Annotated in this window: 39 protein-coding genes and 2 pseudogenes; 24 read left to right on the top strand and 17 right to left on the bottom strand. The window is 65.3% G+C overall.

What is annotated here, in order from left to right:
* A partial coding sequence (locus VML93_RS07535) for a LysR family transcriptional regulator (RefSeq protein ID WP_325609227.1) occupies positions 1–713 on the bottom strand: 713 nt, incomplete at its 3' end.
* On the opposite strand from VML93_RS07535, the pseudogene VML93_RS07530 reads away from it, so the two are divergent.
* The 3 genes and pseudogenes from VML93_RS07530 to VML93_RS07520 all read left to right on the top strand — a co-directional run.
* A pseudogene (locus tag VML93_RS07530) lies at positions 639–1,121 on the top strand (SDR family NAD(P)-dependent oxidoreductase); the annotation flags it as partial. The gene VML93_RS07535 and the pseudogene VML93_RS07530 overlap by 75 nt on opposite strands.
* A gap of 49 nt (positions 1,122–1,170) precedes the next feature.
* A complete protein-coding gene (locus VML93_RS07525) occupies positions 1,171–1,695 on the top strand; it encodes a hypothetical protein (protein ID WP_325609235.1) in 525 nt (174 codons plus the stop codon).
* Positions 1,692–2,456: an SDR family oxidoreductase gene (locus VML93_RS07520; RefSeq protein WP_325609233.1), complete on the top strand. Its 765-nt coding sequence runs from the start codon at positions 1,692–1,694 to the stop codon at positions 2,454–2,456. Before VML93_RS07525 ends, VML93_RS07520 begins: the two co-directional genes overlap by 4 nt.
* 32 nt (positions 2,457–2,488) lie before the next feature.
* On the opposite strand, the gene VML93_RS07515 is transcribed toward VML93_RS07520, so the two are convergent.
* Both VML93_RS07515 and VML93_RS07510 read right to left on the bottom strand, forming a co-directional pair.
* On the bottom strand, positions 2,489–2,845 hold the full coding sequence (locus VML93_RS07515) for a hypothetical protein (protein WP_325609225.1): 357 nt from the start codon (positions 2,843–2,845) through the stop codon (positions 2,489–2,491).
* Between the two features lie 96 nt (positions 2,846–2,941).
* A complete protein-coding gene (locus VML93_RS07510; RefSeq protein ID WP_325609224.1) occupies positions 2,942–3,721 on the bottom strand; it encodes an adenylate/guanylate cyclase domain-containing protein in 780 nt (259 codons plus the stop codon).
* A 91-nt stretch (positions 3,722–3,812) separates the two neighbouring features.
* On the opposite strand from VML93_RS07510, the gene VML93_RS07505 reads away from it, so the two are divergent.
* The 4 genes from VML93_RS07505 to VML93_RS07490 all read left to right on the top strand — a co-directional run bounded on the left by VML93_RS07505 (position 3,813) and on the right by VML93_RS07490 (position 9,011).
* On the top strand, positions 3,813–5,387 hold the full coding sequence (locus VML93_RS07505; protein ID WP_325609222.1) for an HD domain-containing phosphohydrolase: 1,575 nt from the start codon (positions 3,813–3,815) through the stop codon (positions 5,385–5,387).
* A gap of 74 nt (positions 5,388–5,461) precedes the next feature.
* Complete coding sequence (locus VML93_RS07500) at positions 5,462–7,135, top strand: ATP-binding cassette domain-containing protein (RefSeq protein ID WP_325609220.1); 1,674 nt, start codon at positions 5,462–5,464, stop codon at positions 7,133–7,135.
* 229 nt (positions 7,136–7,364) lie between these two features.
* The gene (locus VML93_RS07495) at positions 7,365–7,754 is read left to right on the top strand and encodes a hypothetical protein (protein WP_325609218.1); all 390 of its coding nucleotides are present in this window, start codon (positions 7,365–7,367) and stop codon (positions 7,752–7,754) included.
* A 21-nt stretch (positions 7,755–7,775) separates the two neighbouring features.
* Complete coding sequence (locus tag VML93_RS07490; RefSeq protein WP_325609216.1) at positions 7,776–9,011, top strand: cytochrome P450; 1,236 nt, start codon at positions 7,776–7,778, stop codon at positions 9,009–9,011.
* 803 nt (positions 9,012–9,814) lie between these two features.
* Here VML93_RS07490 and VML93_RS07485 read toward each other — a convergent pair.
* Positions 9,815–10,018, bottom strand: a complete 204-nt coding sequence (locus VML93_RS07485; protein WP_325609214.1) for a cold-shock protein — start codon at positions 10,016–10,018, stop codon at positions 9,815–9,817.
* Positions 10,019–10,197: 179 nt separating this feature from the next.
* Positions 10,198–11,832, bottom strand: coding sequence for a fatty acyl-AMP ligase (locus tag VML93_RS07480; protein ID WP_325609212.1), 1,635 nt, complete (start codon positions 11,830–11,832; stop codon positions 10,198–10,200).
* A 668-nt stretch (positions 11,833–12,500) separates the two neighbouring features.
* Here VML93_RS07480 and VML93_RS07475 point away from each other — a divergent pair.
* Both VML93_RS07475 and VML93_RS07470 read left to right on the top strand, forming a co-directional pair.
* Positions 12,501–14,135 carry a fatty acyl-AMP ligase gene (locus tag VML93_RS07475; RefSeq protein WP_325609210.1) on the top strand — a complete coding sequence of 545 codons (1,635 nt, stop codon included), beginning with the start codon at positions 12,501–12,503 and terminating at the stop codon, positions 14,133–14,135.
* 25 nt (positions 14,136–14,160) lie between these two features.
* Complete coding sequence (locus VML93_RS07470; protein WP_325609208.1) at positions 14,161–14,970, top strand: GAF and ANTAR domain-containing protein; 810 nt, start codon at positions 14,161–14,163, stop codon at positions 14,968–14,970.
* Here the strand turns inward: VML93_RS07470 and VML93_RS07465 are convergent.
* From VML93_RS07465 to VML93_RS07450, 4 genes and pseudogenes are all read right to left on the bottom strand, one after another.
* A complete protein-coding gene (locus VML93_RS07465) occupies positions 14,961–15,710 on the bottom strand; it encodes a GAF and ANTAR domain-containing protein (protein WP_325609207.1) in 750 nt (249 codons plus the stop codon). The genes VML93_RS07470 and VML93_RS07465 overlap by 10 nt on opposite strands.
* 21 nt (positions 15,711–15,731) lie before the next feature.
* Positions 15,732–16,439 (bottom strand): GAF and ANTAR domain-containing protein, encoded by a 708-nt coding sequence (locus VML93_RS07460; RefSeq protein ID WP_325609206.1) that lies wholly within the window; start codon positions 16,437–16,439, stop codon positions 15,732–15,734.
* A gap of 146 nt (positions 16,440–16,585) precedes the next feature.
* Positions 16,586–17,391: pseudogene (locus tag VML93_RS07455) on the bottom strand (transglutaminase-like domain-containing protein).
* Positions 17,392–17,885: 494 nt separating this feature from the next.
* Positions 17,886–18,413, bottom strand: coding sequence for a DUF5994 family protein (locus VML93_RS07450; RefSeq protein WP_325609205.1), 528 nt, complete (start codon positions 18,411–18,413; stop codon positions 17,886–17,888).
* A 509-nt stretch (positions 18,414–18,922) separates the two neighbouring features.
* Here VML93_RS07450 and VML93_RS07445 point away from each other — a divergent pair.
* From VML93_RS07445 to VML93_RS07435, 3 genes are all read left to right on the top strand, one after another.
* Positions 18,923–19,126, top strand: coding sequence for a cold-shock protein (locus VML93_RS07445; RefSeq protein ID WP_325609231.1), 204 nt, complete (start codon positions 18,923–18,925; stop codon positions 19,124–19,126).
* Positions 19,127–19,256: 130 nt separating this feature from the next.
* Positions 19,257–19,391, top strand: coding sequence for a hypothetical protein (locus VML93_RS07440; protein ID WP_325609203.1), 135 nt, complete (start codon positions 19,257–19,259; stop codon positions 19,389–19,391).
* 438 nt (positions 19,392–19,829) lie between these two features.
* On the top strand, positions 19,830–20,273 hold the full coding sequence (locus VML93_RS07435; protein WP_325609201.1) for a DUF5994 family protein: 444 nt from the start codon (positions 19,830–19,832) through the stop codon (positions 20,271–20,273).
* 84 nt (positions 20,274–20,357) lie between these two features.
* Here VML93_RS07435 and VML93_RS07430 read toward each other — a convergent pair whose 3' ends face one another.
* Together VML93_RS07430 and VML93_RS07425 are read right to left on the bottom strand one after the other, a co-directional pair.
* Entirely contained in the window at positions 20,358–21,863 is a 1,506-nt protein-coding gene (locus tag VML93_RS07430) for a wax ester/triacylglycerol synthase domain-containing protein (RefSeq protein ID WP_325609199.1), read from the bottom strand.
* Positions 21,864–21,995: 132 nt separating this feature from the next.
* Complete coding sequence (locus VML93_RS07425; protein ID WP_325609197.1) at positions 21,996–22,202, bottom strand: hypothetical protein; 207 nt, start codon at positions 22,200–22,202, stop codon at positions 21,996–21,998.
* A gap of 494 nt (positions 22,203–22,696) precedes the next feature.
* Between VML93_RS07425 and VML93_RS07420 the strand changes: the two genes are divergently transcribed.
* The 5 genes from VML93_RS07420 to VML93_RS07400 are packed head-to-tail and all read left to right on the top strand — an operon-like array spanning position 22,697 to position 25,330.
* The gene (locus VML93_RS07420) at positions 22,697–23,245 is read left to right on the top strand and encodes a methylated-DNA--[protein]-cysteine S-methyltransferase (protein ID WP_325609196.1); all 549 of its coding nucleotides are present in this window, start codon (positions 22,697–22,699) and stop codon (positions 23,243–23,245) included.
* A 12-nt stretch (positions 23,246–23,257) separates the two neighbouring features.
* The gene (locus tag VML93_RS07415; protein ID WP_325609194.1) at positions 23,258–23,749 is read left to right on the top strand and encodes an RNA polymerase sigma factor; all 492 of its coding nucleotides are present in this window, start codon (positions 23,258–23,260) and stop codon (positions 23,747–23,749) included.
* Positions 23,746–24,354 carry a methylated-DNA--[protein]-cysteine S-methyltransferase gene (locus tag VML93_RS07410; RefSeq protein WP_325609192.1) on the top strand — a complete coding sequence of 203 codons (609 nt, stop codon included), beginning with the start codon at positions 23,746–23,748 and terminating at the stop codon, positions 24,352–24,354. Before VML93_RS07415 ends, VML93_RS07410 begins: the two co-directional genes overlap by 4 nt.
* Positions 24,351–25,067, top strand: a complete 717-nt coding sequence (locus VML93_RS07405) for a 2OG-Fe(II) oxygenase (RefSeq protein WP_325609190.1) — start codon at positions 24,351–24,353, stop codon at positions 25,065–25,067. Before VML93_RS07410 ends, VML93_RS07405 begins: the two co-directional genes overlap by 4 nt.
* Positions 25,064–25,330 carry an Ada metal-binding domain-containing protein gene (locus tag VML93_RS07400; protein ID WP_325609188.1) on the top strand — a complete coding sequence of 89 codons (267 nt, stop codon included), beginning with the start codon at positions 25,064–25,066 and terminating at the stop codon, positions 25,328–25,330. The genes VML93_RS07405 and VML93_RS07400 overlap by 4 nt, the downstream gene beginning before the upstream one ends.
* Here VML93_RS07400 and VML93_RS07395 read toward each other — a convergent pair.
* Positions 25,327–25,653, bottom strand: coding sequence for a hypothetical protein (locus VML93_RS07395; RefSeq protein WP_325609186.1), 327 nt, complete (start codon positions 25,651–25,653; stop codon positions 25,327–25,329). The two genes, VML93_RS07400 and VML93_RS07395, sit on opposite strands and share 4 nt — an antisense overlap.
* Before the next feature lie 34 nt (positions 25,654–25,687).
* Positions 25,688–27,130 carry an amidase gene (locus tag VML93_RS07390; RefSeq protein WP_325609184.1) on the bottom strand — a complete coding sequence of 481 codons (1,443 nt, stop codon included), beginning with the start codon at positions 27,128–27,130 and terminating at the stop codon, positions 25,688–25,690.
* Between the two features lie 158 nt (positions 27,131–27,288).
* On the opposite strand from VML93_RS07390, the gene VML93_RS07385 reads away from it, so the two are divergent.
* Positions 27,289–28,602 carry a hypothetical protein gene (locus VML93_RS07385; protein ID WP_325609182.1) on the top strand — a complete coding sequence of 438 codons (1,314 nt, stop codon included), beginning with the start codon at positions 27,289–27,291 and terminating at the stop codon, positions 28,600–28,602.
* Positions 28,603–28,636: 34 nt separating this feature from the next.
* Here VML93_RS07385 and VML93_RS07380 read toward each other — a convergent pair whose 3' ends face one another.
* The 4 genes from VML93_RS07380 to VML93_RS07365 all read right to left on the bottom strand — a co-directional run bounded on the left by VML93_RS07380 (position 28,637) and on the right by VML93_RS07365 (position 34,139).
* Positions 28,637–31,213 (bottom strand): alpha/beta fold hydrolase, encoded by a 2,577-nt coding sequence (locus VML93_RS07380; RefSeq protein WP_325609180.1) that lies wholly within the window; start codon positions 31,211–31,213, stop codon positions 28,637–28,639.
* A gap of 27 nt (positions 31,214–31,240) precedes the next feature.
* Positions 31,241–32,032, bottom strand: coding sequence for an SDR family NAD(P)-dependent oxidoreductase (locus VML93_RS07375; protein WP_325609178.1), 792 nt, complete (start codon positions 32,030–32,032; stop codon positions 31,241–31,243).
* 132 nt (positions 32,033–32,164) lie between these two features.
* The gene (locus VML93_RS07370; protein ID WP_325609176.1) at positions 32,165–33,370 is read right to left on the bottom strand and encodes a PucR family transcriptional regulator; all 1,206 of its coding nucleotides are present in this window, start codon (positions 33,368–33,370) and stop codon (positions 32,165–32,167) included.
* An 82-nt stretch (positions 33,371–33,452) separates the two neighbouring features.
* Positions 33,453–34,139 carry a rhomboid family intramembrane serine protease gene (locus VML93_RS07365; protein WP_325609174.1) on the bottom strand — a complete coding sequence of 229 codons (687 nt, stop codon included), beginning with the start codon at positions 34,137–34,139 and terminating at the stop codon, positions 33,453–33,455.
* A gap of 239 nt (positions 34,140–34,378) precedes the next feature.
* On the opposite strand from VML93_RS07365, the gene VML93_RS07360 reads away from it, so the two are divergent.
* The 6 genes from VML93_RS07360 (at position 34,379) to VML93_RS07335 (ending at position 44,142) form a co-directional block, all read left to right on the top strand.
* The gene (locus VML93_RS07360; protein WP_325609172.1) at positions 34,379–35,680 is read left to right on the top strand and encodes a PucR family transcriptional regulator; all 1,302 of its coding nucleotides are present in this window, start codon (positions 34,379–34,381) and stop codon (positions 35,678–35,680) included.
* Between the two features lie 186 nt (positions 35,681–35,866).
* Complete coding sequence (locus tag VML93_RS07355) at positions 35,867–37,441, top strand: GMC family oxidoreductase (RefSeq protein ID WP_325609170.1); 1,575 nt, start codon at positions 35,867–35,869, stop codon at positions 37,439–37,441.
* A 28-nt stretch (positions 37,442–37,469) separates the two neighbouring features.
* Positions 37,470–38,273 (top strand): mycofactocin-coupled SDR family oxidoreductase, encoded by an 804-nt coding sequence (locus tag VML93_RS07350; protein ID WP_325609168.1) that lies wholly within the window; start codon positions 37,470–37,472, stop codon positions 38,271–38,273.
* Between the two features lie 144 nt (positions 38,274–38,417).
* A complete protein-coding gene (locus VML93_RS07345; RefSeq protein ID WP_325609166.1) occupies positions 38,418–38,684 on the top strand; it encodes a DUF2510 domain-containing protein in 267 nt (88 codons plus the stop codon).
* Between the two features lie 207 nt (positions 38,685–38,891).
* Positions 38,892–43,184, top strand: coding sequence for an AAA family ATPase (locus VML93_RS07340; protein ID WP_325609229.1), 4,293 nt, complete (start codon positions 38,892–38,894; stop codon positions 43,182–43,184).
* Between the two features lie 94 nt (positions 43,185–43,278).
* Positions 43,279–44,142 carry a hypothetical protein gene (locus VML93_RS07335; protein ID WP_325609164.1) on the top strand — a complete coding sequence of 288 codons (864 nt, stop codon included), beginning with the start codon at positions 43,279–43,281 and terminating at the stop codon, positions 44,140–44,142.
* Positions 44,143–44,260 lie beyond the last annotated feature (118 nt).

The raw sequence follows: 44,260 nt of genomic DNA, 5'->3' as shown, positions 1-44,260 counted from the left end.
AGTAGCTGCGGCACCACCGCGTGATACGGCACGGTCACCGCGGCGTTCCTGGACCTGCCCAACGCCGCCAGCTTGTGGTCGATATCGGGTTGCCCGCCGTCCATGACGTCGACGACGAGGTGGCGGCAGGTCAGGTACTGGTCAACAGTCAACGCGGTTGCGTCCGCCATCGGGTGAGCCGCATCCACGACGCAGACGAACCGCCCGACCAGCAACTCCTGCGCGCTCAAATCGTCTCCCGCATAACGGCCGAACAGGCCCAGGTCCGCCGAGCCGCGCCGGATCTGCTCGGCCACCCGGTCGTATCGCCAGCTATGGAAACGCACCGGGGCTCCGGGTGCGTCGGCCAGTAGGCGCCGGCAGATGGCTGACCCGAAAGCGGTGACGGCGTAATCTGTTCCGGCGAGCTCGATGGGACGATCGGATTCACCGGGGTCGAACCGATCCGGGGCGAGCAGCGATTCCAGTTGCGGGACAACGGTTGCGAGTTGGTCGCGCAGGCTCCGGCCACGCTCGCTGAGCCGGTAGCCGTCGGGCTCGCGGATCAGCAGCGGATCGTCGAGCACCCGACGCAACCGCTGCAGCGCCCGGCTCATCGCGGGCTGGCTGAGACCGACGCGGTCGGCTGCCCGCGACACATGCCGCTCTTCAAGCAGCGCGACCAGCGGCCCGATCAGGTTCAGATCCACCCGATCAATATGCGCTGTAAGCATGGTATCCATCATAGATATGCATGTGACAAATCGCTGCAGCGTTGGCAGGCTCTAGGCATGGATGTCAATGCGAAGGTCGTTCTAGTCACCGGTGCGTCCAGCGGGTTCGGTCGGCTGATCGCCGAGGCCCTCGCGCGCGCCGGACACATCGTTTATGCGTCGATGCGGGATACCGCGGGGCGCAACGCCGCTCAGGTCCAGGCACTGGCGGAACTGTCGGCCACACAGGGCATCGAGATACGTGCAGTCGAAATGGATGTGCAATCACAGTCCTCGGTCGACGCCGCGGTCGATCGCCTGATGTCCGACAGCGGACACATCGACGTCGTGATTCACAACGCCGGGCACATGGTCTACGGCCCGTCCGAGGCCTTCACACCCGAACAACTCTCCCAGCTGTACGACGTCAATGTCGTTGGTACCCAACGGGTAAACCGTGCGGTCCTGCCGCAGCTGCGTGAGCAGCGGGTTGCTGGTGTGGATCGGAAGCAGCAGCAGCGCCGGCGGAACACCGCCCTACCTCGGCCCGTATTTCGCCGCGAAGGCCGCCATGGACGCACTGGCCGTCAGCTACTCCCGCGAACTCACGTTGTGGGGAATAGAGACCTCCATCGTCGTTCCCGGCGCGTTCACCTCCGGAACGAATCACTTCGCGCACGCCGGCGCACCGGCCGACCAGTCGGTCGCCGACGCCTACGAGGCCGGCCCCTACGCGGGATTCACGTCGCGCGTCGAGAAGGCGTTGAGCGCCATCGTTCCGCCCGACGCCGATCCGGGCGCTGTCGCCCGAGCCGTCGTGCAGGTCGTCGACACACCGATCGGCACCCGCCCGTTCCGCGTGCACATCGACCCCAGCCAGGACGGAGCCGACGTCGGGTTCGCCGTCCTGGACCGCCTGAAGGCAGAGATGCTGCACCGGATCGGACTTTCCGAACTGCTCACCACCGCAACACAAGTCAGCACGGAAGGAGCATCCACGTGAACATCACCGGCAACACCGTCTTCATTCCCGGCGCGACCAGCGGGATCGGCCTGGCGCTCGCGCTGCGGCTACGCGACAAAGGCAACACCGTGATCGTCGGGGGCCGGCGGACGGAACTGCTCGAGCAGATCGCCACGGAACACCCCGATATCGACACGATCCAAATCGACACCGCCGACGGGGCAAGTGTGCGGGCCGCCGCCGCGCAGGTGCTCGAGCGTCATCCCAACCTCAACGTCGTCGTCGCGATGGCCGGCATCATGAAAATCGAGGACTGGCATCACCCCGAGTCGTTCCTCGGGTCCGCGGAATCGGTGATCAGCACCAACGTGCTTGGCCCCATTCGCCTTATCGCCGCGTTCATCGAACATCTCCAGGCCCGGCCCGACGCCACCGTCATCACCGTCTCCTCCGGCCTGGGCTTCGCGCCACTGAAAGTCACCCCCAGCTACAACGCGTCGAAGGCGGCCGTGCACATGCTCACCGAGTCGCTGCGCCTGCAACTGGCCGACACCACGGTCAAGTTCATGGAGCTGGTGCCACCCTCGGTGGCCACCGATCTTGTTCCCGGACAACGGGAAAGCGAATTCGCGATGCCACTCGACGAGTTCGTCGACGAGGTTGTCCAGCTACTGGACACCCAACCCGATGCCAAGGAGATTCTGGTGGAGCGGGTGAAATTCCTGCGCTTTGGGGAGGCGCGCGGTGACTACGACCAGGTGGTGACGGCGCTTAATGCCGCCGACCCGCGCAGCAACTGAGTCTCCGCCTGGCGTGGCGCGACACCTGGTGCCTACAGGAGCGGAGAGTAGGTGGCTTGCAGGTGCTCCAACAGAACCTGCAAGCGGCGCTCATAGTCGGTGATCGCGCCGCCGGCTCTGGCCGAGTCGCCGGGCTGAGCGGTTCCGATGTCGAGGGTTTGCTCGCTTTGCCGGCCAAGGACGCGCGACAGATCCGAAAGCAGGCTCTCGTAGTCTTCGATCGCCCTCTGCGAGTCGCCGGCTTTCGCACGGTCGCGCGCGAGTTGGGCCCGTTTGACCAGGGTTTCCGGGTGGTCGCTGCCGCGCAGTTGGGTCACCCGCGCCACGGCCTGTTCCGATGCGCGCACAGCGGCGGCGGGTGTCCGGGGATCGGATCCGGCCGGGACCATCGACGTCTCCTCTCGTGCAGGTGTTCAGGTTAACGGCTGGAGTGGCGCCCGGCACGATAAGTCGACGACCCGATACACGGCGTTAACCCGCCGTGTTCACCTGCCCAACACGAAGGAGTCGACGGGCTGGTGGTGTCCGCGCAGGTTCAGGCGCCGCTGCAGCGTCTTTCCCATCAGCTCATCGGCCACGCCCGAGGCAACGAGCAGCTCCCCGCCGGCGGCGTGCTGTTGCATCCGCGCCGAGACATTGACCGTGTCACCCAGCGCGGTGAAGTCGACCACCGCGCCCCCGACGTTGCCGACATACGCGATGCCCGCGTTGACCGCCACCCCTAACTCGAGCCAGGGTCCCTCGTCACTGCCGTACCCGACCGCTTCGAGCAATTCCATGCCCGCCAGGACCGCGCGGCGCCGGTACTGCGGGCCGCTAATCCCTTGGACAAAGAACGCCATGATCTCGTCGCCGATGAGCTTGTCGATCACCGCGTCATGCCGCAGCAGGGTCCGGGTCGCGGCAATGTAGAACCGGTTGAGCAACGCGGCGAAGTCCGCGGCAACCCCGCGCTGGCCCAAGGCCGTGGAACCGCGAACATCGGCGAACAGGACCGCCACGTCGACCTCGGCCCCACCCCGGGGCAGCGCGTCACAACATCGGCTGCACAGGTTGGGGTTCTTACGCGACGGAGTGAACCCGGCAGCTGCGAAAGCCCGTCCGACTGGTCCGCCAAACGGGTTGTTGCAGACCTTGCACCGCGGCGCCGACGGCAGATAGCGAAATACCCGTCGCGCCCTCACCAAAGGCGCGTGGCCGTCCGTCAGCAGCTTGTCCCACGGGTGCCGCGGAACGGTCTCGCGTGGCATGTTTACGGTAGTCATACGGAAATGGTTGCCTCGGCGCCGTTTCAGCGCATGAGGCATCCGCCTCAAAGCCGCGCGACGGGCGTCATGTTCAGGCCAGAATTAGTGCGTGCACCCGACCGCGACGCTGCATGGCTCGACAAAGGGCCTGCGCAGAGCCGAGTTGCTGGCGGCGATATCGCTGGCGATCGACCTCGGTCTGGGGCAGCCGATGGAACACATGCTTCGGTCATCATTGATCGCAACGCGCGTCGCCGAGCGAATGGGCCTCGACGCCCAACACCGGGCCACGGTGTACTACGCCAACCTGCTTTGCTGGATCGGTTGTCACGCCGACTCCCATGAACTTTCGGCGATCTTCGGCGACGACATCGCCTACCGGGCCGACACATACGCGGTGGACATGACCGGGCTGCCCTTCCTGCGTCTGATGGTCAGTCATGTGGGTCGCGGATTGCCGAGCTGGGAGCGCGGCATCCGGTCGGCTGCTTTTGTGCTCACGGCACGAAACCAGGTTGCCAAGCTGATCCATTCGCACTGCAGTTCCGCCGGTGTGCTTTCCGATCGGATGGGCCTGGACCGAGAGGTCGGCGAGGCGCTGGCATACGTCTTCGAACGCTGGGACGGCCGGGGAATGCCGAACGGCGCTCGCGAAGAGGATATTCCGGTCGAGATCCACATTGTCCACCTGGCCGATGTCGTCGAGGTGCACTTGCGCACCGGAGGTGTTCAAGCGGCGGTCGATGTCGTCCGCTCCCGGCGTGGCACCCAATTCAGCCCGGCGGTCGTCGACGTGTTCGAACGTGACGCCGCTGCGATTGTCGACGGGCTGCTCGAAATCGATGTCTGGGCCGCGGTATTGTCACAGGCGCCGGACCGCGACCGCATTCTCGACGATGCCGAGATCGACGAATTGCTCAGGGCTATAGCAGATTTCGTCGACTTGAAGTGTCCGTGCTCGCCGGGTTACTCGCGTAACGTCGGTGATCTGGCGGCCGGCGCAGCCCGGCACCTGCGGATGCCGTCGACCGACGTCACGCGCCTGTATCGGGCGGGCCTCGTGCACGGCCTCGGCAGGTTGGGGGTGTCCAACCAGATCTGGGAAAAGAAGGGACCGCTCACCACCGCGGAATGGGAGCGGCTCAGGATGTACCCCTATCTGACCGGACGGATCCTGAGCCGAGTCGGCGGCCTGGAGTCGGTCGCGTCGCTGGCGACACAGCACGAGGAGCGGATCGATGGGTCCGGGTTTCCCCGAGGGCTTGCCGGCGCCGAGTTGAGTGTGCAGGATCGGTTGCTGGCCGCGGCGGTGGCGTATCACCAACTGCTCGAACCACGCCCGGATCGGCCCGCCCTGGATGCCGACGGTGCCGCCAGCCAACTGCGCGGCGAGGCACGCGCCGGACGCCTCGATCCCGAGTCGGTGGACGCCGTCTTGGCGGCGGCCGGCCATCGGGCATCGCGACGCACGCCGTGGTCGGGCGGGCTCACCGCCCGGGAGGTCGACGTGCTCAGGCTCGTCGCGCAGGGGCGGTCCAACCGCGAGATCGCCGGCGAACTGGTCATTGCCGAAAAGACGGCGCGCAACCACGTCGAACGCGTCTACGCCAAGCTGGGCGTCAACAACCGCACGCAGGCGACGCTCGCCGCGATCGACCGCGGGCTGGCCGGGCGCGAGCCTTAACCGCGCGAGCAGACGCGGCAACTTGGGGCAAACGCCTCATGCGACCACGGCGCCCGGCGACCGATGATCGCGACATGAACAAGCAACTACAAACCGAATCCTTAGGCGCTCCAACGCGTGGCACCCGGGTCGATGCGGTCAACGTGAGCCGGCGCATCGGCACGCGCCAGATCCTTCAGGAATTATCGCTGTCCATCGAACCGGGCGAGTTGGTCGCCATCGCCGGCGGCAGCGGCGCCGGCAAGACCACGTTGCTGGAGGTCCTCGCCGGACTACAACCGCCGACCGCCGGCGAGGTTCGCCACGATGGCGTCGCGCGCGGTTCCCGAGTCAGCCCCGAGCTGCGCATCGGCTTCGTGCCCCAGGACGACATCATCCACCTCGAGATGCCACTGCGCCGGACGTTGCGCTACGCGGCGCGGCTACGGCTGCCCGCGGGTACGCCGGCCGCCGAAGCAAACCGGATCGTCGAAGAGACCATGCAAGATCTCGACCTGGCCGACCGGGCTGACGTGCCGGTCCGTGCCCTGTCCGGCGGCCAGCGCAAACGGGCCAGCATCGCAGTGGAGCTACTGACCCGTCCGCGCCTCTTCTTCCTCGACGAACCCACCTCAGGGCTAGATCCGTCGACCGCCGCGGACGTGATGCGCCTGCTGCGCCGGCTCAGCCAACGCGGGGTCACCGTGGTCCTCACGACGCACGAGCCGGCCGCCATTGACCGGTGCGATCGGGTGGTGTTCCTGGCTCGCGACGGCCACCACGCCTTTACCGGTACGCCGACCGAGGCTCGGCGCTGCTTCGACGTGGCCGATCTGGACGAGGTGTACGAGCGGCTGGCGGGCGAACACGCCGCCATCTGGGCCAGCCGTTGCGATACGAGAGCCCTGCCGGGTGCGGCTCAGCCGCCCCTTGCAGACATCGCACGCACGGGCAAAGTCCGGCAATGGTGGCTGCTCACCCGGCGCAATGTTGACGTCCTCGTCCGCAACCGGCTGACCCTGGCGGTGCTGCTCGGCTCACCGGTACTGGTCACCGCGATGATGGCCACACTGTTCAAGCGCGGCGCGTTCGATCCACGCAGCGCAGCCGACGTCGGCCCGGCTCAAATCGTGTTCTGGATCGCCTTCGCCGGCTTCTTTTTCGGCCTGACCTACGGTCTGCTTCAGATCGTCGGCGAGATGGCTGTTTTCCGGCGGGAACGCCTGGCCGGGCTGAGCGTGGGCGCCTACGTGGCATCCAAAATCACTGCGCTGCTTCCGGTATTGGCCGCGGTAAGCGCGGTGCTGCTCGGTGTGCTCCGCGTGCTCGGACGACTGCCCGCCGTCGGCTGGGACGTGTACGCGCTTTTGTTCATGACGATTGTGGTCGAGGCGACCTCGGCGCTGGCTCTGGGGCTCCTCGCCTCAGCCGCGGTGTCCAACGCTGCGCAGGCCGCCCTCGCCCTGCCGATGCTCTGCTTCCCCCAGGTTCTGTTCGGTGGCGCCATCGTCCCGGTAGACCAGATGGCCACCCCGGGACGTCTGATGAGCCTCGTTCTTTCCAATCGCCACGCCTTCGACGCATTGGGTCGCGAACTGGATCTCGACCGTTACACCGCGACGGTGCCGGCCATGTCCGCCTATCACGACACCTTCCACGGAGGCACCGCCGCCAGTTTCACCGCGCTCGGCATGTTCGCCGTGGTCCTGACGCTGGTCACGGCGTGGGTGCTCGATCGGCGCTCCGCGCCCGGCGCATCGCGGCGCTGACACGACGCTGACACGACCATGCGATTTTTACGATTCGTATGACACCAGCACGGCCGGGTGGTGCATTTCATCGCTAACCCGACCTGCCGGCCGTGTCAAAGTCCTTATTCGGCAACCCCATATCGTTGACACAGGCCCACCTTGGCCATACATTATGTGAAAGGTGTCCGGCCAACAGGGCAGGTGAGCTATTGGACCTCATCGTCGTTAACAATCCCGCACATCTTCCGTGGCAGACCAATCTGTTCGCCTGCTGATGCTGACCATGTTCGTCGCGGCCGCGGTGTACAGCGTCGTGCAGTTCCGGCGTGGCCACCGCATTTACGGCGTGGTGTTGACGGCTGCGACCATCTACGGCCTGGTTCTGGCCGCGCTGCGTGCGGCGAAGCCGACCCGTCGCATCGAACCCTTCACCGCGGCAATAATTTTCACCTACGTAGCCAGCTTCGCGGAGATGGTGATCGCAAACGTAGTCTTCGAGCGCGGAATCACCCAATACATCGTCGTGCAGATCGTGGGCTTGATCCTGATGACCGCGGTGGCCCTGTTCCCGGTCTTGACCCGCCGTCAGGAAGGGCAACCCGCGGTCGACCAGCTGGCCAGTAGTACCGGGGCGTAGTTCCACCCGAAGGAGGCCGTCATGACCATCGGTACCGCTCCCGCAAGCATTTTCGACGCCGACCTGCCGACCCTGACGTACGCCGAGACCGAAACTCCCGCCGAGGTCTATCCCCGCCTGCAGGCGGCGCAACGGCTGGCCCCCATCGCGATGGGACCATTCGGGCCCGAAGTCCTCTCGTATCAGTTGGTCCGTTCCGTCCTGCGCGATAACCGGTTCCAGATCCCGCCCGGTTTGAACATGCTGACCCAGGGCATCACGTCGGGTCCGTTGTGGGACAAGGTGGTCAACAGCCTGCTGTGCCTCGAGGGGGACGCGCACCATCGGTTGCGCAGTCTGACGTCCAAGGCATTCACCCCTCGAGCGACGCTGCGGCTGCACGACACGATGGCCGACGTGATGAACGAACTGGTGGATCGGATCGCCGACGCGGGCCGCTGTGACGTCGTCACCGACCTCGCGCGGCCCTACCCCGTCCCGATCATCTGCGCGTTGCTCGGTGCGCCCCGCGAGGATTGGCAACAGTTTTCGCGGTGGGCCGACGACATCTTCAAGGCGTTCAGCTTCACTGTCGATCTACGCGAGGTCGAGCCCGTCGTGATGGGCGCTTGGCGGCAGCTCGACGACTACGTCGACGACATGGTCGCCCGGCGCCGGCACAGCCTGACCGAAGACTTGCTGTCCGATCTGATTCGCGCCGAGGATGACGGCGATCGCCTGAATGCCGACGAGCTGCGCATGCTCGCGGGAGGCCTGCTGCTGGCGGGGACGGACACCACCCGCAACCAGGTGGCCGCCTCGGTGCAGGTGCTCTGCGAGCACCCGGAACAGTGGGAATTGCTCCGGGGGCGGCCCGAATTGGTGATGCGGGCGGTCGAGGAGACCATGCGCCACTCGCCGATCGCGTGCGGAACGCTTCGCCTGGTGACCGAGGACGCCGAGCTGGACGGCTACATATTCCCGGCCGGGACCATGGTCCTGGTGAATACCGCTGCGGCCAACCGGGATCCGGTGGTCTACGACGACCCCGACCGCGTGGACATCGCCCGTGCGGCGGCACCGGCGATATTGACCTTCGGCGGTGGCATCCACTACTGCCTGGGCGCCAATTTGGCCAGGCGCGAGATCGCCGAAGCGCTGCACGTCATCGCACTCCGGATGCGCAACCCGCGGATCGCCGGACCCGCCCCGTGGAAGCCCATGGTGAGCCTGAGCGGGCCGACGAGTCTGCCGATCGAATTCGATACCCACCGATAAGTGCATCAACGGGTCGACCGATTACCACGTGCCCCTTGCGGCTCCGGCCGGGTGCCGGGTTTGTCAAACTGAGGATCGTCCGCGGTCGCGCATGCCGGTGCCACGAGATCCGAATTGTGGAATTATGCGCGTCAGCAGCGCCCCAGCCGCTGCCAGCGCCCGTAGCCACCAGGTGTAGACTAATGAATGGACCGTTTCCCTCAGCCATGATGCGTAACCGTAAATGCATTACACACGGGGTGCGATTCGGCCGTTGCCCGCTCTGCCACAATATGGTGGGTTGACCCCTGCAGACTCCTAAGGACATATATTCCATGGATTTTTCCAACTTGTTTTCCCACCCCCAGGAGCCTGAGTTTGTTTCTTCTGGCGACACCTCAACAGAGGCAGTGGAACACCCCACGTTCTCGGACCTGCCCCAGGCGAATACTCCGGTGCCACCAGCGTGAACGGTATTAGGGGTATGGAGCGTCTGGCGTGATGTACCTTACGGTCCCAGACGAACTGACCGTGCTCATCGAGGCTTGAGACGGCCGGTCGAAATCATCGATATCAAGATCAACTGGTCGTCGATCCAGGGGTGCCTAATCTGAGGCGATGAGTTGCGGCGCCAAGTCGATGCCCAGGTGACGCGACAGGCGTCGCCGAATCCAAGGGTACGACCAGCCGTCGCGCTACCAATTCCGAGCGCTTGACGCCCGAGCCGCCGAAACCCGAACGGCCCCAGGGCTGCACGACGGCGAGTTGTGTTCCGGTAGCTAATACACCGTGGGCTGGTGCGCCTTCGCCACACCAGCCCACCGTCATGTGTGGGTGAACCAGACGGCGGTCACTTTGACGGCCTGGGGACCTTTCGGCCCCTGCTCGATGTCGAACTGGACCCGCTGGCTTTCCTCGAGCGTGCGAAAACCGCTCCCCTGGACCTCGGAATAATGGACGAAAACGTCCTTCCCACCCTCGTCAGGTGCGATGAAGCCGAAACCCTTTTCACCTTTGAACCATTTCACAGTTCCCTATGCATTAACTTAACTTATCTCATTCAATGGATGCACCAAAAACATCCGTGGTCAGCATACACGAATAACGGTGAAACAACTTTTCGGGACATGAGCCTGCCCGCGTGGAAATCTTCGGCCGTAAAGCCCACCGAAGAGTGGTCAATCTCGATCGCTCGACCCGACCCGATTTAGCTCACAAGCATCAGAGCGTGCGCGCGTCGCAACTTTCCCGACGGTGTCTTTGGAAGCATCCCGGGCTCGAGCACCACCACATTGCGGGGTCGTACGTCGACCTCGGCGAAGATCTCGTGCACCACCTCCCGCTCGATGCGGCGCACTTCGGCGGGATCTTCATACTCCTTTGACTCGACCGCGACGGCGAACGTCTCGCGTGAAAGGCCGGCGTCCAACCGCACGGCCGCGGCGCCGCCCGGCCGAACTCCCGACACCCGGGCGGCGGCACGTTCAATGTCGCTCGGGTAAATGTTGCGGCCGGCCATGATGATGACGTCTTTGAGCCGGCCACACACCACGATGTTCCCGCTATCGGTGAGGTAGCCCAGGTCGCCAGTGTCGTACCACCCCTGCTCGTCCTGTGCCGAAACGAAACCAGCCACCGTCCTGTAGCCCTGGGTTACTGCTTTGCCGCGCAGCTGGATGACGCCGACGCCGCGGGCCGATAGGAAGTTCCCATCTTCGTCCACGATGCGCGCCTCGATGCCTTCTAGCGGTCGGCCAAGACAGGCCAGCCGTCGGATATTACCCCTGGTCGCCGGGACGGCCCGGTGTAGCGCGGAAAGCAGATCGGCGTCGACTTCGTCGATCATCATGCCCGCGCCGCACTCTGTGAACGAGACCGCCAGCGTCGTCTCGGCCATCCCGTAGGCGGGCACCATTGCCTCCGGCCTCAACCCGAACCGCGCGCCGGCGTCGCAGAGATCCTCGACGTCGGCGGCCTCGACCGGCTCGGCGCCCGAAAGCGCCCACCGCAGCGAAGAGAGGTCGAACTGGCCGGGCGCAGCCTGCCTGCGCAACCGTTTGGCCAACAGTTTGTAGGCGAAGTTGGGCGCGGCGGTCATCGTGCCCTTGTACTTGTCAATCAGCTTGGCCCACAACAACGTATCGCGGAGGAAGTCCATTGGCGTGACCTTGACCAGCTCGAGGCCGTAGAACATCGGCACGATCATGAAGCCGGTCATACCCATGTCATGAAAACAGGGCAGCCAGCTCACGGTCACGTCCGTGTCCGGGTCTAGCTTCGCACCGGTGAACATCCCCTCGGCGTTAGCCACGTAGTTTGCGTGCGTGATTTGAACCGCCTTGGGAGATCCCGTTGACCCGGACGTCAACTGCATGAATGCCAGGTCGTCGTCGCGGGTCTCGACCGGGTCGATCGGGTGGCTGTCGAGCAGTTGCCCGATGATCGCCACACGCATGCCCAATTCGGCCAGCACGGGCGCCGCCGGCATGAACGGGTCAGAGATGACCACGGCCTTCGCGTCGATCATCTTGACGACGGCGGTGGTCTCCTCCGACCAGCGCTGCAGGTCGGTGCGCGGAGTGGGCTGATGCAGCATGGTCAGGCTGGCACCCCGCATCCAGATGCCCTGCGCGGTCGGCGCGATCTCGGCCGGGTCACCGGCCAGCACGGCGACAGCGTCACCAGGTCCGACACCTGCCGCTGCCAGACCACCAGCGACTCGTCGAGCCCGCCGATGCACCTCTCCCCAGCTGCGCCGGACAGGCGCGTCCGGCTCGCCCGTAACCATGCCGTTGACGCTTAGCTGCGCAGTGGAAAATATGGCCTCGGTAAATTTGCTCACGGAAATCCCTCTGCCTTCAGGCGCGATGACGCGGCGTATTCGTACTCGGGAGGCAGGGACGCGCCCGTCACAGGGACGCGGCATCCGCGAATGGATTCTTAAGAGAATCGGCGGGGTGTCGAGTCCTGATGCGGCATTCCGCGACCCGATACCGATTGAGCCACTGGCGCTCGACTGACACCTGTCCCCACGTAAACGGGCAGGCACCGCGCAAGATCTTGGACCCTTCGTGTCGGCCTAATGTTCCGACACTCCCGGTGGAGGGGCGGCGCTGAGCATCTCGAACCCACTGACTGTACATACTCAGACCACAGAGAAGAGAACAACAGGCCGATTGTGGCGCCGATTGTTGCTGAACCCGACCGCGAAATACCACCCGCCAGCGGCCGAGAAGGGCCCGCCGCGTTGAGTTGATGCAGATGCGGGAGTCGACAGGGTACGGTGAACGCGGTTGATCCTCCAGCCTTCCGGAAACGTCACGGCGGCGATCTGGTTTCCCCGCCGACAGGCCTCAACCGGCCGATGTAAGCCGACGTGGTGTTGTGCTTTTCAGGCTGCGGGAGTGCCCCTTCGATGATGACCGGCTCAGTGTTATGCGGCGCGCCGCGCCGCTTCTCCGTGCCGATGTACAGCGGCCGCATCGTCGCCCCGGGGCCGAAGGCACTGCCGTGAGCCGATTCACCGAGACGATGTATAACAATGCCCACAGCAGTCTGAAGGGTATGAACACCGGTGAGCCGGACGCGCCGGCCCGGCGTAGCTGGCGCGAAGTGCACGAGCGGAGCCGTCGAGTAGCCGGTGGTCTGGCCGCGGCGGATGTCGGGCATGGCGATGCGATTGCCGTGCTGGCCGGCGCACCCGTTGAAATCGCCCCGACCGCGCAGGGCACCTGGATGCGCGGCAGTAGCCTCACGATGCTGCACCAGCCCACGCCACGCACCGACCTACAGCGCTGGGCCGAGGAAACCACGACCATCATCAAAATGATCGATGCCAAGGCGGTGGTGGTCTCCGATCCATTCACAGCCGCCGCACCGCTGCTTTCCCAACAGGGCACGAAGGTGCTGACGGTCGAACAGCTACTCGGTAGTCCCCCGATCGACCCGGTCGAAACCGACGACGACGACATAGCGCTACTGCAATTGACTTCGGGCTCAACGGGATTTCCCAAGGCCGTGCGGATCAGTCACCGCAATATCGTCGCGAACGCGGAGGCGATGTTCGTGAGTGCAAACGTCGACCGGGAATCCGACGTGATCATCAGCTGGTTGCCGTGCTTCCACGACATGGGCATGACCGGCTACTTGACGGTGCCCATGTACTTCGGCATCGAGCTGGTCAAGGTCACTCCGATGGATTTCTTACGCGACACCCTGCTGTGGGCGAAGCTCATCGACAAGTACAAGGGCACCATGACAGCGGCACCCAACTTCGCCTACACGCTGTTCGCCAAACGCCTGCGCAAGCAAGCTCAGCCCGGCCAGTTCGACCTGTCTACCCTGCGGTGGGTGCTATCCGGAGCTGAGCAAGTCGAGCCCAACGACGTCGAGGCCCTGTGTGAGGCCGGAGCGCCGTTCGGGTTGCGTCCAGAAGCGATCGTGCCCGCGTACGGGATGGCCGAGACGACCGTGGCGGTTTCGTTCACAGAGTGCGGGTCCGGCCTGACGATCGACGAGGTAGACGCCGATCTACTCGCCGTGCTGCACCGGGCCGTCCCGGCAGCCAAGGGCAGAACCCGCAGGCTGGCATCAGTGGGCCCTGTGCTCAAGGGGCTGGAAGCGCGGATCGTCGACCAAACCGGCGACCTGCTGCCGGCTCGCGGCGTCGGCGTTATCCAAGTGCGTGGCGAACCCGTGACACTCGGATACACGACGACCGGCGGCTTCGTCGCCGCACAAGACGAGCACGGTTGGTACGACACGGGCGATCTGGGCTATCTGACGGAGACCGGCAGCCTGGTGGTGTGCGGTCGCGTGAAGGACGTGATCATCATGGCGGGGCGAAACATATATCCGACCGACATCGAGCGGGCGGCCTACCGGGTTAACGGGGTCCGGCCGGGGTGCGCCGCGGCGGTGCGACTGGACGCCGGCCACGCCCGGGAGACGTTCGCGGTCGCCGTTGAATCCGAAGCCTGGGAAGACTCGGCGCAAGTGCGCCGCATCGAACGCCAGGTTGCCCACGAGGTCGTCGCCGAGGTCGACGTCCGGCCGCGCAACGTCGTCGTGCTCGAGCCGGGCCTTATCCCGAAGACGCCGTCAGGAAAACTGCGGCGCTCGCACGCCTCGGCGCTGGTCGGCTGATCGGCGCGTACATTTGTAGCTGACCATGGTCGACTACGACGCCCAGAACGGTCGCCAGCCGCCAGAGCAGCCGGAACCGTCCGCCGCGCAACTGGAAGCGGACGAAGTCGAGTTGTATGCCGGGTTGCGCGGGGTGGCCGGCCTAGTGGCAGGCGCCCGCGGGGTCAGCGAGCTGCTCGGCGAAGTAGCCGAGTTCGCGGTCAAGGCCATTCCCGGTGTCGATGGTGCAGGCGTGGTGTTGATCGACGCTTCCGAGGGCAGACCAGGCGTCCAGAAGTCGGCGTCCACGGTGGGGTTCGTCGACGAGATCGATCGCTTCCAGTACGACGAACTGGGCGAAGGGCCGGGCATCACTTGTATGCAGTCGCGGCGAGCCACCGTCAGTGGATCACTTGGGAGCGACAAGCGCTGGCCGCATTTCGGCGGCAGAGTGGCGCGGATGAGCGTGCATTCAGCGCTGTCGCTGCCGCTGATGGTTGGTGACGCGGTGATCGGGGCGATCAACTCGTATGCGAATAGCCGCGATTCGTTCGGCGAGCGCGCGGTGCGGTTGGGGTCACAATTCGCCGGACCTGCCGCGGTGTCAATCTACAACGCGCAACTACTCGCCAGAGCCCGAGATCGAACCGAACAACTACAGCGTGCCTTGGACAGCCGAGCGGTGATCGATCAAGCGATCGGCATCATCCGGAGCCGATCCGGTGTCGGCGCTCAGGTGGCCTTCGACCGCCTCATCCGGAAGAGCCAAGCCGAAAACGTCAAGCTGCATATGGTCGCGGAGCGACTGGTCGAAGAGGCCGTGCGGCGGGCCCAGGCGCGGCAACATCAGCCGTGAACCAGTCCGGACATCTCCGTCAGTAGCGCCGGACGGGAGGCCGGTTCCGCCATCAAGCGCCGCGAAACATCGGTCAGGTGACTGCCATTGGCACGCGCGTACCTCCGCAGCAAAGAAAACGCTTCGTCCACCGACACATCGAGGCGCGCGCGTAGGAAGCCCTTGGCCTGCTCGACGACAATGCGGCTGGTCAGCGCAGAGCGCAGCCGGGGTACCACCGTCGAGGGCGTGGGCGGCCGCTCCTGCAGGATCGCCACACACGCAACATGTGCCAGTGCCTGCGCGACAAGTAGATCGGCCTCACTGAGGTCACCGGGTCTTGACCCGAAGAAACCCAGGGCGCCCAACACAATGCCGGCGGCACGCATCGGTACCGCATGGACGGAAGCGACACCCGCCTCGAGCGCGGCCGGAACGAACCGTGGCCACCGCGAGGCTGAGTCGCGCAGTTCTGCGACCGAAACCGGTGTGCCGGTGGAATAACACTCGACGCACGGCCCTTCATCGGCTTGTAGCTGGAACAGTTCCAGTTCCCTGGTCTGCCCGGAGGTTGCGGCTAGCAGGTGGAGTTGTCCAAGCGGGTCGCTGAGCAACAACCCCGCCGCTGCGATATCCAGCAAGTCGGCGCAACGTTCGGTGAGTTCGGTGACCAGGTCGACGATGTCGAAGTCATCGAGCAGGGTGTCGACGAGCGATACGACCGCGTCCAGCACCCGGGTTTCACGAGGGGTTTCGGTCACCGCGCTCTCCTTTCGGATTCATCAGTCGGCGTCGAGGTTCAATCGCCGATCAAGAATGTCGCGGGCAACGTCGGTCGCGCTGCGGCCGGTGGCGTAGGCATGGCCACGCAACCGCACTAGCGCCTCGGCGGGCTCGATGTCGAGTTGACCGACGAGCATGCCGGTCGCCTGGCTGACCTCGGCACGGCTCAGCGCGTTGAATTCAACCCAGGCGTCGCTGTCCGGGTCGTTGACGGCAGCCTGCAAGTCGGAGCTGATGAGGTCCAGTAAGGGGATGCCGGCCAGCTCGGCAGCGACGAACGCACCGGCCAAATGGTCGGCCGCCAGTCCGCCGGGATGCGTGCGGAAAAGGTCGAGGGCGCCAACGTATGCTCCGGCCAACACGACCGGAATCGCGAATATGCCTCGGATCTGGTGGCCGAGCATCGCGGGGCCGTACGCCGGCCACCGAATCTCGCTGGAGCTGGCGAGGTCAGTGACGAGGACCGGGGAGCCAATCGCGACGCAGTCCAGGCAGGGTCCCTCGCCGAAGGTGAACTGAAGCTCGTCGTACACGCGCGCCGAGCCGCCACTGGAACCCAAAGTTCCGCTGGCGGCCCCTTCAAAGATCAGCGAAATGGCTGCGGCGTCAACGTCGAACAACATCACACAAGCCTCACAAAGCGAGTCGGCGGCCGCTGTCCCGCGCCGGCCGTCGACGGCCGCCCGTAGCTGCTCGCGGATCGCCACACTTAGCCGAACGAGGGTCGGGCGTCGGCAGCAGTGCCAGCGTTCCCGTGATTTCGACGTGGCAACGTCATCCCTCCACCTTCCACTAGTTCTAGCGAATTTACGAATTTGGGTGCAAAAGACCAGCCGCTGTTCCCTGATACGATTCAGCCGATCGACATGAGCTGGTCGATCGAGTCCCTGGCGAGATCGCCGTCAACGACCGCCGTCACCTCGAGCTTATTGAGGTTGATCGCGCCCTTATGCTTGGCCAGAAAGGCGATGTCCGCGGCATCGCGCCCGGTGGCGATGCGCATCAACGACTGCCGTGGTGCCAACAAGGTCCCGTCGACCACTCGCCATTGGCCCTCGACGAATGCCTCAGCGACGGCATGGAAGTCCATCGGGTACAGACCCGGCGCGTACACCGCAACCACACGGGCGGGCACATAAACGGCCCGCAGCAGTGCTACCACCAAGTGTGCGAAGTCACGGCAATACCCCGGCACCGGCAAGCATGGTCTCCACCGCCCCGTCAATCGGGTCGCTGGAGCCCGGTACGTATTCCAGCCGGTTGCAAACCCACAGGGACACCCGCTCCAGCAGAGCTGCCGAGTTCGAGGTAATTTCCGAATTCCGTTGTAGCAAAACCATATAACTTATCTTCCTCGGCGTAGCGGCTGGGGCGCAGATACATGGACAGGTCGTATTCGGTCACCGGCGCCGGATCGGTCCGGCCGACGATGGTCGGGGCGTAATTGACGGCCAAGTTGCCCAACGGCACGTCCAACTTGTGGATTCGGGTGCAGTGCGCACCGCTGATCTCTAAGGGCTGGACCAGATTTCCGTCCAACACGAACGACAATCGCCCCGAAACTTCAGTGTTCGGATGCGGCGCAACGGCAATCTGGAACCCAAGCGTTGTCGGAGCGGTGATCTCGACGTCGAGCTCCGCGGCAACCTCGCGCTTCATCGCGTCGACGAAAGCCGGGAGCAGGGTTGACTACCAAGCATTCGACCACTACGGCTACTCTCCGGGGTTTCCCCGCCCCTGTTGGATCCCACATCGACTGTGCCGCAGGGATATCGAACCTGTGCGCGATTTTTTGCATGAGTTATGTCGCTGGCCGCCAACGGAATACGGCTCGCTGTCGGAGGATCTGTGTCATGCCCGCCTCGATCTGCCCGCGGTACCGAGCTGTGCGTTGGATTTGAGAAAACGCTCCACGTTGCCGAGTCCCGTCTTGCATTTCCCCACTTATTCTTCGCCTTTCATCATGGCCTCGGTTGGGTAGTGGGCACGCATTGTGTCGGTTATCCCCTCACCGCGCCATGGTGACCGATGCGCCGCCAAACAAACCTGGTTCGAGATCTATCCGGTGTCTTGCGGCCGATCTCACCATGTGAACAACCGGATGTATTATCCGACAACAATCTCGACGTTCGGGGAGCTCCGGTAAGGGTGCATCAACCTGTGGCGACCGGATCTGGTGCACCGGCGTGCGCGAGACGAGCGGTCCCCAAGCGTCGTGCGCACAGCGCGCCCTCAGCACGCGCGGTACTCACTATGTGCTCGCCGGTCCGAAATTCCCGAGTGTCTCGCTCTCGAGGCATGATAGGAAGAGTCGCGGCTTGACGCAGCACCATGACGGCAAGCATGTTGGAGGTTCTGCACGGTACCACGAGCAGGCTCGCGGAGGCGGTCCTGCCGGTGACCATCATCAGACGGTGGTGGGCGATCACCGCGCTGGGATCCCTGATAATTCGGCAGTTCAGCGCGTCGAAATCTGGTGACCCTTCCCACGGTGACCAGTTGACGCTCATGGCAATGATTTCGCCTAGTCGCGCAGAGAGAGCATCGACCAACTCGGGAAGCTCTCCCGCTACCGACGCGGTGTGCGGCCACCACGCGCCGTCAAGGGACGACCCCAATTCGAACGCCAACGAAAGCCTGACCGGGCTGGCCAAGCGCCGGCCACGCACGTTTCCGTTCATGGTGCTGACAATGTCGCGGGTGCAACTGCGGCACACGCAGGAACACCCAATCGCCCGATTAAGCCTGAGCAGGTTGGGGCGAATGAATCCCGCACCGGCGCAAGACAACCCAACCACGACTCTCGGCGATCCATAGGCGATCCTTCACTTCGGGTTGACCCGACACACGAGTGCGGGGATCGACAAACGAAGCCAATCGCAGACGACCATTTTACGGCGGTGGTCGCACCCGAGATCAGCGTTGGCGACGAAATGTTCTCTGTCAACACTACACCCCGCGGGTCACAACCGCGGTTATTCCGGCTTCATGGCAAAAGCATTTCGGCGCTCAACCGGCTTCTATGTACGTACCGACGGTGCGCGCCAAGACCGAAATGCGCGAAATCCGCGGTGCCACGCAATAGATCGCACCACCAGAGCCGGGCCGGGCTGCGACGCTTGACCGTGCTACCCTGACGCAGGATGTCTTTCCGGATATCCATCCTGAAATGAGAGAAGTTGCAAAGAGTATGACACAGGGAACTGTGAAGTGGTTCAACAGCGAGAAAGGCTTCGGTTTTATCGCTCCTGACGGCGGCGCAGAGGACGTGTTCGTTCACTACTCAGAAATCAGCGGGAGCGGTTTTCGGTCGCTTGAGGAAAACCAGCGCGTTGAGTTCGAGGTCGGTCAAGGGGCCAAGGGCCCTCAGGCCGTGGGAGTGACAGCCGTTTAGCGAGCTACTTCGTCATTTGTGGGCTGACAGGCAGACGCCTGGCAGCCCACATCCGTTTGGACGCCCGAACCAGAGCAGGCGTACGCTCCGGGGACCGGGACCATCCAGGCCCCATCGGAAGGGGTCCGTGATGTCTGATAAATCTCCTCGGCAATCTCTGAGCAAGAAGCAGAGCGTGACGCTCAAACAAAAGCGCGCCGTCAAGCGCGCTAAGTCCGAGCAGGCAACGCCCAGTGCCGATGTGCCGAAGAAGAAACACGGCTGAGACCGACCAGCAGGGGGTTTGCCTGCCGTCGACATCTCACGGAGAGCAGTCACGAATTCGCCAGCGATACGGGTTATTTCGCGAGGCTCGGGGTTTCTGGTGCTTTAGCGATCGCGGCCAATGGCGGTTGGACATCCCGTAGCACATTTGCCGAGGATAGCGCGATCCAGGTGACCACGATCGTGGACCGGTCTAGCACAACTACATAGCCGGGTGGTGGAAAAACTTGAGCTGCAACATGTCCCGGGTGGGGCGAAACGCTGCCGGCCAGCCACACGACACGGTGGCCGAGTGTGACCCCTGGTCGACTCCTCCCTCAACTGCCGGGTGCGAGTAGTATCGGCGACATCGGTGGTATGTCGCACACAACCGTTTGAGATCGTGTCATCGCCGATTTAACTAATCCGGCCGCTTCGCGGCCGCAGACAGGAGCGTCTCATGACGCGAACCCGAGCCCGAAGCGCAGTTCGTTCCAAGCACCTACCGCCCGAGAACACGCCGCGGTTGCGTCTAAAGCCCAAGGCACCCGTTAGCGGATATGTCGACGGCGCCTGGTGGCCGCACAGTGATGGCCTTCCGGTTGAACTTCCAGACCTGCTGGCGGTGCTATCGGTACGACTCGGTCATGTCGATCGGGTGATATACAACCTCGACGAATGGGCGAGTGCACCTGCGAAACTATCGATCGGTGGAAGAGTTGTCCGGCTCTGCGGCTACCACCGACAGCCGATCAACACCGTCGAAGTACTCGGACTCAACCGCGCCAAGGTAGTCCTGTTAGTCGTGCCTGCTGACACCGACCCAGACCGCGCACACGACATCATGATGACTGCGGCGGCCCCAAACAACGACTCGGCGACCGACTGCTTATTGCACGCCTAGCGCGCGCTACAGGGCCGCTAAAGGACGTGGCCCCGACCCGTTCATCAGCCTGATCAGCCACCGAACATCACCAATGCACCGCTGTCACGGATGCCAGCTGCGCGAACCTCGGGGGACATGTGACGTCATCCGCGTGACGACTGATCGGCCCTGTCCGCGGGGCGATTTTTCCGCGGCCGCCAATAACATATCGACGGATTCAGCCATGCCCGTTGCGATCTCACCTACGGCGGGCACGTTATCGGGGCACACGCACACGCTCACATCCATCGCGTCGCCGCGCGCAGTCAGCGTGATACCCAACCCGCAGCCTTCTCTCAATGGCGCCACGGTGTGCATACCCACAACTTTGGCTCCGCCGCAGTACGCAGGCGCCGGCTGACCGGAAACAAACGATAGGGTACCGTGGCAGCTTGCTCGATGCCGTTGCCGGATTCCGGATGCGGCGTACAGCCTTATACCTGCCCGGACGACGGCCGGTGGAAGCAGAGCCGCGATGTGTGTCAAATCAAAACTTGGACAGTCCTTTTCACAGTCGTGCGTACGCGCGATGTTCAGACATTCAGCCGCGGTGTGCAGATTGGTGAGCACCTGCACCGGGTCGTCGAGCTGCACCGGGATGCGAATTCCCATAGAGCCCAACGGATCGCCAAAGGTAATCGAATTGGACCGCGACAGCGCGAACGGCATCTGAATCAGTAGCGGATGGTCGGGTACGTTGTCGTGGCGTTGTAGCCAGGCGCGCAACGACATTGTGCAGGAGGCCAGGAGAACATTGGTGACGGTGCCCCCGAATGCGTAACTAACCGCCCTTAAGTCAGCCAGCGAGATCGAGGCGAAGGCCACTGCCCGCCGCTCGGTCAGCGGTGCGTTGAACACATTGTGCGGCACTGGCCCGCTCATCGACGACACGGCTGCGGGCGTCGGGTCGGGTTCGCTCGTACCACGCCATTGACGGTGCCCGACCTGCAGCAGATCAGAAAGCGCCGCGACTGCCAACCAAAGGCCGCTGACGTAGTTCTCGACAAGTTCGGTCATCGTGTCTATGACGAGTTCGCGTGGACGCAGCGTACCCAAGCTCGGCTGTGTGAGTTGACCTTTGGCCGGGTCGTCGGGTGAACCGGACCGCAAAAGCCGCGACCACATCGACACTGCGCCGACGCCGCCGTCGTCCAGTGCAGGCGACATCTTCACCGCCACAGCCCAATGACCGCCCGTCAGGCCGTCGATGCTCCATGCTTCCCAGAGTGTTTCGGGGCGACCGTAGGGTCTGGTGCTCAGCTGTGCGATGAAGTCGTCGAACTCGCGCGGGCCGCCAGGGGCGTCGATGGTTGCGCTATGAATTTGGGACGCCGGGTCGTAGTCGTCGATCTGAGCCCACAAGGGCTGACCCATTCCTAGCGGCTTGCCTACCAGCCTGCTTCGGAAGCGCGCCAGTTGCGGCAGCGACGAACCCAGCATCCGGTGTATCCGCTGATGGCTGAGCCGATCTGACGGCTCGATGACAATCACCGAGACAGTGTGCGCCGGGATTGCCGAATTCTCGAGGAGCATCCGCATCGCATCCGCCTTAGACAACCGGGTAACCATCAGTGCGGCCTCGCGTCGCCGGTGGAAATCCCTTGTGCCAGCAGGCAGGCTGCGGTAACGGGATGTCGCAGGATAAGCTGTGTCGACAATGGGATGGTCATACTGCTTGTCTCAGTTGTCTTTTCAGCTCGGTCAGTTGAGTCTCGAGTTCGACCACAGCGTGTGCGACCACGCTCGAGGCCGTGCTGCGCGCGAAGCCGTGGTGGTGGGCCCCGCGGCGGCGGCATTATCGTGGTCCTCGCGCCGCCGCAGCAGGCGGCGCGAGACCGGGCCTTCGGCCGGCGTCTCGTCAATCCCGAAATCGCTGAATCCCTTGAAGGCTGGGTCGTCACTTGTCATTGCCGACTACCTAACGTGTAGTTTCGACGGCGGCGGGTTGCCAGGAAGTCGCACAGACCAACCCTTCCCGACCGACGCTGATCCGGAGCCACCGACGGCGCCGCCCGTTCACGAGCTGCCGCCTGATGCGATTACATCGATTCGAATCGGCAACGACACCACGAAGGTGGCGCACGAGATACCGCCGATGCTTTGACACTACTCGCGTCGGGTCCAGAACGAAAGGATTACTCGCGTTGGTCTGAACGCGTATCGGGTTATCGTTGGCGAAATCCGTTCCAACACAGCAAGCTACAGGCAGCGAACTCTCCGCCGCGCCGCATCGGCGCCGTCGGCACAGCTCGACCCGAGCCCCGCCTCAGCGCGCCCCGGACCGGCCGTGATTCGGCTCGAGCCCCGCCGGCTGCGCGAGCAGACGCGATAAGGAACCGGTAGCTCACATAACTGCCTTCTTGAGCGTCTTCCATATGTAAGCACTAGGAAGGGATTCAGCTATGTCAGATCATCCACCCGCGCGCACGTGGCATTCCGCCGTCCCGACGGACCTGGGCGAACTCACGGTGGTACGCGACGCTGACGGGCTACGCGGCATCTACTTTCCTCATCACTGGTACCGGCCGGACCCGGCGGCATTCGGTCCCCGGCGCGACGACGGATTCGACGCGACCACCCAACAGCTGACCGAGTATCTGGCCGGCGAGCGCCGGCAATTCACGCTGCGGCTCAATCCGCATGGCAATTCGTTCCAGATGACGGTGTGGGGGTTGATCGCGCAGATTCCCTATGGCGATACGACGACATACGGAGAACTCGCCACCCAGATCGGCGGCGGATTCACCGCCCAGCAGGTCGGTGCGGCCGTCGGGCGCAACCCGTTGTCGATCGTCGTCCCGTGCCATCGCGTGGTGGGACGGAACGGCAAGCTGACCGGCTACGCCGGCGGTATGGCGCGCAAGCGGCATCTACTGGACCTGGAGCGTGACCACATCAGTCGATCCGACGGGATCCCATTCCAGGGTGTTTTGATCGCCGCTCACGGTTAGCGTCTGCAGAGCGTGGCAGTCAAACAGCCCTTCGAGGCTGTGGTCTTGAACCACGGCCCGACGGTGTTGCGGGTGTGCCGGGCCGTCGTCGGGCCGGTGGACGCCGACGACGCATGGTCGGAGACGTTTCTGTCCGCGCTGAAGGCGTACCCGGATCTTCCCGCCGATGCCAACGTCGAGGCCTGGCTGGTCACCATCGCGCACCGAAAGGCCATCGACATCACCCGCGCGCGGGTACGACGCGCCATCCCGACGGACACCGTGCCGGACGCACCAAGCGCCTCAAACCACGAACGCGACGACGACCTTGCTGAGGCGCTGGATCGGCTACCGAACAAACAAAAGCAAGCGGTGGCCTATCACTACCTCGCCGACCTCCCCTACGCCGACGTCGCCGCGATCCTGGGCTGCAGCACCGCCGCCGCCCGGCGCTCGGCCGCCGACGGCATCGCCGCCCTGAGACGCAGCCGTATCGACACACCTGGGAAAGGAGAAGGCCCGTGAGTGACGACCTCGCGCGCGACCTGGCGCGGATCACCGGCGGCACCGCTGACAAATTGAGCGAGCTGCGGACCCGCCTCACGGCCGGGGCGCAGCGCGACGGCATCCTCGATGTTGCCTACCGAATTGTCGACAGCCCCGTCGGGCCGCTGCTGGTTGCCGCCACCGAACTCGGCCTCGTCCGCGTCGCCTACGCCCGCGAGGGGCACGACTCCGTCCTGCAAAAGCTGGCCGACACGGTCAGCCCCCGCATCCTGCTCGCACCCGCCCGCCTCGATGCTGCCGCTCGGGAGCTCGACGAGTATTTCGCCGGCGCCCGAAGGGATTTCGACTTGGTTCTGGACTGGCGGCTGTCTGCCGGGTTCCGCAACGTCGTGCTGCGGCATCTGCCGGAGATCGGGTACGGGCACACCGCCAGCTACGCCGCGGTGGCGAAACTGGCCGGCAACCCCAAGGCCGTCCGCGCCGTCGGCAGCGCGTGCGCCGCCAACCCGTTGCCGGTTGTGGTGCCGTGCCATCGAGTGATTCGCAGTGACGGAGCGATGGGCGGCTACCTCGGCGGTGTCGAGGCCAAGCGCATCCTGCTCGCGCTCGAGGCCGCGGCATGAGTGCCAACCCGTGGCGCGACCGGGTCCAGGCGACCGACTGGAGCAGCGTCCGCGACGGTCTGGACAGCGTGGGCTGCGCATTGACCGGGCCGCTGCTGTCCGCGACCGAAGCGACTGAGATCGCAGCGCTCTACTCCGACGACGCGCGCTTCCGCGCGACGGTCGACATGGGCCGGTACCGGTTCGGCGCGGGCGAATACCGCTACTTCGGCGAGCCGTACCCCGAGGCCGTCGTGGCTCTCAAACAGGCGCTCTACCCCAAGCTGCTGCCGATCGCCCGCGATTGGTGGACCAAGCTGGGCCGCGAATCGCCGTGGCCCGACAGCCTGGACGACTGGCTGCGGATGTGTCACGCGGCGGGGCAGCGCAAGTCGACGGCAATCCTGCTGAGATATGGCGCCGGCGACTGGAACGCCCTGCACCGAGACCTCTACGGCGAGTGCGTATTTCCATTGCAGGTCGTCGTCAACTTGAACGACCCGGGCGTCGACCACACCGGCGGGGAATTCCTGCTCTACGAGCAGCGCCCACGCGCCCAATCGCGCGGCAGCGCCATGACGATCCCGCACCGGCACGGGCTGGTATTCACCACGCGGGACCGTCCGGTGCCCTCCCGCCGGGGATGGTCCGCGGCCCCGGTCCGGCACGGGGTTTCGACGATTCGGTCCGGTGTTCGGTTCACGCTGGGCCTGGTTTTCCACGACGCAGCATGAGTCCGCCGGCCAGGGTCTACACACTGCTTGACGCCGACGGTCGGCCGTACCCCAGCATCAGGCCAGGCACGCTGGGCGGACACCGCGCGGGCAAGCTGTACTGGCGGCTGGACTGCCACGCCGCCCTGCGGGCCCTCGCCGCCGGCGGCTATGTCGCCAACCGGGTGTTCTTCACCGACGAACAAACCGCCGTCTCGGCGGGCTATCGACCCTGTGCGGTCTGCCTGCCCGCCGCCTACAGACTGTGGAAGTCGTCTGACTAGAGGACCCGCTGCAGTGAATCGCCGAGGTGCCCCAGCCGACCCGGATCGGTTCCGTCGATGCAGGCCGTCAGCCGCACGCAGTCGATTGCCACGACGCAGGTCTGCCCATCGGGATAGTGACGCAGGTGCAAGGCCACCTCGGATTCGCCCTGCCAGTCCGCGGAATCCAGGTGCCAGTAGGGATCTTTCAACGCCAGCAGCACGCGCCCGACGGCCGTGTCGAGGAGTTCGGGCGTCTCGACCCACCGATACGGGCCGGCCTCAAAAGGATCGACACTGACCAGGTAGCGACCGCCGGGCGAACTGGATTTCGCCTCGGGCATCGACGGCTCCTCTCCGGCGGCTCAGTGGCGCGAGCTATGGCAACGACGGGTGATGAGCCAGCCACGGATGAGCCGATTCCAGTTGGGCGGCAACCCTTATCAGGATGTCCTCGCGGCCATAGCCGGCGGCCAGCTGGATGCCGATCGGCAGCCCCTCGGCGTTGCGATGCAACGGCAGGCTGATCGCCGGCTGCCCGCTCATGTTGAACGGCGGTGTGAAGGCGGCGAACTCTCCCCCGCGGCGCATCGGAGCCGTCGGGTGCGCTGGATCATTCTCGAATTCCGCCAGGGCCAAAGGTGGTTCGGAGACCGTCGGCGTGAGCAGCAGGTCCCAGCCGTCGGCCCACCACTGCTGCAGCGCGCGCCGGAACGTGTACACCGCCTCCTGCGCCGCGGCGTAGTCGACGGCGCTCACCTGCTGCGCCCGCTCGATGAGCACCCAGTTCACCGGCTCGATGTCGTCGGCGGTCACCTCCCGCCCGAGCGTCTCGCTGAACGCGCGCGCCGCCATCGCCAACTGCGTCGCCCACAGGGCCATGAACTTGTAGGCCAGCGTCTCATCTGCCAAAGGCGCCGGCCACGCCGGCTCGACGATGTGCCCGAGGCCCTCCAGCGCCGACGCCGCGGCGCGCACGACCGAGACGCAGTCCTCGTGCAGGAAGCCGCCGCGCGGGTGGACATCGAGCAGCCCGATGCGCAACCGGCCCGGGTCGGCGCCGACCTCTTCGGCATACGGTCGCTGCGGCGCCGGGGCGATCACCGAGTCGCCAACCCCGGGACCGCCGACCGCGTCAAGCAAAGCTGCGGTGTCGCGGACCGTGCGGCTGACGCCAAGCTCGACCCCGAGTCCCACTTCGGCGCGCTTCGGCCCGACCGTGATCCGGCCCTGACTCGGCTTGAGCCCCACCAGCCCGCAGCAGGATGCGGGGATACGGATGCTGCCGCCCCCGTCCGAGGCGTTGGCGAACGGAACCATCCCGACGGCCACCGCTGCGGCGGCGCCGCCACTCGACCCACCCGATGTGCGCTCCAGCGCCCACGGGTTGCGGGTCGGTCCCCAGGCCAGCGGCTGCGTGGTCGGCAGGCTGCCCATCTCGGGGCTGTTCGTCCGCCCGGCGATGACCAGCCCGGCCGCTTTGAACCGGGCCACCAACGTGGTGTCGGACGTGTCGATCTTGCCTGCCTCTTTCAGCGCGATGTTGCCGTTCGACAGGGTCTGACCAGCGAAACTCGTGTAGAGGTCCTTGAGCAGAAACGGGACGCCGTGGAACGGTCCGCGGGGCAGCCCGGGATCGGCGGCCACCGAGCGGGCGTGTTCGAACCACTCGATGACCACGGCATTCAGCGACGGATTCCATCGCTCGATCCGCTCGATCGCCGCCTCCAGCAGCTCGGTCGGCTTGACCTCGCCCTCGGCGACCAGCTTCGCTTGGTCTGTGGCGTCCATCCAGCGCGTTTGTTCGGCGAGACCAGTCATGGGTTTCGGTTTACCACGACGTGGGTACTGGGCTCGAACGCCGTTTTCACCAGCCCGTGGCGACACCTCGAGTCGCAGTACGCATCGAACGGCTCTACGCTCGTTGTGCACAGGACTTGGCGGGGGGATCGCTGATTAGTGTGAATAGACGGCCGCGTATGTCCAAACGAAAACTCGCCGCATTCCTGCCGGCGTGTTTAGTCGTCGCCTCTTGTTCGGCGACGAGTGCGCCCCCGCCCGAGGCCAAGACATCCACCTCGAGTCCGCCAACCGCCGCCCGCACGGTTGCCCCGCCGGCTCCCGAAACCAGCCCGCTGGCCAAAGATTGGAAAACCTACGGCGGCACGGTCTACTTCGGCTGCCCCCAAGACTTCTCATCCAGCAAAACGGTGCTCGACGATATCCGTCCCAAGGTATTTGATATCAAGACAGGACAATTCGCATCACCCGCCGTCCCTACGGTGCCGGCCGGCGAGAATATAACCGGCGCCATGTGTGCGCTGTCGAACACGGTCGACGACATGAAGGTTGTCTATCTGGTTACGACGCTCACGCCGGGGCACGCGCCCGAACCCGACGTTACCAAGACGACCGCCTATCTGTTCGATCTCAAATCGAACCAGCCGCTGAAGACACTGGAATTGCTACCACCCACTCCGGACCTGAAGTTGGCGACGACGCAAGAATGGCGGCTCGCCCCGACGGCAGCCGGTGTGGCCTGGGTGAACGCCTTCACCGGCGGGCACGGCACCGCGTCGCCGCCGCGGACCGCTGTTCTTTCCAACACCGACCTCGCAATGGTGTGGAGCGACCCGGAGCCCGCGCATGCATTTCAGGATATTCTTTCATTCCAACGTAATACGACACCCGGTAAGACGTCCGGAGCGGAGCTGCGACTGCCGACGGGCGAACCGATTTACCAGGACAACGATATAAAGAGCGTCGACGCCGAGTTGGTCGACGGCCCGGACAAGCTGGTGAAGATCACCCGGCAGGATTCCGGCAACCCCTCGGCCGCGTCGACGATGTTTTACGATTTGAACACCAAATCTGTCATCAAAGTCGGCGATTCGGACAGAATTTCGGGCAGCGGACTGATGGCGACATTGTCGGACGGAAAATTGTTTGTCGATGCGCGCGCTTCGGATAATTCACAGTTTGGCTTCGGGGTATGGAACCTGCGCACCCGACAATGGGATTTGCTGAAGAACAGAGAGGAAGCGACCAATATGTCGATTTCCAATCTGGCGTTCTTCGGCGACCGCATGTACGTCACCTACTCCGGCGGGTCACTTTCGGTAATCGCCCTGCCCGCCGCAAATCAGATTGCGACGAACTGGTCCGCCCGGCCTTTTGGCCGGATATCCGGATGGACATTGGTATGCCGCGGCGAGCCGCCGGCCGGCGGGGAGTGCAAGGAAATCATCATGGTGCAGGACCAGGACGGCCACTATCCGGGGCCCTGGACGTAAACGCGTCCCCAATCACCGTTCCTCGGATAGCGGATCACACCGCGTGCCGATTCGCGCTGTCGGAGTCTCGGGCCGGATCGGGCATCGACTCGACGAACCAGAAGTCTCCGTCTTTGTCGACGCGGAACAGGTCACCGGTGACCATCCAGGAATCGTCCCGGCGGAAAACACCCCGTAGCGGAATGTCATTGCCGGCGAACACTTTCCCGGATGCGTCGACCAGCAGCTGGCCGACGTCGCCTGGACTTGCGCGCAGCGCGTAGCCGTCTTCTCCGGTGCTGATCTGGCCGTCGTGCATCGCGACGACGCACACCCGCGGCGTTCCGGGTAGCGGCCTTCCCACCGACCCGATCTTGCGGCCGCTCACGTTGCCGAGGATCGCGTCGGATCGCGTGGATGCATACATCTCCAGCACGCTTACATCGCCGAACCGGGCGTTCAGTCGCCGCCACAGGTCAGTGGACATCGCCGAGCCGACAAAGAGGCGGATCGGGTGGCTGTTCCGCTTCTGTTCGGGGGCGTCCACCAGCGGCGCCAGCATGTCGCGGGTGTAGGTCACCACCGTGGCCCGATACCGGCGCACCTCCGACCAGAAGGTGTCGGGATCGAACTCGCGGGCCAGGGCCAGGCGGCAGCCCGACGCGGTCGCCGCAGCGGTCGAGAGCAGCAGGCCGCTCGGATGGTGCAGCGGGCTGTTGGAGTAGAGCGTGTCGCCGCGGCTCAGCGAGCACGCCGACGAGGCCGCCAACGCGGAGGTCGCCCACCGCCCATTGGTGATCAGGTCCGCCCGCGTTTGATTGCCGGTGCCGCGGAACAAGACGAACGCGATGTCGTCGGCGCGCCCGGGATTGGCTCGGTACCAGGCCGGCAGCCGCACCGAGTCGGGGTCAACCCGCTCCAAATCGACTGCGCCAGCTGGGATCTGACGTTCTTCATGGGCGGCACCAAGGATCAGCACGGGCAACGCCGCGGCGACGGCGACGTCGGCGTGCTCGGGATCGGCGACGATCTTGGTGACTTTCGCCAGCCGCACCTCTTCGCGGAGGTCTTCGCCCGGACGGTGCATGACCGCCACCGCGCCAATCCGATTCAGCGCCGCGATGGTGACCAGCGCGCTCGGGCGGGTGTTCATCAGGACACCCACGCGTTCGCCCCTGCGGACACCGGCAGATATCAGTCCGCGGACCACGCTGTCTATGCGCCGCTTGGATTCTGCATGCGTGTATGCCCGATCAGCGAACAGGAACGTGGTCCGTTCGGGTTGCGAGTTCGCCAGGTCGTCCAACAACGCTCCGTAGGAGATCTTGGTGTGCGGTGTCATCGATTCGAGACGCAGCAGGCGAGGCGCCTGAGCCGCAGCCTCGCGGGACAGGCCGACAACGTTGGCCGCGATGCCTTTACCGGTGCGGGTCACGGCTCCCGGCAGCTTCAGCCCGGCCTCGGCGACCATGCCGGCGCCGTAGGTCAGGCTGGCGACGTTGCCGCGGGGTGCGGCATTCTCCGGCGCATCGACGATGGTCAGTTCGTGCACATAGTCGGGTAGCTCGCCGTCGCCGTCGATCCAGCGTGCCCACGCCGCGATTCCGGGCCAGGTCTTCCGTTTCGCGTGGGAGCTGACCGGAAGCCCGAAATGCCCTACCGGCAGGACACATTCGTAGATCTCGGCATTGGGAGCGGCATGACCGACGGCCCGCACCGTTGCGGAGGGCGCCAGAACGTCTGCCTCACCCATGAAGACCAGTACCGGGCAGGTGATGTCGGCGAAACCGACGGTGCGCTCACCGATCACCACGCCGCCCTCGACGAGGCGGTTGTCTTCCATGATTTCCAGCAGCTCCACCAAGGCGGGTCCCGACCAGCTGATCCATGCGCCGCGCTTGAGGAACTTGCGCTGCGGTTCCCGCGGCAGCAGCGACTCCCGGTCGTGCAGCGCGAGCAGGAATTCGATGTCGTTGCGGATGTTGCGTTGCGGGCTGGTCCAGTTGAACATCTGCCGGACGAACCACTTGGGCAGACCGGTCTTGCCGACGATCCTGCTTTCGATGCCGACGAGGTCCCAGAACAACCCCGGCGGGATGACCCGGTCGATGTCCAGCGTTGTCAGCGGGCTGCCCAGCGCCACCACGCTTGCCACAGCCGAGCCGGCCAGATAGGCCGCCGCCGTGTAGCAGAAGATGCCGCCCTGCGAGTAGCCGACCAGGTGCACCTCACGGCCGGTCGTCTGATGTATCTGCTGCGCAGCGTCCACCACCGCCAGGACGTGGTCGCTGAACGTGCGCTCGTTGCCGCCGGGCTCCACGCCCGGGTCACCGAAGTCGATCACCCACGGGTCGAGGCCCTGCGCGCGCAGCATCCTGACCGCGCTGGTGTCCGGCGAAATGTCCCACACCTCAGCGACCTGCGACAGCGGCGGGACGAGCAGCACCGGTGGAAGCGACGGCGCCGAATCGGCGAAGTAGTGCCGCAGCCGATATACGGGTTCGTGCGCGACGACGTCGTGGGGAGCCGGGTTCTGTTCGGTCTTCAGGCCGCCGTACCTGGCCACCTCGATGCCGTTGACGACGGTGGCGAAGATGCGGTCGGCGCTGCCGGCAATCTGGTTGGGGGACATGGTCTTTCTACTCTCGAGTCGGGGCGCTCAGGACAACAGGAATCCGCCGTCGACGACCAGCTCGCTGCCGGTCATGTAGCTGCTGGCATCGGACGCCAGGAAGACCATCGCGGCAGCGAGTTCAGCCGGATCGCCGAAGCGGCCCATGACGAGCCGGTGCCCGACGAGCTCGTGGGGCATCGCGTCGGTCATCTCGGACGGGAAGAAGCCGGGAAGCAGTGCGTTGACCCGAATCCCTTTGCGCCCGGACCACTGTCGTGCGAGCGAGCGGGTGAGCCCGATGAGACCGGCTTTCGACGTCGTGTACGCCGTGGTCGGTGCGTCGATTGTGGTGTGCGCCATGATGCTGGCCACGTTGACGATCGACGAGCCCGGCTCCATGGCGGTCGCGGCGGCCTGCGCCATCGAGAAGCACGCCGTAAGGTTCACCGCGATAACGTTTTCGAATTCGGCCAGCGGCAGGCGCGACGCCGGGGCGTGATCTTCGATACCGGCGTTGTTGATCAGAACGTCGATGCGCCCGAACCTGTCTACCGCCGCGTCGACCACCTTTCGGCAATCGTCGGCGTCGGACACGTCGGCGGTGACCGCGAGTCCAGTGCGACCGGCTTCGGTCACCTTGTCGAGTGTGCCTTGCAGCAAGTGGGCGCGCCGGGCGGCCACCACAACGTCGGCGCCGGCGTCGGCGCATGCCTCGGCGAACGCCACGCCGAGACCGGAGGACGCCCCGGTGATGACAACCACCTTGTTGTCGAGACGGAATCTGTCGGTGAGCGGCCGCTTTTCCCCGGCGGCCGGAACGGCAATTGCACTGGTCATGATGGAGGGGAGCCTTTCGAAGTTTGGGTTGCCTAAGACGGTATGGGCCACGGAAGGTTCGAGCCATGGGTGCAGCGACCAGAGTTCGCGCCGTCTCCTGTGCGCTGCGCACACCTGAGGATCAGGTGTGAATCAGGTCACCTCGCGCAGCACCGCGTCCCCGTACCAGTGGCAGATCGCCAGGGCCAGTTGAACATCCAGGGTGTCCTGGTCCAGCCGCAGACCGTACTGCTCGGTGGCCTGTTGCACGCGTAGATAAATTGTGTTGCGGTGAAACACCATTCGATTCGCCGTGTCGGCGTAGCTGCGGTTCGTGGCGAGAAAGATCCGCATGGTTTCGCGCAGTAGTTGGCACCGTGGATCGGTGCTGGCCAGCCCGCCCAGCGTCGCGGCGACGAACGCCGACAATGCCGATGGGTCATCGGACAGCAGCGCGACCGGTGCGATGTCGTCGAAGCTCACAACCCTCGGCGAGTGCGGCGCCGACAGGGCGAGCTTCTTGACCCGGGCCGCGGTGTGAGCCGCAGCACGAAAGCCGTCCAGACCCTCACCGGGGCGGCCGATGGCGAGGCGGAGCCCGGTCCGGTTCAGTTTCTTGTCAAGCTGCTCGGTGTCGATCGCGCCGATCGTGTGGACCCGCAGCCACACCCGCTGCTGCAGTTCGCCGGCGGCGACCAGCACCTCCTCGATGGCGGGCACGGCCCGCCGCAGCACCGGTAGCAGCCGGCTCAGCGCTTCGGGCGCGTCAGCGGTCCACGCCTCGACTGCCACGTGCTTGCCGGTAACCCGGTACCCCAGCGCCGATTCGGCCTGCGCGACGTCCGGGTTGGGCTCGTTGAGCAACCGGGTGATCCACTGTTGGCGGACGGCCTCCTCGTCGCGGGCGCGTCTCGCCGACTCTTCCTGGTAGATAACCGCGATCTGCTCGGTCAATTGGTCGTGCAGTACGTTGCTGACATTGATCGCTTCGATCAGGGTGGCCGCCGTCTCCGCCGCCGACATCGCCGGCAGTTCGGCGAAACATGCGTTGAGCAAGCGCATTTGGCCGAAGCGATACGCGCGCAGGATCGCCGCTAGCGGAATGCCATGTTGCGCTGCCCGTTGCGCGTAAGCCACCGCGCTGCCCGGCGGCGCGACGGTGTTCGGGTCGATACCGTTGGAGAGCACGTCGACAACAAGCACCACATTCTCGGTCGCGCTCGCGGTCAGCAGTCGCCGAGTGGAATGGTCATCGAGGGCAGGCACTTCGTGGGCGAGTTCGGCGAGCGTGGTCGCAATGAATTTGTCGCGAGTGCGGTTGAACGCCTCGGCCATCCGCGCGAGCGCCTGGGTGCTCATTCGGTCTCCCTCGAATAGCGCTCAGGGTACTCGCGGTTGTGCGCGGCGCACAGGCTGTCACGAGATCCTGTGCCGGCCCGGGTCACTCCTGCTGAGCCGCGACTCGTCCGGTCGAGCTGAGGACCCACGCGATCGCGACACCGAACAGGAATCCGCCGACGTGGGCGAAGAATGCGACGCCACTGCCACCGTTGGCCGACGGGTGTATCAGCGAGGCGTTGCCCTCGAAGAATTGGAGCAGGAACCAGCCGCCGAGGTAGACCCACGCCGGGATTTCGATCGGGAACCACCCCACCACGGTGAGAACATGCGACCTCGGATAGAGGACGAAGTAGGCGCCCAGCACCGCGGCGATCGCCCCGCTGGCGCCCAACGTCGGAACCTGCGCGTCGGATGTCGTGCCGAAGAGCAGGGTCATCGCCGTTTGCAGCATGTCGGCCGCGAATCCACCGACGAAGTAGAAAAGCAGATAGCCGACCCGCCCGAACGCGTCCTCGACGTTCTTGCCGAAGATCGCCAGGAAGAGCATGTTGCCCAGGATGTGATCCCAGCCGCCGTGCATGAACATGGCCGTGATCCAGCCGACCCCCCAGGGCAGCCCCAGGTGGCAGGTGCCGTTGACGTCGCACGGGTAGAACGAGCCCTGGTTGACCGCCGCATCCCCGTTCGGCAGCTCGTAGAACAGGAAGACCGCGAAGTTGGCGACGATCAGCGCGACGTTGACGACCGGAAATCGGCGGGCCGTGATGCCGTCCGACAAAGGGATCATAGGGAGCCGCCTCCGGCTGTTGTCACCAATCGAAACGGCGCACATTGACGCCCTCGTCAAGACGCCGTTCCTGGTTTTTGCTGTTCTGCCAGCCCACATCTTCGGTGTTGGGCGGCGGACGGTCAATGTTCGGCGAGCCACGATTTGTCGGTGCCAATTGGTGCCGGCCACCTTGCACCAGGACCGGTGATCCACCAATCGGTATCCCGGACGCGGCGAAGGAATATATCGTCAAAGGGGTGACGGCACTTCGTCGCGACGCTAAATCCGATGCCGATTTGGACCCGGAATTCGACAGCGCCGGCTGCATCACCGAGATTGCTACTCGGATGAGCGAGCGCCTGCCCGAATTGGCTTCGGACGTCATGCTTTACATCCAGGACGCCATGCCGCAGCTAGCCGCGGACGCCCTCACGGCGGAGCTGTTCCGGGCGAGCGCCGAAGGCAACATCGGCACCGTGCTGAGGGCTCTGCGCCACCATATTGCGGTGGAAAGTGTCGAGGCGCCAAGCGCCGCGCTGGAACACGCCCGGCGGCTGGCACGACAAGATGTCACGGTGAACGCGCTGGTGCGCTCCTACCGCCTCGGGCAGAGCCGCGTGAGCGAACACGTTTTCGACACCGTTGGGATGACCGATATGCCGTCAGCGGCCCGGGTTGTCGTCTTGCAGCAATTCACCGCCACTCTCTTTGCCTACGTCGACCGGATATCGCAACAGGTCATTGCCGCGTACGAGGAGGAGCGGGAGCGTTGGCTCGAGGGCCAGAACAGCATTCGCGCCGTTCGAGTCCGGGAACTGCTGGCCGCAAAGAAGGTCATCGACGTCGACGCCGCAACAGCGTCGATTCGCTACCCGCTTCGCTGGCACCACCTTGCACTACTCGTCTGGTATCCCGATGCGCAGGCAGACGGCGACGAACTACCGCGCTTGCAGCGCTTCCTTGCCGAACTTGGGCAAGCCGCGGGCGCGGCGGCGAGTCCCCTGTTCGTTGCCGAGAACCGAATGACCGGATGGGGCTGGTTGCCGTATAAATCGCCCCCGAGCGATGCGGTGCAGAAGATTCGTGCCTTCGCGTCGGCGCGTTCTGACTGTCCCAACATCGGTATCGGGACGACAGCGGCGGGCATCGACGGTTTCCGCCGTTCCCATGACCAGGCGCAGCTGGCGCGTTCGGTCGCGCTCGCCTGTAGCGAGCCCGGTCCTACCGTCCTCGCCGCCGGCGACCCGGGAGTGTCGATGGCCGCGTTGTTGACCGGAGACATCGGCAAAGCGCGCGACTGGGTTGCCGACATACTCGGAGATCTGGCCGGCGACAACGAGAACGACGCGCGGCTGCGGGAGACACTGCGGGTGTTCCTGCGGTGCGGGTCCAGTTACAAACTGGCCGCCGAGGAACTCACCCTGCACTTCAACACGGTGAGATACCGTGTCGGCCGGGCTGTTGCCAGACGTGGCCGCCCGATTGACGACGATCGGCTCGACGTCGAAATGGCGCTACTGCTGTGCCAGTGGTACGGCAAGTCCGTCCTGAACATCTGAGATCGACCGAAAGTTCTTGCAGCACTGACGGATTGAGCACACGGGTCCGGGCGCTCGCGAACCCGATCCGCTGCGGAGATGGCGCGGAGATACCAACTCCCGGCGAAGTCTTGTATCCCCGATACGAAGCGCCGCCGGCTACCGGATGCGACCGTTACGGCACGCTGAAACGGAGAGGAACTAGCGATGAGTTCATACCATTACATCGTGGTCGGCGCGGGCTCTGCGGGAGCCGTCGTCGCCAACCGACTGTCCGAGGACGCCTCCGTTCGCGTCCTGCTCATCGAAGCCGGCGGCTCACACAGGCACCTCAACGTGCAGATGCCGGCGGCGTTCCCGAAGCAGTTCAAGACAGCACTGGACTGGGAGCTCTACACCGAGCCGGAGCCGTTTCTGGAGGGCCGCTCGCTGTACCACCCGCGTGCCAAGATGCTGGGTGGCTGTAGCGCGATGAACGCGATGATCTACATCCGCGGCAACCGGGCCGACTTCGACTCCTGGGCCAAGGACGGGGCCACCGGATGGTCTTACGACGAGGTGTTGCCGCTGTTTCGCCGATCGGAGACCAACTCGCGCGGCGAGAGCACCTACCACGGTGGCTCGGGACCGCTGCACATCGAGGACCCTCGTTCGCCGAACGATCTGAGCCGCTCGATAGTCGACGCGTTGGTTGCCACCGGCGTCGAGCGCAATGACGACTTCAACGGCGCAGAGCAGCTCGGGGCCGGTCTATACCAAGTCAGTCAGCGGCGTGGCCGCCGTTGGACGACCGCCGACGGCTTCGTGACGCCTGCCCGCAGGCGGCCCAACTTCACCGTTCTAACCGACACGCATGTCCTCGGGGTCCGGATCTCGAAGGGACGCGCGGTCGGTGTCGACGTCGAGCGGAACGGTAACCGCGAGTTCTTGCGCGCCGAACGGGAGGTCGTTCTGTCGGCGGGTGCGTTGAACACACCGCAACTGCTGATGCTGTCCGGCATCGGGCCGGCCGAGCATCTGGCCGAGCACCAGATCGCCGCGATCGTCGACAACCCCCACGTCGGTGGGCACCTGATGGACCACCCGCTCTACACGATGAACTTCGAGACAGCCGCGCGTGGGACCCTTGACGACGCCCAGTCGCCACGGCAGATGCTCGACTACTTCGTCCGCAGCCGGGGGTTGCTCACCTCCAACATCGCCGAGGCAGGCGCGTTCTTCCACACCCGCACCGGCGACGCCGCACCGTCGATGCAGCTGATCGGTGCGCCGGGCTATTTCCAAAACCACGGGCAGAGCACCCACAACCACGCGGCCTACACATTTGCGCTCTCTCTGGTCGGTTCGCTCAGCGAAGGCGCCGTGCGGCTGCGCAGCGCCGACCCGAAAGCCCAAGTCGCCACGACGTACAACTACTTCTCCGAGCGCGCCGACATGGACGCCATGGTGGACGCCATCGAGCGGATGCGCGAGGTTGCGGGAGCGGCGCCGCTGCGGGGCCTCACCGGTCGCGAGATTCATCCTGGCGAGTCCGCCCGCAGTCGTGCCCAGATCGCGCAGCAGGTCCGGCGCGAGGTAGAGCACACCTATCACCCGTCGTGCACCGCCCGGATCGGCTCGGAGGCGGACGGCGTCGTCGACCCCGAGCTTCGGGTGTACGGCGTGGACGGTCTTCGGGTAGCCGACGCGAGCGTGTTTCCGGTGATCCCGCACGGCAACACCCACGCCCCCGCCGTCATGGTGGGCGAGAAGGCGGCCGACCTCATCCGCGAAACCCATTGACCCACACCCTCGACTAACGTGGCCGGCTATGGGTGCGTTGGACGGACGCGTCGCCTTGATCACCGGAGGTGCTCGAGGCCAGGGACGCGCACATGCATTGGCATTGGCGGCCGAGGGCGCCGACATCGTCGCGGCCGACGCGCCCGGACCGATGACGGATCTGACCTACCCGCTCGGTACCGAGGACGACCTACGGGAGACCGCCAAGCTCGTCGAGGAGCTGGGTCGGCGCTGCCTGCCGCTGGCGGTCGACGTGCGCGACCCGGCGCAGGTCGGCGCCGCGGTCGAGCAGACGGTGAAAGACCTGGGCAGCCTCGACGTCGTCGTGGCCAACGCCGGCATCGTCAGCACCGGACCGCTGGAGGAGGTCAGCGATCAGGTTTGGCGGCAGTTGGTGGACACCAACCTCAGCGGCGTGTTTCACACCCTGCGGGCGGCCATACCGGTGATGCGGCGGCAGCGCTTCGGCCGGATCGTGGTGACCTCCTCGATGGGCGGTCGGATGGGCATCCCGGATCTGGCCGCCTACAACGCCACCAAATGGGGGATCATCGGGCTGGCCAAGTCGGTGGCCCTGGAAGTCGCCAAAGAGGGCGTCACCGTCAACGTCATCTGTCCGACCACCACACAGACGCCGATGGTGCAGCCCACCGGCGGTGACGACATTCCCGACGACCTGGTGCGGCGCATGATGCGGGCCAACCCGATACCTCAACCGTGGCTGCAACCCGAGGACGTCAGCCGCGGAGTCGTCTACCTGGTCACCGATCCCGGGGTCATCACCGGCAGTGTGCTCGAGGTCGGCCTCGGCGGTAGCGCCCGCATCCACTGACGGCCAACCGTCGGAGGCGTCGGCCAGCAAACGCCGACAGTCCCTATTCACGCGCCTGTTGACGGGAAACGACGCCGGCGTCAGGATCATGGCTATCGGTTCCGTCGGGAGGACAGGCCGCTTTCGAAGCACGGAGGTCACGTGATGCTGCTGGCGAGGGGGTGGCATGGCGGCCACGGCGGTGGCGGCAATTTCAGCTGGTGGAGTCTGCTTCTCCTGGTCGGCGTCATGGTGGTCTTGCTTTACCTGGCGCGCAGAAGACGGCAGCGGGCTTCGCGGTTCGGGCAGGATTCGGCCGGCTCCTGGCCGGAAACCGGTATGGCGCCCGGCTGGTATCCGGATCAAAACGACGCGACGTTGATGCGGTACTTCGACGGCCAGACCTGGACATCGCAAACGCGCCGTAACTAGTCAAGCGCCGCCAACCTCCGTAGTTGCTGAGAAACTGCGGCGAACGCGCACGTCTGCCCTCCCGCGCCACCAACGGTCACTACGATGGGTCGACAGTTCCGGCAGAGGGGAACTCGGCTTGCAGATGCGCTCCACATTGCGCTCCCCTTGCAGCGCCGTCCGGCCGACGGCGCCCACCGTGGTGTGCTCGGCGCCGTGACCGCTCCGGTGCTCGACTTCGACGGCCGTGTGGTCGACCGACGGCAGCAGCTGACCGAACTCCGAGCCGCAGTGGACGCGGCGGGCCGCACCGGCGGAGGATGCATCCTGCTCAGCGGGGTGTCGGGAGTTGGCAAGTCGACGCTCATTCAGGCCTTCGGGGCCGAGGTGTCCGGGCGCGACTGCGTGTTCGCCTACGGGAGGTCCAGGGACGGCGCGCCCGCACCGTACTCGGCGTTGGGCGATGCGCTCAGCTCGCTGGTCCGCACCATGGAGGCCACCGGACCCGCTGAACGCGATCGTTGGCGTGCGGACCTCGTCGCCGAGACGTCGTCGCTGTCCGGCCTCCTCGGCGAGCTCGTGCCCGACCTGGCGCGCGTGCTCGGCGAGACGTCGCAGGTGGCGGACCTCGATGCGGCGGATGCTCGGCGACGGCTGCACCATGCCGTCATCCGGTTGCTGTCTGATACCGCGTCCTATCGGCCGGTGGTGCTGGCGATCGACGACCTACAGTGGGCTGATCGAGACACGCTGCTGTTCTTGTCCGAGCTGTTGACGGTATCGCTGCGCAACGTATTGGTCCTCGGTGCGCATCGCGCGGGCGAATTCGACCCGGGCTCAGCCGGACTCACGTCCGAGGGCCTGCGCAACATCGAGCTCGGGCCGCTGGCCCGCGAGGACGTCGAGGAACTGCTCGCCGCGGTGGCCGGCCGGGGCCTGGAGCTGGGCGACGTGGCCGCCGAATTCCACCACCGAACCGGTGGCAATCCGCTGCAGGTCCGTCAGCTGCTTTACCGTGCCCAGCGGGAAGGCGCGCTCATCCCGGTCGGCCCGGGTGGACGCCCCAGTTGGGACCTGCGCGTCCTCGCGTCGATCGAGGTCACGGCAACCACCGCGGAGTTCCTCGGCCACTACCTCGACCAGTTGCGTCCCGACCACCGGGCGGTGCTGAGTTCGCTGTCGTGCATCGGTGGCGAGTTCGACCTGGACGACGCCACGGCCGCGGCCGCGCAGCCGCCCGACGTGGTGGCCCAGGCGCTCTGGGCGTGCCTCGAGCTTCGTCTGCTCGAAGCCGTCGACAGCGGCGGCCGGCGGATCGCCAACGCGATCAGTCGCGACGCCCGGTACCGCTTCAGCCACGACCGGGTGGCCGAGGTGGCGCGGGGCTACCTGGCTGACGGCGCCAAGCGCGAGACACACCTGCGGATCGGTCGGCGGCTGGTCGAGCAGGGAGACGACCGGTTGTTCGAGGCCGCGCGCCATGTCGGCACCGGCGGACGTGGGCTCGCTGACGAAGCGGAGCGCATCCGGTTCGTCGAGGTGCTGCGGCGGGCGGCGCGGAAGGCCAGGGCGCGGGCCTCGTTCCCGTTGGCGCTCGACCACTGCCGAAACGCTCTGGACCTGCTCGGCGAGCAGCGTTGGTCCACTCAATTCCCGATGACCCGGGAGCTGCAACTCGACGCCGCGGATGCCGCACTGGTGGTGGGTGACGTAGCCGCGCTATATGCGCTGCTCGACGAAGCAGACGAGACCCTGCACGAGCCCGCGGACCGCGCGCGACTCGCTTACCTACGGCTCAAGGGGCGAGTCGCACAGGGCCGTCTCCAGGAGGCGATGGACATCGGGCTGCTCGCGCTCGACGAGCTCGGTGAAAGGCTGCCGATTGCCGCGGGCAAGCCTCGGATGGGCAACGCGATCGTCCGGATGCGGCTGACCATGCGCCGCTGGAGCACCGAGCGGCTGCTGCGCCTGCCGCACTCCGATGACCTGCGCGTCATCGAGATCCACCGGATTCTTGTCGAACTGCGCAACTTGTCGTACCAAGTGCGCCCCAACCTCTTTCCCCTGTTGGTACGAAAGCAACTCGACCTCACGCTGACCCACGGCCACACACCGTCGTCGCCGCTGGTACTCGCCGGTTACGGGCTGCTGCTCGTCATGCTCGGCGATCATGAGGGCAGCCAGCGCTTCGGAGAGGCCGCCATGCTGCTCACCGAGCGCGCGGAGTGCCGGGAGGCCCGGCCGGAGACGGTGTTCATGCACCTCAACTTCATCCGCCACTGGCGGCATCCCCTCCGCGACGGGCTGAGCCAACTGCGTGACGCCGTCGAGGAGGCCCTCAACCAGGGCGACCAGGAGTACGCCGGATTCCTGGTCGCTGTCCTGCTCGCCCAGTCACTCTGGGTCGGCCGCCCGGTCGCAGAGGTCGACGCCCTCGCCAGCGCCCTCATCCCCTACATCCGTTCCCAGCCCGTGCCCAGCACTCTGTGCCGGGGCACGCATCAGTATTGCCTCAACCTGATGGGCCGCAGCTCGAACCCCTTGCTCCTGGCCGGCGAGAGCGGATATGACGAGCGCGACGTGCTGCCGGCGGCCCGTCGCCAGGGCGACGAGGTGGCCCTGAGCGCAGCAGCTGCCGGGAAGCAGGGCCTGCACTTCTGGTGCGGCGACTACGCCGGGGCATTCGCCGCCACGCCGGAGACGATCGAGCACATCGGCGGTATGGCCGGCAGCATCGTCTCACAACTCATCTACATGATGGGTGCCCTCAGCATGATGCGGTGCGCACCGCGGGACCGCTCGACCGTCCGCTTCGTGCACCAGACGCTGGCATTGCATCGCAAGTGGGCGGCGGGCGCACCGGAAAACTACGCGGCACCACACGCATTGATCCAGGGTGCGTGGGCGCGAGCGCGCGAGCAACACGCCAAGGCGGAGCGCTACCTGCACCGGGCGATCGAACTCGCCGAGGAAAGCCAGCTCGGGATGATCAGTGCGTTTGCCCACGAGGAGGCCGCCGCGCTCTATGCCGACACCGGGCGCGCGACACTTCGCGAACACATGCTCCGGTCGGCGTACCAGCGCTGGCTGAATTTGGGTGTGGCGGTGCGCACGGACTGGCTGGCGAAGGAAAACCCCTGGCTACTCCGACGCGACCTGAAGGCGGGTTCGGCTGGGATCGACCCGGTCGGCGCACATCAGTTCCTGCGAGCGCTCTCGGGGGCTCCGGACCAGGAAGGCTTGGCCAACATCATTCTGGGCTCGGTCGCGGACACCGTGGGAGCCGGTCGCGTCCTGCTCCTGACCGGCGAGGCGGAGAGTCTGTCGGTCCGGGCCATCCAGGATCATGGCCGCATTTCCATTGTGGAGGGGCCGTGGACAGAAGTGGCCTATGACAGGGATATCGTGCGTCGCGTGCTGGACGGTGGCGCGTCGGTCGTCGTCGCCGCAACGCATCAGGCGCCGTCCATCCTGGCCGTTCCGATCAGGGTGCAGGACAAGACAATCGGCGTGATCTACGCCGAGCAGGACAAGTCCGGCCGCAACTTCGGCGCCGACCACGAGGAGGCCGTCGCCTTCCTGTGCGCCCAGGCCGCCGCGCCGCTGTGGAACTTCCAGCTCGAGGCACGCCTACGGGCCGCCGACGAGCACCGACAGTCCCTGATGGACGTGCAATCGAGATTCGTGCCCAACGAACTGCTGCGCATCCTCGACATCGACGATCTTCGCCGGGTCCGCAGCGGCTACCGGGTCGAACGGAAGATGACGGTGCTCATCAGCGATATCCGCGGCTACACGACCATGCTCGAGGACATGAACGTCGCTGAGGCGAGCAACTTGGCGATGGGCTTTCTGCGGGCAGTCGAACTCCCGATCATCAGCTACAACGGCATAATTCAGGACGTACGCGGCGACGAGATCGTCGGCGTCTTCGAATCGGAGCCGGACGCCGTTCGGGCCGGATCTGCCATGCTGCGCTCCTTGCGCGAGCACAACCGGGAGCGGATGGCGGCAGGCTCCGAGGAACTGCGGGCCGGAATCGGCATCAACACCGGTGCCGTCGGGGTTGGGCTCGTGGGTGGGGTGAACCGCATGGTACTCACCGTGATTGGCGATGCGGTGAACCTGGCCGCGCGCATCGAGAGCACCAACAAGCGCTACGGCTCCGCTTTGCTGATCTCCGATGCGACCTATGCCGGCCTTGTTGATACCGAGCAGTTCGACGTGCGTCGAATGGAGCGGGTCATGGTGGTCAACCGGCGCCGCCCGGTGACGATTTACGAAGTCTACAACGAGGATTCGGCTCCAGTCCGCGCCGCGAAGCGCTCCGCACAGCCGGCCTTCGACGAGGCCTTCGCGCTGTTCGACGCCGGCGACGTCGACCAGGCACGCGCCGCCTTCGAACGGTGCCGCCAGTTGCTGCCCGACGACCCCGTCGCACCACTGCACCTGGCGCACTGCGACGCGGTGGCTCGCGGCGAGATGTCCCCCGGTCAGGAGGTAGTGCTGCTGCATAAGTAGTGCACTACTCGAGTTTGGAAAAACTACGGCGAAGGGGGGCGCGCACGTTGATCTTGTCTGCCATGATTTGACCGACATTTGAGGAGTCACAGCCATGTATCTGAGTGCAGAGCGGTTGGCCCTCGCCAACCGGAAGGTTAAAGAGACCTTCGAGCAGACCAGCGTTGCCTGGCAAGCCATCCCACACTGGGAGACCGGCGACCCCAGTCGGACGGAGGTACCCAACGACAGCTTGACCGACCCGGAGTTCGTGAACCTCGAACCGAAGACTGTCGAGGTCTTCGTGACTCTGGCCGAGGCGATCTCGCCGATGCCCGACGCCGTGCTGGCGAAGGTGATCGAAGGTACCGTCAAACTCGCGGCGCAAGTCGACAATGCCGTAGTCCCGGCGCTAGCTGCAGCAACTGAGAAGAAGATCCCTGCGACCCCGGAGTTCGAGGATCTCCTGGATGCGCTCATCGAAGCCCGGGCGGCTGTCGAGAAGCACGGCTACCGTGCTCCGTCGTGTCTCCTCACCAACACCGAGGGGCTCAAGAACGTCAGCGGATTGATCAGCGGGACCGCCAGCCCGGGCACCGCGGTGCTGTTGCCCGCAGCGAATATCAACTCGCTGCACCGGGTGGAGAAGCTGATATCTGGAGACGACGTCTGGGGGTGGCTGCTCGGACGGCGCCGGCGAATCGCGCACGGAGGCGCGGCAGAAGCGTCACCGGGTGAAGAGGCGGTGGACCTTGCGGTCAGCATCCCGCCCAGCCTGGAGGTCGTCGGCGAACAGGTCGTCGGCGAACAGAAAAACAAGATCAAACTCCTGGTCCGCATCAGCTATGCGACACGGGTCAAGGATAAAGGCGGGCTCGTCCTTCTCCGCAAAGAACAGACTCCTGCTACCGGAACTACAAGTCCTGCTGCCGGGACTAGAAGAAAGGCTCGTTCTGCCCGCGCCACCAGCACTACATGACTTCCACCCTGCCTGACGCGCGCTCGGTGCCGACCGTGCCGAACCCGCTCGAGGACTATCTCGCCTTGTGCAAGGACGCGTGCGACGGCGAGATCAAACGGCTCTACGGTCCCGGCCA

The organism is Mycobacterium sp. (assembly GCF_035499775.1).
In the GTDB taxonomy this organism is placed as follows: Bacteria; Actinomycetota; Actinomycetes; order Mycobacteriales; family Mycobacteriaceae; genus Mycobacterium.
The sequence above is the reverse complement of the archived record's forward strand: the minus strand, read 5'-3'. Positions and strand labels throughout refer to the sequence as shown.

Coding starts and splice junctions, on each gene's coding strand:
- VML93_RS07515 (WP_325609225.1), bottom strand. CDS start 2,845: ATGGTCCCGGCCGGATCCGATCCCCGGACACCCGCCGCCGCTGTGCGC.
- VML93_RS07510 (WP_325609224.1), bottom strand. CDS start 3,721: ATGACTACCGTAAACATGCCACGCGAGACCGTTCCGCGGCACCCGTGG.
- VML93_RS07500 (WP_325609220.1), top strand. CDS start 5,462: ATGAACAAGCAACTACAAACCGAATCCTTAGGCGCTCCAACGCGTGGC.
- VML93_RS07490 (WP_325609216.1), top strand. CDS start 7,776: ATGACCATCGGTACCGCTCCCGCAAGCATTTTCGACGCCGACCTGCCG.
- VML93_RS07470 (WP_325609208.1), top strand. CDS start 14,161: ATGGTCGACTACGACGCCCAGAACGGTCGCCAGCCGCCAGAGCAGCCG.
- VML93_RS07450 (WP_325609205.1), bottom strand. CDS start 18,413: ATGAACGGAAACGTGCGTGGCCGGCGCTTGGCCAGCCCGGTCAGGCTT.
- VML93_RS07445 (WP_325609231.1), top strand. CDS start 18,923: ATGACACAGGGAACTGTGAAGTGGTTCAACAGCGAGAAAGGCTTCGGT.
- VML93_RS07440 (WP_325609203.1), top strand. CDS start 19,257: ATGTCTGATAAATCTCCTCGGCAATCTCTGAGCAAGAAGCAGAGCGTG.
- VML93_RS07435 (WP_325609201.1), top strand. CDS start 19,830: ATGACGCGAACCCGAGCCCGAAGCGCAGTTCGTTCCAAGCACCTACCG.
- VML93_RS07430 (WP_325609199.1), bottom strand. CDS start 21,863: ATGGTTACCCGGTTGTCTAAGGCGGATGCGATGCGGATGCTCCTCGAG.
- VML93_RS07425 (WP_325609197.1), bottom strand. CDS start 22,202: ATGACAAGTGACGACCCAGCCTTCAAGGGATTCAGCGATTTCGGGATT.
- VML93_RS07420 (WP_325609196.1), top strand. CDS start 22,697: ATGTCAGATCATCCACCCGCGCGCACGTGGCATTCCGCCGTCCCGACG.
- VML93_RS07405 (WP_325609190.1), top strand. CDS start 24,351: ATGAGTGCCAACCCGTGGCGCGACCGGGTCCAGGCGACCGACTGGAGC.
- VML93_RS07400 (WP_325609188.1), top strand. CDS start 25,064: ATGAGTCCGCCGGCCAGGGTCTACACACTGCTTGACGCCGACGGTCGG.
- VML93_RS07395 (WP_325609186.1), bottom strand. CDS start 25,653: ATGCCCGAGGCGAAATCCAGTTCGCCCGGCGGTCGCTACCTGGTCAGT.
- VML93_RS07390 (WP_325609184.1), bottom strand. CDS start 27,130: ATGACTGGTCTCGCCGAACAAACGCGCTGGATGGACGCCACAGACCAA.
- VML93_RS07385 (WP_325609182.1), top strand. CDS start 27,289: ATGTCCAAACGAAAACTCGCCGCATTCCTGCCGGCGTGTTTAGTCGTC.
- VML93_RS07380 (WP_325609180.1), bottom strand. CDS start 31,213: ATGTCCCCCAACCAGATTGCCGGCAGCGCCGACCGCATCTTCGCCACC.
- VML93_RS07375 (WP_325609178.1), bottom strand. CDS start 32,032: ATGACCAGTGCAATTGCCGTTCCGGCCGCCGGGGAAAAGCGGCCGCTC.
- VML93_RS07370 (WP_325609176.1), bottom strand. CDS start 33,370: ATGAGCACCCAGGCGCTCGCGCGGATGGCCGAGGCGTTCAACCGCACT.
- VML93_RS07365 (WP_325609174.1), bottom strand. CDS start 34,139: ATGATCCCTTTGTCGGACGGCATCACGGCCCGCCGATTTCCGGTCGTC.
- VML93_RS07355 (WP_325609170.1), top strand. CDS start 35,867: ATGAGTTCATACCATTACATCGTGGTCGGCGCGGGCTCTGCGGGAGCC.
- VML93_RS07350 (WP_325609168.1), top strand. CDS start 37,470: ATGGGTGCGTTGGACGGACGCGTCGCCTTGATCACCGGAGGTGCTCGA.
- VML93_RS07345 (WP_325609166.1), top strand. CDS start 38,418: ATGCTGCTGGCGAGGGGGTGGCATGGCGGCCACGGCGGTGGCGGCAAT.
- VML93_RS07335 (WP_325609164.1), top strand. CDS start 43,279: ATGTATCTGAGTGCAGAGCGGTTGGCCCTCGCCAACCGGAAGGTTAAA.